Source organism: Rhodospirillum sp. A1_3_36, assembly GCF_047263945.1.
Taxonomy (GTDB): Bacteria; Pseudomonadota; Alphaproteobacteria; order Rhodospirillales; family Rhodospirillaceae; genus Rhodospirillum.
This window is the reverse complement of record NZ_JBLAVB010000002.1, coordinates 1-57,501: the sequence shown is the minus strand read 5'-3', so window position 1 is coordinate 57,501 and position 57,501 is coordinate 1. Positions and strand designations below refer to the sequence as shown.

The window sequence follows — 57,501 nt, the reverse complement described above, 5'->3', positions numbered from 1 at the left end:
TTCCTGGGCGCTCAGTCCCGTGATAACGGACCGCATGTGGTCGAGTGCGGACTGGGCGTCGGGACCGTCTGCGGAAATGGTGATGTCGTTTCCGACGCGGAGTCCAAGCCCCAGGAGGGCGACCAGAGCCTTGGCGTCGGCGGTTTCGTTGCCATGGCGTACTTGGACGCGGCCCTGGGCCAGCCGCGCGGCTTCAACCCAGGAGGAGGCCGGTCGGGCATGTAGGCCGGAGGGGTAGTCCACCTGCCATGTGAAGGAGACGTCCAGGTCCCGGGCTTCCCCGGCGGGGTCAGCGTTGGGGGAGGCCGAGGCCTGCATCGCGGTTTGACCAAAGGCGTCCCGGAGTTCAGACAGGTCTTTGGTGGTGAAAAGGGCGCCCAGACGTTCCTCGTCCTGCAAAAGCCCGGTCAAGCGGCGGAGCATCGTGATGTGGGCGTCCGATCCCGCTGCGATGGCGACCACCAGATGGACGGTCTGACCGTCGTTCCAGGTCACGCCTTCCGGAATTTGAAGGATGGCGACGCCATCTTGGCGGATCTGGCCGCGGTCTTCCACCATGCCATGGGGGATGGCGACGCCATGACCAAGGTAGGTTTCCGCGACGGCCTCCCGTTTCAACATGCTCTCCTCGAAGGGAGCGTCCACACATCCCGCCGCCGCCAGCATCTGACAGGCTTCGCGGATGGCGGCCTCTTTCCCGTCGGGATGGGCGCCCAGTCGGGCTAGGCAGGAAAGGGGCGAGGGGGTGGGATGGGGTGCGGGCATGGCGTGTATCCTCCTTGGCGTTTTTAGAAATGTAATCGATTACAAATTTTCCTGCAATCGCATTTTCTAAAAATAATGAGTTATTACAGTATTTTGCGTTGCAGCAATATTGCCGTCATGGTAAATTATTGGGGTGTTTAATGAAAACGATTACAAGATATCGGTTGTCAAATGTCAGTGAGAATCAAGGATGTCGCCAAGGTGGCGGGTGTGTCCGTCGCGACGGTATCGCGGGCCCTTGCAGGGGGATCGGTCAGCGAGAGCCTGCGGCGGCGCGTGGAGCAGGCCGTTCGGGCCACGGGCTATCGGCCTGACCTCTCCGCCCGGCGGCTGAGGACGCGCCGCTCGGAAACCATTGGGTTGATCGTATCCGATATTCTCAATCCCTTCTTCACGGCTGTGGCCCGTGGCGTCGAGGATGCGGCCTATGAGGTCGGCATGCGGGTGATCCTGTGCAATACAGATGAGAACCCGGAACGGGAATCCATGTATTTGCGGCTTATGCAGGAAGAGCGGGTTACGGGTCTCATCCTGGCGCCGACCCTGGCCATGGAACCCGTAACATTCGACTTTCCCATGGTTCTGATTGACCGCCCCGACCCCGATGGCGCCCATGATTCCGTGGTGATCGACAACCGACGGGCCTGCACGCAACTGGTCACCCATTGCCATGACCAGGGATATCGGCGGATCGGGGGGCTTTTCGGAAACACCAGTGCAACCGGACGGGAACGGTCCGAAGCCTACCGAACCACCTTGAAGGCCTTTGGGCTTGGTCCCGATGCCCGCTTCATCGCGCCGACGGCTGCGGCTGCGGAGGAGGTGGTGACCGATTGGTTGACGGGTCCCAATCCGCCGGATGCCATTTTGAGCAGCAATGGGCGTGTTTTGATGGGGGCGGCCCGGGCCATCCGGCGCCTTGGCCTGTCCATGCCCCATGATCTGGGGCTCCTCGGTTTCGACAATGACGAATGGACCGAGTTGGTTGATCCCGGTGTGACGGTCTACGAGCAACCCGTGTTGGAGATTGGGCGAACCGCCATGGCCCTGATTTTCGACCGCTTGAAGGATCCTGAGGCGGCGATCCGGCAGGTGGTTCTGTCGGGTCGCTGTGTGATTCGGGGGTCGACCTCCCGCCGTGCTGCCGAGTGATCCGCTTCCGTCCTGTGCTTTCGGGGATTAGCCGTCTGTCGGATTTAGGTGGTTGGATTGGAATCGGGTATAGCGCATTCCATTTCTCACGGTCGCAGTCAAACGAAGGCTTCTTCCGCGCCGAGTCGAGCCGGTGCAAAAGCACGTGAAACTCTCCACAGCACACGACAGGGGGGCAGTTACGGGGCTTTGCCCCGTCCCCCACTGGGGCCGTAAGGCCCCAGACCCCGGGTCTTATTCAGAAAAAAGAAATGGGGGTTTGGGGGCATTGGCCCCCAAATGGGCTTGGGCAATCGCCCAAAAAAGACGAGATACTGTCGTCTACCGTGGATAACGTCGCGATTTTGATCCTCCATCGCTCGCGGGTTCCCCTAAAACCCGCTGGCCTTGGGCAACCAGGTGGAGAGCGCCGGAACCAGGGTTAACAGCATCAGGATCAGCAAATGGGCCACCATGAAGGGGGGCATTTCGCGGATTAAATCCCCGGATTTTATGCGTGCCACCAAGGAGACAACGAACAGAAGTCCTCCCACCGGCGGCGTGATCATGCCCAGGGTCAAGTTGACAATGGTGACAATGGCGAAATGGATGGGATCGATCCCCAGGCTCAAGGCGATGGGCGCCAGGATGGGAGTCAGGATCATCACCCCGGGCAGGGGATCCATGAACAGCCCAAAAATGAGCAGCAGAATGTTCACGCAGAGCAGGAAGGCCAGGGGGTGCAGATGCCAACCGACAATCATGTCGGCCAACTCCTGGGGAATCCGCTCGATGATCAGCACCCAGGCGAAGGCCCGTGCTCCGGCCAGGATCAGCAGGACTGCGGTGGAGATCAACCCGGATTTGAGCAGAATATCGGGGAGATCCCGGAGGCGGAGCGAGCGGTAGACGAATTTGCCGCAGAGAAGGGCATAGAACACGGCGATCACCGAGGCTTCGGTGGGGGTGAACACACCCAAACGGATGCCGCCGATGATGATGACGATCAGGAACAGGGCGGGCAGGGCATGGATGGTCCCCCGGACCAACTCCCGAGCGGGAGGCATTTTGTCTCCGGCCCGGTATTGGCGCTTGCGGCTGATATACCAATTGACCGTAGCCATGGCGCAGGAGATGAGCAGGCCCGGCAGGATGCCTGCCATGAACAGGGCCCCTACGGAGACACTTTCGTCCTGCATGGCATAGAGGATCATGATGATCGACGGGGGAATGATGGGGCCGACCACGGCGGTCGCGGCTGTCAGGGCTCCGGCATAGGAGCGGTGGTACCCGCCTTCGTCCATCATGCGGATCATCATGGCTCCCGGCCCGGCCGCATCGGCCAGGGCGGATCCGGAAATGCCGGCGAAGAAGGTCGAAGAGAGGATGTTCGCATAGCCCAGCCCCCCCCGGAGGTGGCCGACAAGCTGAGAGGCAAAGCGCAACAGGACCCGGGTCATCGCTCCGCTGGACATGATGTCCGCGGCAAGGATGAAAAAGGGCACGGCCATCAGGGGGAAGCTGTCCAGGCCGGTGAACATCTCCTTGACGATCACCAGCATGGGATAGCGCCCTTCGACGAAGAGGGCGAAACAGGCGGAAATCGCCAGGGAGAAGGTCACCGGCACGCCGACGATCATTAAAACGAAGAAGGAGAGGAAAAGGAGCAGGGCCATGGGGGGCGGTTCCCTCGGTCAGCTGATGGCGCCACGATCTGCGGCCGGGGTCTCGCCCTCTGAAAAGGGAGCTTCCAAATTCCCTTCGGTGAGGTAATGACGGGCGATGAGCGACAGATGAATGGCGAAAAGGGCGAAGCCGACGGGCATGGCGGCATAGATATAAGCGAAAGAGATCCGGGTTGCCGGGGTGAGCTGGCGGCCCATGCGGGTCAGGTATTCCCAGCCCTGCCAAACCATGACCAGGGAAAAGCCCAAAAGCAGGATAACAATCGCCAGGCGTAGGATCCGTGCTCCGGTGCGCGGCAGGATATGGTGCAGGTTGCCCACGGCGACGTGCAACCCCTGCCGCAGGGCCAAGCCCGCACCGATAAAGGCAAGCCAGACCATCATGTAGCGGGCCACTTCCTCCGCCCAGACGATGGAATAATTCGTCAGGTAGCGCAGCGTGACGTTACAAAAAACAATACAGGCCATGGCAGCCAGAAGCAGGATGACCGCCCAACTGTTGGCGCGGATGAAAAGACGCTCGAACATGGCGGCTCCAGGACTCAAGGGGGCTATCCCGCCGCAGGGGGAGAACGGCGGGATGGAAGGACATGTCGGGGAAACCCAATGCCCCTTATTGGGTGGCGATGATCGCGTCGATCAACGGCTGTCCATAAGTTTCGGCGTAATGGGCGTAGGCCGGAGCCAAGGCCTTCTGGAACTCCGCGCGGGCCTCCGGCGTCAGGGTGCCGACCTCCATTCCGGCGGCCTTGAGTTGCTCCACCCCTTTGGTTTCCACGTCGCTGACAAAGGCGCGCATGGCTGTGGAGGCTTCCTTGGCGCCCTTTGCAAAGGCGGCCTTCTGGTCATCGGAGAGTCCGTCCCAGAAGATCTTGGACACCAGGATCATTGCCGGGGAATACACATGGCCGGTGAGGGTCAGATATTTTTGAACCTCATACAGCTTCGCCGAGGTGATGACCGAAAGGGGGTTTTCCTGCCCGTCGATGGTGCCCTGCTGCAGGGCGCTGATGACCTCGGGCCAGGCCATGGGTGTGGGTGCGGCGCCCAGGGTCTCGAACGCCTCGATATGGACGGGGTTCTCCATGGTGCGCAGCTTCATGCCAGCCATGTCCTTGGGCTCGGCGATCTGATTGCGGTTGTTGGTCACATGGCGGAACCCCTGTTCTCCCCAGGCCAGGGCCACCAAACCCTGGTCGGTGAACTTGGTCAGGATCTCCTGGCCAATGGGGCCGTCGAGCACGCGCCGGGCATGGCCCAGGTCACGGAACAGGAAGGGGATATCGAAGACACCCGTTTCAGGCACGAAGTTCGCCAGGGTGCCCGAGGAGACGATGGTCGCCTCCACGGTCCCCAACTGGAGCCCTTCGATCACCTCGCGTTCGCCTCCAAGCCCGGAGGAGGGGTACATGGAGAAGGTGAACTCACCATTGGTCTCGGCTTCGACGACGTCTTTCAGCTTGTCCGCCGCCACGCCGTAATGGGACGTCGGGGCCAGGGCGTAGCCCAGTTTCACTTCCGTGGAAGCCAAGGCAGTGGTGGCCGTCATGCCCATGCCCATGCAGACGGCGAGGGAGAGGGCTCCCAACTTCATGAATGTCATTTGTTTCCTCCCAATGACAACTTTGGGGCGCATTCTTTCGGCGCCTCCCTATTTTCCGGAGATCCAGAGAGCCAAGGATGTCCACCGGACGACGGCGCGTCAATCCATACGGATTGAACGCTGATGAACAGCGTCATTCGCCTTCCCTATCACATCGGCGCCACCGGAACTTAAGAAGTTGGGAAAATCATATTTTTAAACAGGGTGTTGGCTCCCATTCCGCGGCTTCCGGGTCCGGATTGGGGGTGGGCTGTTCGGGTGGGAAGGGGGCCTTGGAATGCGTCCGTTTCTGCACAGGCTTTCAGAAAATCGAAATTGGGGATGGGCCGATTGGGAGTGATGCTGTCCGTTGTGGAGAAAGGCGGAGCGGGATAACCCGCCCGATTGGGAGGTCAACCCTTGGAAATGCCCGGCTTCCGCCGCCGCATGGCCCGCTGGGTGTCCGAGGACGCTTGGCTGATGCCCAACCTGAACACCGGTTGCGTGCTGCGCTTCAATGAACAAGGCGAGTAGAGTTGTCCGAGATCAAATTGGGGCGCATTCGCGGACCTACTTGGCCTCGAAGTGCCTCTAAAATGAATAGAATCAGAGTGAAACGGGGCCAGCTTGACTCAAGCCTCAGGTACCTATTTTTTTCAAAGAAAAAATGGGGGTTTGGGGGCATTTGCCCCCAAATGGGCTTGGGCAATCGCCCAAAAAAGACGAGACACTGTCGTGTCCCGGGGAAAATCATAGGGACGATGCGGTTGTGCGGCAGAAATCGCCACCAACGGGTCAATATCCTTAAGCCGTCAACGCTGCGATCGTCTCAACGAAGGTTGGCTGGAATCAGACCTGCGGCCCCCACTTTTCCGCTCGATCCTCTAAAGCACCCAAATGCCAACTTCCATAGTCAAATATACATTGTCAGAACTGAAAGGAGAGCCAAGGATAATCCCATGAAATTCAATAAAAATCGCTTAAATCTCTAACCTTTACCGCGTCGCACCAAAAATTCCCCAAGGACTTGCTTCTCTCCATTAATTCCCCACTTCTTTAATATGTCTGCTCCGGAAGCACAGATCCGGGAATACGAAAACAAGGCAACATTGACGACAGGGGAGATATCAGGACATGCAACGCAAATTGGTTCCAGACGTGGTGCGCGATCAAAGAATCCATGCCGTTACACCCGATGTGGCCGTCCGGTCCGTGGCCCGGATCATGGCGGAAAACACCGTCGCTGCGGTCGTGGTTGTGGAGGGAGGAACCCTGAAGGGGATTATCACCGAACGGGACATCACCGCCCGCTTGGTGGCTCGGGAGCGAGACCCCGACTCCACAACGGCCGGCGACATCATGACCCCTGACCCAGACACCCTCGGCCCTGATGACTCGGCGGAGGAAGCGTTGCGCATGATGCGCGAACGCAACTATCGCCACCTGCCTGTGACGGATAAGGGCACCGTGGTGGGCATGATTTCTGTCCGTGATCTGTACGCCGTGGTCACGGATCAACTGACCCGGGATGTCCGCAACCACGAAGCCTTCATTTACGGGGAAGCCTACGGTACGGCCTGACATCGGGTCCCTCGCCCACTGTTGAGCATGGCGGCGAAGACAATTTCCATTCGCCTCCGTATGCTCAGGTCTTCCATTAAGCGGATGCGGACCCAACATAGAGTCTTCCGTTGTCTGCTTGATGGAGGACTCCCGTGCCCTTTTCCACTCCGGCCCCCCGCAAGGCCATCCACCACCGCCGCGTGGATTGTCATGGTTTCGAGCGGGAGGATGGTCTTTGGGATATCGAAGGTTGGATGACCGATACCAAGACCTATGCCTTCTCCAACCAGGACCGGGGCACGATTGAACCGGGAGAGGCCCTGCACGGCATGGGGTTGCGCTTGACGATCGACCTGGACATGCGCATCCGTGACGCCGAAGCAGTCATCGACTTCAGCCCCTTTTCCGTCTGCCCTTCGGTGGTGGACAATTACAAAAGACTGATCGGCCTGACCATTGGCCGAGGGTTTCGGGACGAAGCAAAGACCCGTCTGGGTGGGCCGGAAGGCTGCACCCACCTTGTCGAACTCCTGGGCCCCATGGGCACCACCGCCTTTCAGGCGCTGTTCAAGGCGCGGTCCGAGCGCAGGGCCGCGTCGGGCAATGGCCGCAATGACGCCCGAGGCCTCTTGAACACCTGCCACGCCTTTCGCACCGACGGTCCAGTCGTCAGACGGGAAATGCCCAAGTATTACACGGGCGGAGAAGGCGCCTTCCAATCGACATCCCAAACCTGACCACTCCAAGTCTTGCAATCCCAGGACCCCGGGTGTACACCCCCGGTTCCTCGCCGCCGGATCTCCAGCGGCGCGGTCGGTGTTGGCACCCCTGGAGGCCAGACCGCACATTCAACGATCCAAATGGAGTGATCGAAATGTCTGATATCGGAACCCTTGCAGCCAAGGGTCGCGACCGGGCAGGTAAGGGGGCAGCCCGTGCCACGCGTAGGGAAGGCCTGATTCCGGGCGTGATCTATGGTGGCCGGCAAGCTCCCGTGCTGTTGGCCATGGCCCCCCGCGACATCATGCTCGAAATGCGCAAGACCGGCTTTGCCAGCCGCCTCTTTGACCTGACCGTCGGTAGCGATAAACACCGCGTTATGGTGCAGGACGTGCAGTTCCACCCGGTGACCGACCAGCCGGTCCATGTGGACTTCCTGCGCATCTCTGCCGACACGACCGTGACCGTCGAGATCCCCGTGCACTTCCTGAACGAGGAAACCAGCCCGGGCCTGAAGCGGGGCGGCGTGCTGAACGTTGTCCGTCACGAAATCGAAGTCACCGGCAAGCCCGACGACCTGCCGAAGTTCTTTGAAGTCGACCTGATCGCCGCCGAAGTGGGTGACTCCATCCACATGTCTGCGGTGAAGATCCCCGACGGCGTGCATCCGACCATCACCGACCGCGACTTCACCATCTGCACCATCGCCGCGCCGTCGAGCATGCGCTCCGAAGCCGGCGAAGGGGACGAGGCCGAAGGCGAAGACGCCTAAGGCTCAAGACAGGACTTTTGAAGGGGGCTGATTCCGATGAAACTTGTGGTGGGGCTTGGCAATCCGGGCTCCCGGTACGCCGGGAACCGCCACAACATCGGCTTCATGGCCGTCGAGTCTTTGGCTCGACGCTACGGAATCAGCCCCTTTCGCAAGAAATTCCAAGGGCAGGTCGCCGACGGTGTCATCGCCGGAACACGGGTCCTCTTGCTGATGCCCGAAACCTTCATGAACCTGTCGGGCCAATCCGTGGGCGAAGCCGCCCGCTTCCACAAGATTCCCATCGAGGATATCATCGTTCTCCATGATGAACTCGATCTCGCCCCTGGAAAGGTGAAGGTCAAACAGGGCGGCGGTCATGGGGGCCACAATGGTCTGCGGGACATCGACGCTCACTTGGGCAATCCCTACCACCGCGTCCGCCTGGGCATTGGTCATCCTGGCCACAAGGACCGGGTGCATGGGTATGTCCTGGGGGATTTTGCCAAGGCCGACGAGGCTTGGCTTGGCCCCTTGCTCGACGCGGTGTCCGACCAGTTTCCCCTGATGCTCGCGGACAAGGCCTCGGATTTCATGTCCAAGGTGGCGAGCGCGACTCGGCCGGAACGGCCAACCTTCTCGACCAATCCCGAACAGAAAAAATAACTCTTTCACTGACCAATCACTCGCGTTGAGGAAAAGCACCGTACTTTTTACAAAGTTCAGACAGACCCTCTTTCTCCAGACGAACGGTTTTTGCGTGAGATTTCAGTTGCCTCATATCTTCTTTAAAAAACTCATAAAGATGACCCGCGCTCCGCACCCTAAAACAAGGTATATTATCTGCCCTTCCCGGATGATTCTTATAGAGAGTAAATATGGCGTCGTATTTTCCTAGATAAAGAGTATAACTTGGAACAAAGTCAATCTGGAAAATGCGAACATTTCCGTAGCAAAGTCCACAATCCATCCATTCTGACAAAGATCTAAGTATATACTTTCTTTCATCTTCTATGGTCTGATTTACCCTGCGAGACACAATGTCCATGAGATGTTCATTTTCAATATTAGGGACGTATAAGTTTATTGAATTAGCTTCTGATTTTAGAAAATTAGAAATTATGCCAGAATTTGTGTTTCTCCATGTGTTGCCCCTTACTATAGCTATATCAACTGTATCAGTTGCCTCAAAAAACCGATCCCACTTTGGGTCTTTGCTAAATTTTCTATAAATATTCTCAATTCCGGCCTCTGAAGCTTCAATTCTAGATTCGATGTTATCATCAACTTCTCTAAAAAAACTCTCTCTTCCCTTTCGATCCCAGTAAATTGCAATTGCGAGGGTTGCTATAAGAAACGCTGACACATTATTAGCGAACGCGACTAGCCATGAGGGCCAGCCCCACATTGACATGAGCTCCGCAAATCCCATAAGAGCAATACCAAACACAATCACGACGGCAAATAGGATCCATGATATAGATTTTGGCATGCTTCACTCCTTTTAACCCCTAATCCTTGAGACATTATAGGCAAAACAATAATGGGTTTCAAATGCGGTATCGTGGGCCTGCCCAACGTGGGTAAGTCCACCCTGTTCAACGCCCTGACCTCCACTGCCGCGGCCCAGGCCGCCAACTTCCCCTTCTGCACTATCGAGCCCAACGTGGGTCGGGTGGCCGTGCCCGATCCCCGGCTCGACATGCTGGTGGAGATCGGTCGGTCGGCCAAGGAAGTGCCCACCCAGCTTGAGTTCGTGGACATCGCTGGTCTGGTCCGTGGCGCGTCCAAGGGCGAAGGCCTCGGCAACCAGTTCCTCGCCAATATCCGCGAGGTCGATGCCATCGTCCATGTGCTGCGCTGTTTCGAAGACGGGGACATCACCCATGTGGACGGCTCCGTCGATCCCATCCGGGATGCCGAAACCGTGGAAACGGAACTGATGCTCGCCGACCTGGAAAGCCTGGAAAAACGCGAAGTCAACCTTGGCAAGAAGGCCAAGGGCGGCGACGCCGACTCCAAGGCCCTGCTGGCGGTCATCGCCCCGGTCCTGGCCGCCCTGCGCGACGGCAAACCCGCCCGCACCGCCGCCCCCAGCAAAGCCCCCGGCGATGCGGAAGACCGTCGGCTGTTCGAGCAATTACAGTTGCTGACCTCCAAGCCGGTGCTCTACGTCTGCAACGTGGAGGAAGACTCTGCGGCCACGGGCAACGCCCTGTCCGAGAAGGTCGCCGCCATGGCTCAGGAGCAGGGCGCCGTTTCCGTGGTGATCAGCGCTGCCATCGAAGCCGAAGTCGCCCAGTTGGAAGATCCGGAGGAGAAGGCCGAATTCCTCTCCTCCCTGGGGCTGGAGGAGACGGGTCTGGCCCGGATCATTCGGGCGGGTTACGACCTGCTGGATCTGATCACCTTCTTCACCTGCGGACCGAAGGAAGCCCGGGCCTGGACCGTCATGCGGGGATCCAAGGCGCCCCAGGCGGCAGGCGCCATCCATACGGACTTCGAACGGGGCTTCATCCGCGCCGAAACCATCGCCTATGACGACTATATCGCCTGCAAAGGCGAGGCCGGGGCCAAGGAAACGGGCAAGATGCGGTCGGAAGGGAAGGAATATGTCGTCCAGGACGGCGATGTTTTCCTGTTCCGCTTCAACGTGTAACCGTTCCGTTTCAGGGGTCGCGACCTGTGGGGCCAGGACATATCATCCGCGAGAGTATTCCGAGATCAAGTTGGGTCGCTTCGCGACCAAACTTGGCCTCGAAGATACTCTAAAACTTATAGAATGAGAGTGAAACGGGGCCAGCTTGACTCACGCTGATCCCGTTTCACTCTAGGTTCGACCGGGGTATTATCCCACCTTAAATAGGGCGTCGGTGGTTTCCCGCAGGGCTTCCGCTGCGGCCCCCCGCGCCCAATCCCAAGCGCTCCAGGCATGGACCTCTACCCTGGGCGTATCCCTGTCCGCCCCCAAGGTGAGGCCGCGCATTTCAACCATGGCCGCTTCGGGGTAGATCTGGTCATACCGCATCCGATCGCCGGAGAGGATGATCAAAGGGGGATCCAACAGGTTGGTGATCGTGGCCAAGCCAAGGGCTAAATAACGCCCGGCCCGCTGGAAAATGCTCCGGGCCGCCTCATTGCCCGCCCGGGCTTCCGCGTACAGGCTTTCGATCAAGGTCCGTTGGGAATCCCCCTCCGCTCCGCCGTCCCAATCCAGGGCAGTGGAGGCTTCACGGGCGAGGGCGTAATCGGCCACATAGGCCTCGAGACAGCCCCGCTGTCCGCACCGGCATAGGGCGCCATCCAACTGCACCTTGATATGCCCGAATTCCATTCCAACCCCATAGCTCCCCCGCCAAAGGGCGTTATCGAGCACGAACCCCATACCCAGACCCCGCTCGACGGTGACCATGACAAAGGTCGACAGACTGCGCCCTACACCGAACCACAGTTCCGACAGGGCCAGAAGATTCGCGTCGTTGTCGATCAGGGTCACCAGCCCCAAGCGACGGCTGAGAAGCGCAGCGAAGGGGACATTCCGCTCCCGAATGATGGGCGACCAGATCACCGTTCCGATATCGTGGCGTATCAAACCGGGTAACCCAACGCCCACTGCCGATAGAGCGGAGCGGTCCAGCCCCGCGTCCTCCAGGGCAAGCCCGAGGACACAGTCCGCCTCTTCCGCGACATCTTTTGCATCAAGGTTCAGCTTCGGTCGCAGCACACTCGCCCGACCGACCACATCCCCTGCAAAGTCCAAGATCACCGCAGCATGGCTCAAATCCGACAGCTTCAGACCGGCCACATATCGAGCTCCGGGATTGACCCCCAAGGCAACGGGAGGCCGCCCCCGCCCCAGATCCCCATCCTTGCGGGAGAGGGCCAATTCCCGGATCAATCCCATCTCGATGAGATCGGCGCAAATGGTGGTCACGCTTGCCGGACTGACCCCTAAATCCTTGGCAACATCGACTCGCGCGACCGCCCCCTGAGCCCGGATTCGTTCAAAAACCTGTTGGCGGAGTCCCCGGCCACTTCCCAGGGGGGAGGCCAAGGGACCGCAGCCCGGCAAATCCAAAAGGGCGGAATTCGCCGAGGGAACCTGGGATGCCAGATCGGTCGGATGGGTCGGCACAATAATTTATCCATTGTAATTATTGGAGACGCTTTCAGTCATATGATCCCAGGATTCTCCGCAATTCACAACCATGTCGCACTGCAAAAAGAAAATTCTGCCCTTCTTCGTTGTTTTAAATTTGATGATTGAAATAAATGTGGCACCCTTAGGGCATACCGGCGCCGCAGCCGGATCGCCCCAAAAAAGGGGACGCATTCCAGGGAGAGTAAACGGATGATCAAAGCGACGACCAAGGCGGCCCTGATGGCCGTCAGTATCTCGGCGACCATGATGGCCACGGGATTTGCTTCGACCGCCAACGCCAAGGACCTCGTGGTTGGCGTCAGTTGGTCGAATTTCCAGGAAGAGCGGTGGAAGACCGATGAAGCGGCGATCAAGAAGGCCTTGGACGCGGCGGGGGCCACCTATTTGTCCGTCGATGCCCAGTCCTCCTCCTCCAAGCAACTGTCCGACGTTGAAAGCCTGATCGCTCAGGGCGCCAACGCCTTGATCATCCTGGCCCAGGATTCCCAGGCCATTGGCCCCGCCGTCCAACGGGCGGCGGACGAAGGGATTCCCGTCGTCGGCTATGACCGCCTGATCGAAGACCCCCGCGCCTTTTATCTGACCTTCGACAATGTCGAGGTGGGCCGGATGCAAGCTAAGGCCGTGCTCGAAAAGGCGCCCGAAGGCAACTACGTGATGATCAAGGGCTCCCCCACCGACCCGAACGCCGACTTCCTGCGCCAGGGCCAACAGGAGGTCCTGCAGAGCGCCATCGACGCCGGCAAGGTCAAAATCATTGGCGAGGCCTATACCGACGGCTGGTTGCCAGCCAATGCCCAGCGCAACATGGAACAGATCCTGACCGCCAACGATAACAAGGTTGACGCAGTGGTTGCCTCCAATGACGGCACCGCCGGTGGGGTGGTCGCAGCCTTGACAGCCCAAGGCATGGAGGGCACCCCCGTTTCCGGACAGGACGGCGACCATGCCGCCCTGAACCGCGTTGCCAAGGGCACCCAGACCGTCTCGGTGTGGAAGGATGCCCGGGACCTGGGCGTCGCAGCGGGCGAGATCGCCGTGGCCTTGGCCAAGGGCACGGCCATGGCGGATATCGACGGGGCCGTGAGCTGGACCTCTCCCAGCGGCACGGTGCTGACGGCCAAGTTCCTGAAGCCGGTTCCGATCACCCAGGACAACCTGTCTGTTGTCGTGGACGCCGGTTGGATTGACCGGGACAGCCTGTGCCAGGGCGTCACCAACGGCCCCGCTCCCTGCAACTAAAGTCGGCCCTCGACTGACCCCATCCCCACCGGCTTCCATCCCAAACAAGTGAAACCGGTGGGGCGACGCCTTGCCCTTACCGACGAGATCCGTCCATGACACCCCTATCCACCACGACCGCAAACGACGCGCCCACAGGTGTGTCGAAGCGGAAGGGCCTGATCGCCCTGCTTGAAATCGATCCCCGCCTTCTGGGCATGGTCGGAGCCCTCGTCGCCCTTTGTATTGGCTTCGACCTGCTCACTGACGGCCGGTTCCTGACCCCCCGCAATCTGTTCAACCTGACCATTCAGACGGTCTCCGTGGCGATCATGGCCACCGGTATGGTGTTCGTCATTGTCACTCGCCATATCGACCTGTCCGTCGGGGCTCTGCTCGCCACCTGTTCGGCTATGATGGCCGTGACCCAAACCATTGTGGCGCCGGACTGGCTCGGCTTGGGTCTGGGTCACCCCCTGATTGCCCCCATCGCCATCCTCGTGGGTTTGGTGACCGGTGCGTTCATTGGGGCCTTCCACGGTTGGATTGTCGGCTACCTGGGCGTTCCCGCCTTCATCGTCACCCTGGGCGGCCTTCTGGTCTGGCGCAACGTGGCCTGGTACCTGACCGACGGCCAAACCATTGGCCCTTTGGATCAGGCCTTCCAATTGTTGGGCGGAATTGGCGGAACCCTGGGAGAGACCTGGGGATGGGTCCTGGGGGGGCTCGCCGCCATTGCCCTGGCCCTGTCCCAATGGCGCGCCCGTCAGGCCAAGATCGACCATGACTTTCCCGTCAAACCTCTCTGGGCCGAAGTGGCCATGGGAGTCATCACCATCGGTCTGGTTCTCGGGTTCGTTGCCACCCTGAACGCCTATGACATCCCCCACATCAAGCTGGCCCGCATGTTCGAAGCCCGGGGCGAGATCATGCCCGACGGCTTCACCATGGGCTACGGCGTCCCCTATTCGGTCCTGTTGCTGCTGCTGGTGATCGTCGTCATGCGAATCATCGCCAGACGCACCCGCCTGGGCCGCTATATCTTTGCCGCCGGCGGCAATCCGGAGGCTGCGACCCTGTCGGGCATCGACACCCGGTTCCTGACCGTCAAGGTCTTTACCATCATGGGGATCCTTTGCGCCCTGTCTGCCGTCGTTGCCTCGGCCCGTCTGTCCTTCCATTCCAATGACATCGGCACCTTGGACGAATTGCGGGTGATCGCCGCCGCCGTCATTGGCGGGACGGCCCTGTCCGGTGGCCTCGGAACCATCCGCGGAGCCATCGTCGGCGCCCTGGTCATGCAATCCCTGCAATCGGGCATGGCCATGGTCGGGGTCGACGCGCCCTTCCAGAACATCGTGATCGGCGCCGTCCTGGTGATCGCAGTGTTGATCGACATTCTCTACCGCAAGCGCATGGGAGCCCGGATATGAGCGCCACTGCCACCCTTTCCCGAGCCCCCGCCCCCCCTCACCGCGAGGGAACGCCCCTGGTCGAAATGCGCAACATGTCGATTGCGTTCGGTGGCGTGAAGGCCGTGGACGATGTGACCGTTGACCTTTGGCCCGGCGAGGTCGTGGGGCTGCTCGGCCACAATGGCGCCGGGAAATCGACCCTGATCAAGATGCTCTCGGGCGCCTACCGTCCCGACGCGGGGCAAATTCTCGTCGATGGGAAGCCCCGGGTGATCAACAGCCCCCGCGACGCCCGGGCGCTCCATATCGAGACCATCTACCAGACCCTGGCACTGGCTGACAATCTGGACGCCTCGGCCAACCTGTTCCTCGGGCGGGAACTGGTTACCCGCCTGGGTTTTGTGGACGAAGCCGCCATGGAGGCGGAAACCCGCAAGATCATGGGCCGCCTGAACCCCAACTTCAGCCGCTTCTCCACCCCGGTAGCGGCGCTCTCCGGTGGCCAGCGGCAGTCGGTCGCCATCGCCCGGGCCGTCTATTTCAACGCCCGGGTGCTGATCATGGACGAACCCACCGCCGCCCTGGGACCCCAGGAGACCCGCATGGTTGCTGAACTGGTCCAGCAGTTGAAAGCCGAAGGCCTGGGGATTTTCATCATCGACCATGACATCCATCAGGTCATGTCCCTCTGCGACCGGGCCAGCGTGATGAAAAACGGCAAGCTTGTGGGCACGGTGAAGATCGCCGACGTCACCGACGACGACCTGCTGGCCATGATCATCCTTGGCAAGAAGCCGGAGACGGCCCAATGACCTTTCTTGGCATCGATCTGGGAACTTCCGGTGTCAAGACCGTCCTGATAGGCGAGGATCAAACGGTCCTCGCCACGGCGGAAGCCCCCTTGGCCCTTTCCCGCCCCCATTCGGGGTGGTCGGAGCAGGACCCCGCCGACTGGATCACGGCGACGGAACAGACATTGGACAGCCTGTCCCGAAGCCATGGGCTGGCAGCCGTCTCGGGCATTGGGTTATCGGGGCAGATGCATGGGGCAACGCTCCTCGACGCCGACGATAAACCGCTACGGCCCTGCATCCTGTGGAACGACACCCGGTCCCATGGGGAAGCCGCCGCGATGGACGCCGATCCCCCCTGGCGAACGATTTCCGGCAATATCGTCTTTCCCGGCTTCACCGCCCCCAAACTGGCCTGGGTGGAGGCCAATGAACCCGCGCTGTTCGCCCGGGTGAAGACGGTCCTGTTGCCCAAGGACTTTCTGCGACTTTGGTTAACCGGAGAGCATGTGTCGGAGATGTCCGATGCGGCGGGGACCTCCTGGCTCGATACCGGCGCCCGGGACTGGTCGGAGGCCCTTCTTGAAAAGAGCCATCTCTCCCGTGCCCATATGCCGCGCCTTGTGGAGGGATCCTCCGCCTCCGGCTCCCTCCGCCTCGCCCTGGCGGAGCGCTGGGGCATGGGCCGGTCGGTGGTGGTCGCCGGGGGCGGTGGCGACAATGCCGCCTCGGCCATTGGCGTGGGCGCCGTGCGTCCCGGTGAAGCCTTCGTGTCCCTGGGGACCTCCGGTGTCCTGTTCGCGGCCACCGATGGCTACCGGCCCGCCGTGGAGACCGCCGTTCACACCTTCTGCCACGCCTTGCCTGGCACCTGGTGCCAGATGGGGGTGATCCTGTCCGCAGCCGATTCCCTTTCCTGGCTGGCCCGGCTGGTGGGCCGGACTCCCGCGGATCTGACCGGGGCTCTGGGAGCGGTCCGCGCGCCGGGCCGCACCCTGTTCCTGCCCTATCTTGGGGGCGAGCGGACTCCTCTCAACAACGCATCCATTCGGGGGGCCTTCACCGGATTGGAGCAGATCACCGATGCCGAAGCCGCCACCCGGGCGGTTCTGGAGGGCGTCGCCTTCGGCCTCACCGATTGCCGGGATGCCCTCGCTGCGGCAGGCACCCCGGTCAATCACTTGATCGCCGTGGGCGGAGGCAGCCGCTCCACACATTGGCTGGGGATTGTCGCCACGGCCCTGGGACAGCCCATCGGTATCCCAGAGGATGGAGAGGTCGGCGCCGCCTTTGGGGCAGCCCGCCTCGGCCTGATGGCCGCAACCGGAGCCGGGGCCGAGATCGCCAAGCCTCCCGCCCTGACCGCCACCATTGATCCCATTTCCTCCCTCGTTTCGGCTTTTCAAGACGGCCACGCCCGCTTCTGCGCCGCACGTCACGCCATCGGAGACCTCACATGACCGCCTTTTTCCAAGACATTCCCAAAGTCACTTACCAGGGCCCCGACGGCGAGGGCGATTTCATCTACCGCCATTACGATCCCGATGCCCTGGTGCTGGGCAAGCGTATGGAAGACCACCTTCGTTTCAGTGTGGCCTATTGGCATAGCTTCGCCTGGACCGGAGGGGACCCCTTCGGCGGTCAGACCCTGGAGCGCCCCTGGTTCGGCGATGGGATGGCAGAGGCCAAGCTGAAAGCGGACGTGGCCTTCGAGATGTTCGACATTCTCGGGGTGCCGTTTTTCTGCTTCCATGACGCCGACGCCCGGCCAGAGGGTGCGACCTTCGCCGAGAACAAGCGAAACCTGGAGGAAATCACCGAGTATTTCGCCGCCAAAATGGAGTCCTCCAAGACCCGACTGCTTTGGGGGACGGCCAACCTGTTCTCCCACCGCCGCTTCATGGCCGGAGCCGCTACCAACCCCGATCCCGATGTCTTCGCCTGGTCTGCGGCCACAGTGAAAACCTGCCTGGAGGCCACCCATCGGTTGGGCGGGGCGAACTACGTCCTTTGGGGGGGACGGGAGGGCTATGAAACCCTTCTCAACACGGATCTGAAGCGCGAGGCCGACCACGCCGGGCGCTTCCTGTCCATGGTGGTCGAACACAAGCACAAGATCGGCTTCCAGGGGCAAATCCTCATCGAGCCCAAACCCCAGGAACCCACCAAGCACCAGTACGACTTTGACGTGGCGACCGTTTACGGCTTCTTGAAGCGCTATGGTCTGGAGAATGAGGTCAAGCTGAACATCGAACAGGGCCACGCCCTACTTGCCGGGCACAGCTTCGAACACGAACTGGCCCTGGCGGCCTCCCTGGGGATCCTCGGATCCATCGACATGAACCGCAACGATGTGCAATCCGGCTGGGACACGGACCAGTTCCCCAACAATCCCCTGGAGGCCACCCTGGCTTATTACGAAGTCCTCAAGGCCGGGGGCTTCACCCAGGGCGGCACCAACTTCGATGCCCATATCCGACGGCAATCCCTGGATCCGGCGGACCTGATCCTGTCCCATGTGGGTGCCATGGACACCTGCGCCCGGGGTTTGGTCGCCGCAGCGGCTCTCTTGGAAAATGGCGCCCTGGAGGAGGCCCGCGCCGCCCGCTACGCGGGATGGGACGGGGAAGAGGGCAAAGCTCTGCTCTCCAGCTCCCTGGAAGCCATCGAAGCCAAGGTACTGGCCGAGAATATCATCCCCGAGCCCCGGTCCGGACGGCAGGAACGCCTGGAAAACCTCATCAATCGGTTCATTTAGGCGCACCTGCGGGGCTCTGCCCCGCCCCCCGCCGGGGCCTGAGGCCCCGGTCCCCCATTCCTAGAAAAAATGGGGGTTTGGGGGCATTCGCCCCCAAGTGGGTCTGGGCGGCAGCCCAGCAGCCCGGTAAAATCGCCCCGCCTTATTCCGCCTTCAAGAAGTCGGCAACGTCGAGCAGCATAAATTCGTTATCGTCGGCCCGACCCTTTTCCCGACCCACGGAGAAGGGATAGTTGTTGTCGTTGGCCACGACGATGGTGGTGTCGTCGACACGATCCACATTCTCAATGGTGACGAAGGGGAAGGAGAAGACTCCATCAATGGTGCCCCGGAGCGCGATCCGGTCCGGATCTTTGATGGCCATCAGGTCGATATAAGCGATTTTCTCCAACACGCCGTTCTCGTCGGCCCGATCCAGGTCAATCAGATAGATCCGCTTGAACTTGGCGGGCTCCTTCGACCAGCCTTCCCGGGGATCGCCCTGACCGCTGTCCCGCTCGATGATCAGACCACGCCGCCCCTCGATCAGATTGAAATCGCCGATGGCATGGCTTTCGTCTTCCAAGGGGTAGAAGCGAACCTTGTCTCCCCAGGCGTTGGCTTTGGTGTCGAACTCAAAGATACGCAGCACCGGCTTGCCGGACACATGCTCCGGACCCTTCGTTGCGGCGTCATGGACGGGCTTTTCCAGCAGCGGATACAAGGTGGTGCCATTGGCATCAAGGGCCATGCCCTCAAACCCGCCGGAGCGCTTGGAGACCACCGTCTCGGGCAGGGCGCTTCCGGGGTTCGGCGTGGATACGAAGGCGTTGTCCGGGCCTTGGATTAGCTTGCCGCCGGGCTCCGTGGCCAGAACCTGAAGCACTTTACCCTCGCCATCCACCTGGACCAGCCAGGGGCCGAACTCATCACCCAACCAATAGCCATCCCCCACGGGCTGGATGGACTCGATGTCCAGATCCGCACCGGTCAGATACCGGCTATCCGTTCCCTCTGTCACGATGGGAAAGGGCACGATCCGATCGGGGTCACTCAGGGAGATGGTCTTGTCCACCACGACCCGGCCTGCGTCCCAATCCACATGAATCAGGTTGAACATCAAGATCACGTCCGCAGAATTCGCCTTGGTGCCGAACCCGTTGTCGGTCAGGACCAGGAAGCGGTTATCGCCCAGGGAGCGAATACCGGAAAAACCCTGCAAGGGCTGACCCGGAAAGGGTCGGGACAGGCCGGTGGACTCGTCGTAAATGGCGTAAGGGGTGTCCACTCGACCACCCTTGCCGGTGAACCGCCCCGAGAGCATGAAGGACCGGGGGGCGTCGGCGGGGGGGACCAGGAAACTTTGGGCCGGCAGCTCGGCATGGGCCTTGAGGACCGCGTCGAAGGCAACGGGTTCCGCAGCCTGGGCGGCGGAATAGCTCGCCATACCAGCCAAGACGGTACCGAAGGCGGCACCAAGAAGGACTGAACGCATAGGGACATGCTCCAAAATGGAATGGATCCAACGAAGGAGGGCAGTGTCTCCAGAAGCCATGACAGCCTTGTGTGCGTTCCGTGAATTCCCCGTGATGGCTCGCGAATCTGCTACTACTGGAGGAGTGAGATCCCCTTTGCCTACGCGGTACCGGGGAAACGAAAGCTCCCCCTATTCATTTCAAGGCGTTTGCGCGATAAACTCCCGTAAGCGGAGCGGTGTCCGGGCCTCCCTTCGGAGCCTTCGATTCGCCAATCCGCAACCTGTTCTCGGTTTCACACTCTTGTTTGATTGAAGGCGCTTCCCATGAAGAAAGGCGACGTCAAAAAGGTCGTTCTGGCCTATTCCGGCGGTCTGGATACCTCCATCATCCTGCGCTGGCTGCGCGAGGAATACGACTGCGAGGTGGTGACCTTCACCGCCGACATCGGTCAGGGCGAGGAGTTGGAGCCGGCCCGCGCCAAGGCCGAAATGATGGGGATCAAGGAGATCTACATCGAAGACCTGCGCGAGGAATTCGTCCGTGACTACGTCTTCCCCATGTTCCGCGCCAATACCCTGTACGAGGGCGTCTACCTGCTGGGCACCTCCATCGCCCGGCCGTTGATCGGCAAGCGGCTGATCGAGATCGCCAATGAGACCGGCGCCGACGCCATTTCCCACGGGGCCACCGGCAAGGGCAACGATCAAGTCCGCTTCGAGCTGACCGCCTATGCCCTGAAGCCCGACGTCAAGGTCATCGCCCCCTGGCGCGAGTGGGACTTGAACAGCCGGAAAAAGCTGATCGAATACGCCATGCAGCACCAAATCCCCGTGCCCAAGGACAAGCACGGCGAGGCCCCCTACTCCATGGACGCCAACCTGCTGCACATCTCCTACGAGGGCAAGGCGCTGGAAGATCCCTGGACGGAGCCCGGCGAAGACATGTTCCGCCTGTCCGTGAGCCCGGAAAACGCCCCGGACAAACCCGAATACATCGAGGTTGAGTTCGAGACCGGCGATGCCGTGGCCATCAACGGTGAGCGTCTCTCCCCGGCCACGCTGCTGGCCAAGCTGAACGAGCTGGGGGGGCGCAACGGAATTGGCCGCCTCGATCTGGTGGAAAACCGCTTCGTCGGCATGAAAAGCCGCGGCGTCTACGAGACCCCGGGCGGTACCATCCTTCTGACCGCCCACCGGGCCGTTGAGAGCCTGACCCTCGACCGGGAGGCCCTGCACCTGAAGGAAGAGTTGATGCCGCGCTACGCGAAGCTGATCTACAACGGCTTCTGGTTCTCGCCCGAGCGGGAGATGTTGCAAGCGGCCATCGACAAGACCCAAGAGAACGTGACCGGTACGGTACGGCTGAAGCTCTACAAGGGCAATGTGGTGGTCGTCGGTCGCAAGGCCCCCCGCAGCCTCTACCGCATGGACTACGTCACCTTCGAGGAGGACGAAGTTTACAACCAGTACGACGCCGAAGGCTTCATCAAGCTGAACGCCCTGCGCCTGCGTCTGGGTGCGATGGCCCGAAACAGCTGATTTTCACCGGATTGGTGGACATAGGGAAACGGCGCCGGGAGCACTCGACGCCGTTTTTTTGGGGCGATTGCCCAAGCCCATTTGGGAGCCAATGCCCCCCAACCCCCATTTCTTTTTTGTCAATAAGAGCCCGGGGTCTGGGGCCTTTCGGCCCCAGCCTTGCCAAAGAGCGGGGGGACGGGACAAAGCCCCGTTTCACTCTCATTCTATAAGTTTTAGAGTATCTTCGAGGCCAAGTTTGGTCGCGAAGCGACCCAACTTGATCTCGGAGCACTCTAGAGCATCGAGCGGAAAAGTGGACACCGGTTTTCCGGTCCACTCGATACTCAACTTATTGAAGCGAGATCAAATTACCCGCATTAAATCGATTCCGATTTAAGGCGGTTTGATCTAGCGTTTGAACGCAAGAAAAGCGGCGTGGGTTTCACCCCACGCCGCTTGGTTTTAAATGTTCAAAACCTTCGGCACGCGGTTGTCGCGCAGCCGGTAGGCGTCTGGCATGCCCCGGCCCAGCAAAGGACGCAGATACATCAGGAATTCGGTGGTCACGTCATGACCGTTGGCCGCGATGAATTCATTGGGCATGACCTTGGTCTTGCCCGCCACCTCACGCAGCGCTGTCAACTGATAGTCAACCGAATAGAAGCCTGTTCGGTGAATCGTGACAGATCCATCTAATTCTCCCCACATGGCGAACTGGACGGCCTTTTCCCCCACTTCCCGGGCTTCGCGCTGGTCAACGTCAGACACGCAGCCGACAAAGGATCGCTGCAGGTAGCCCAAGGTATCGCCCCGCACGCGTTTGATGCCGGTCTTCTTTTTCACCGCACTGACCAGCAGGTCTGCCAGGGCACCTGTCCCGGACAGTTGCACGTTGCCGTGGGCATCGCGCTCCACGTCTTCTGCCAATTTGGTGATAATGGGCTCGCCGGAGGCATCGTGGATGCCTTCACTGACCGCCACGACACAGCGACCATATTTTTCGTAGGTTGCTTTCACATCGGCGGCAAACTGGTCCACGTCAAAGCTTCGCTCCGGCATGTAGATCAAGTGGGGACCATCATCGGGGAATTTTTTTCCCAGCGCACTGGCTGCGGTCAGGAAGCCGGCGTGACGGCCCATAACGACACCGATGTAAACGCCCGACAGAGCTCGGTTGTCCAGATTCACACCCATGAAGGCCTGGGCCACAAACCGTGCTGCCGAAGGGAAGCCCGGGGTATGGTCGGTGACCATCAAGTCGTTGTCGATGGTCTTCGGAATGTGGATGCAGCGCAGGTCGTATTCGGCCCTCTTGGCCTCTTCTGACACGATCCGAACCGTATCGGAACTGTCGTTTCCGCCAATATAGAAGAAATATCCCACTTGGTGGGCCTTCAGAACCTTGAAAACCTCTTGGCAATATTTCAGGTCGGGCTTATCGCGGGTGGACCCCAGTGCAGAAGATGGGGTTTGGGCAACCATTTCAAGGTTGTGGGTGGTTTCCTGGGTCAGATCAAGGAATTCTTCGTCGATAATGCCCCGCACACCGTGGAACGCTCCATAAACGAGATCTATGTTCCGAAATTTCCGGGATTCCAAAACGGCCCCGACCATGGATTGGTTGATCACGGCGGTGGGACCGCCTCCCTGGGCGACGACGACCTTGCCCTTGAACATATTTCGACCCTTTCCGATTTTTCTTGGATCCGGTCCGGGCTGCTACCCGAAAAGGGCCGGGCGGCCCCTCCGAATCCCTAAAATGATGGGGCACCCTACCCTAATGGATCGCGTTTGGGGAGAGGGAACAAACCGGAACCCAACACCCCAGCCTCGACGTCAAACCAAGCAGGGGCAAACAAGGTTTCTCCCCCTCGCCACCGGTCCCAGGCGTGGTCCGTGGACCACAGGATGTCCAGTCCCAGACGCAGATCAACCGCCGCATCACGGCGGTTCAAGCGAAGGGCCTCGAGGCCATCGCCAACGCCCCGGCGGAGGGCGAGGCCAATCTGGCGATGGGTCGGAAGCGACAGGTCTGGAGCATCCGGATTGGTCAGCCGCTCCCGGCACGCCTGCGCAGAAAGGGAGGAATGGCTGCGGCATCCGAATGGCCGGTGCGTGTAGATCATGCAATTGTTGGAGGTGTCGAGAAATCGACAAGGAACCATCATGGGATTGGGCGAGAGGGGAAGGGTTTCCATTCGGATCTCAGACAGAGTTCGAAAATGGGAAAGTGCAAAGAGGCTTGGAACAGGAACGGAGACACGAAGGTGGCAGCACCAGCCACATCCTGCACCACAATCTGGGCGTTCATCTTGTTCTTTTTCTGAACTTAATTGTGCAATCAAAGAATCGACAAGACTTCCCAATCTATGATGCAAGGAAACTGCGTCCTCCTGTCCTTTTTGTCCCCATCCAATCGACTGAGTTAAACTGGCAAAAGCCCCCCTTAAATAGAGGAGAACGTCAGAATCTCGCATGAGTAGCTCATTTTTTCTGCAAATTATGGCATCTGATACCATACGATACAGAAAAGATATAAGAAGTACGACAGAAGACTTGGCTATCTCTATCGATTCAGACCGATGATCGTGTTGAGTTCCTTCCTGCCCATTCTTGCCTTGTCATTGCCCCACCGTCTTGTGCTTCTATGGAGGGCTTGGGGCAGGTCTGCCCGGGCATGTCCGTTGCGTTTGGGTTTGGATTTTGTAAGTGTTCTGTCCAAACGGAAGAATGCTCCAGAATGAAACTGGGCTGGCCTGGGTCCAGTCGGCCCAACTTGATCTCGGAATACTCCAGCAAGGGTACGATCCATCCATGACACTCGAGGTCATCATCGTCCTCGCCGTTCTGGCGCTGGTCTTCGCCGCCTTTATTTCCGACCGCTGGCCCCCTGATCTGGTGGCAATGGTCGGCGTCGGCACCCTTCTGGCCACGGGCATCCTGAGTACCGACGATGTCTTGACCGTCTTTTCCAATGCCGCCCCGGTGACCGTGGCGGCGATGTTCATCCTATCCGGCGCCCTGGAGCGAACCGGAGTCATCGATTCCATGGGACGGCGGTTTGCCCGTCTGGGAAAGGGGCGACCGGTTTTGGCTGTCATGGCCCTCTTGTTCGCGACCGTGGTTCTGTCTGCCTTTATGAACAACACGCCGATCGTTGTGATTCTCACCCCCGTGATGATCACGCTGGCCCAAACGTCGGGCATCGCGGCATCGCGCCTTCTGATCCCCTTGAGCTATTCCGCCATCCTTGGTGGGGTCTGCACTCTGATCGGCACATCGACCAATATTCTGGTCGATGGCGTTGCCCAAAAGGCCGGGATGGCACCTTTCGGCATGTTCGAGATCACTGGCGTTGGCGTGATCCTCGCGGTCGTCGGAGGGCTTTACCTCTTGCTTGCCGGGCGGTGGTTGTTACCCGATCGGGAGACCATTGCCAGTCTGCTCACAGATGGCCAAAGGCGGCAGTTCCTGACTGAGGTTGTCGTCTCTGAGGGGTCGTCACTGGTGGGGGAAACCCTGTCCGAAGCAGGGTTCACGAGTACGCGGGGCATACGGGTCATCGACGTGGTGCGTGGCGACCAATCCCTGAGGGACCGCCTGGATAAGCTGCGCTTGGATGCCGACGACCGCATCGTCTTGCGGACCCGGGTGGGTGACATGCTGGCATTGCGTCAGGATGGTCGTATCCAGGTGGGGACAGGACAGGCGAGCCCGGCAGACATCGAAGCCAAAGACGAAAACGGAGACGATGCCACCCCCCTTGCCGCTCTGGCCACCCGAGAAACCACCATCGTCGAAGGCATCGTTGGCCCCAACTCCCGCCTTGCTGGACGGCTGATTTCTGACCTGGGTCTGCGGCGGCTTTATGGCGTCTATGTCTTGGCCGTCCATCGTCATGGGGAGAACATGGGCACCCATATGGCGGGGCTGCGTCTGCGGTTCGGCGATACTTTATTGGTGGAAGGCCCGAGCCTGGGGTTACGGCGGATGTTCGATGCCCGAGACCTGATCAACCTGACGACCCCCTCGGAATCGGCCACCTTGCGACGCAAGGCCCCCATCGCCGTGCTGGCCATCGGTGCGGTCATGGCCCTTGCGACAGCGGGCATTCTCCCCATCGCAGGGCTGGCCATCCTGGCGGCAACCGGTGTCATCGCCTTCGGCTGTCTGGATACGGAAGAAGCCTATCGGGCGATCCGGTGGAATGTGCTGATGCTGATTTTCGCCATGCTCGCCATCGGTGCAGCCATGGATAAAACCGGCGCCGCCCAAATGGTGGTGGGAGCACTCGCCTCCCTCTTGGATGGCCATGGTCCTCTGGTGGTCCTATCCATGCTTTATCTGGTGACCTCTGCTTTGACCGAGGTCATGAGCAATAACGCCACGGCAATCTTGCTCACCCCGATCGCCATCGGTCTGGCTCAGCATTTGGGGGTGGACCCCCGTCCCTTCGCCGTGGCGGTAATGTTCGCCGCCTCGGCCAGCTTCGCCACTCCCATTGGCTACCAGACCAACACCTTCGTCCACGGAGCGGGTGGGTATCGTTTTATGGATTTCGTCAAGGTTGGTTTGCCCTTGAACCTATTGCTTTGGATCGTGGCGACTTTCGCCATACCACTGTTCTGGCCTTTGGTGCCGGTGGGCTGAGCGAGACACGATACCTTGGGCGAACCCAGTGAACGGAAGCGAGCGCCGGGTCATCACGAAAAATCCTGCCCGGGCAGAGTCGCGTGATCCGCACCGCCCCTCACCCCCTGAAGCATGTCCTTCGCTTCATAAGACATGCCGCCCTCCATAGACATGGTCTCATCCCAGTGGTGGGTCCTGTCCACAGAGGCTTGAGCTTGGGCCAGCTTGTTCCAAGCTGATCCCATTTCACTCTAAGAAGAAGCCCAGGACCGACGCGATGGCAAAAAGACGGATGGACATGGCTGTCTCCTGAATTCCGGTGAGCACGGACCATAGAAAAGGCCGGTTCTCAAGGGAACCGGCCTTCTTCCAAAGGATCTCGGGGAAACGAATGCCTTACTCGGCAGCGGCCTTCAATTCCCAGACGTCCGGGGCGCTGTCCAAGCGCTTCAGCAAAGCCTCGCGCTCGGCCAGCAGGGCCTTGGGCATCTTGTCGCCGAATTTGGTGAACTGGTCGGCCTGGGTCTCCGCTTCGCGGCGGGCCACGTCCTTGTGAATCGCCATGATCTGGTAGAACTTGGTGGCGTCGAAGCCAGACAGGCCGTCCCAGCGCAGGTCATCGTACTTGGGCACATAGCCGATGGGGCTTTCGACCGCTTCGGCTGTGCCGTCACAGCGGTCCAGAACCCACTCCAGGGCGCGCATATTCTCGCCGAAGCCCGGCCAGATGAACTTGCCATTCTCGTCCTTGCGGAACCAGTTCACACGGAAGATCTTGGGCAGCTTGTCGGCCCCGATCTTGTCGCCCATGTCCAGCCAATGGCTCCAGTAGTCGGCCATGTTGTAGCCGCAGAAGGGCAGCATGGCCATGGGATCGCGGCGCATGCCCGATTGCCCATCGGCCGCAGCCGTGGCCTCGGACCCCATGGTGGCGGCCAAGTAGACGCCGTGGGTCCAGTCGAAGCTTTGGAAGACCAACGGGAAGTTGGTGGCCACGCGACCGCCGAAGATGAACGCGCTGATGGGCACACCGTCCGGGTTTTCCCAATCCGGATCGATGGACGGTGTCTGGCCTGCCGGAGCGGTGAAGCGCGCATTTGGGTGGGCAGCGGGGCGACCGCAGTCGGGGGTCCAGTCCTGGCCCTTCCAATCGATCAGATGGGCCGGCGTCTCCTCGGTCATGCCTTCCCACCAGACGTCACCGTCATCGGTCAGCGCGACGTTGGTGAAGATGGAGTTCTTCGAGCAGGCGATCATGGCATTGGGGTTGGTCTTTTCCCCCGTACCCGGCGCCACGCCGAAGTACCCGGCTTCGGGGTTGATGGCGTGCAGGGTCCCGTCGGGGTTCGGCTTGATCCAGGCAATATCGTCGCCAATGGTGGTGACTTCCCAGCCATCATAGGTCTTGGGGGGAATCAGCATGGCGAAGTTGGTCTTGCCGCAGGCGCTGGGGAAGGCTCCGCCCACGTACATCTTCTCGCCGTTGGGCTTCTTCACGCCCAGGATCAGCATGTGCTCGGCCAGCCAGCCCTCGTCCCGCGCCATGACGGAGGCGATACGCAGCGCGAAGCACTTCTTGCCCAGCAGGGCGTTCCCACCATAGCCGGAGCCGAAGGACCAGATTTCCCGGCTTTCGGGAAAGTGGACGATGTAGCGGTTCTCCGGGTTGCAGGGCCAGGCCACGTCGGCCTCGCCTTCAGCCAGCGGTTTGCCGACGGAATGCATGCAGGGAACGAAATCGTCGTCGCCCAAAACATCCAGGACCTTGGATCCCATGCGGGTCATGATCCGCATGTTCACGGCCACATAGGCACTGTCGGAGATCTCGACACCGATATGGGCGATGTGGCTGCCCAGCGGCCCCATGGAGAAGGGGATGACATACATGGTCCGACCCTTCATGCAGCCCTTGAACAGGCCGTTGAGCGTCGCACGCATCTCCGTGGGATCGGTCCAATTATTGGTGGGACCGGCGTCTTCGGCCGTCTTGGAACAGATAAAGGTGCGGTCTTCCACCCGGGCCACGTCGGCGGGATCGGAACTGCACAGGAAGCTGTTGGGGCGCAGCTTCGGATTCAGGCGAATGAACGTTCCCGCGTCGACCATTTCCTGGCATAGGCGGTCGTATTCCTCCTGGGAACCGTCGCACCAGTAAACCTGATCGGGCTCGCACAGGGTGGTCATCTCCTCGACCCAGTCGAGAAGCTTTTTGTTGCGGGTAGGACTGGCGCTCATTTCTTCCTCCAATTGGACTTATTGACCAAACCCTACCGGGGTCCGGTCCACTCGGCAACTGTCCGCGCACGGACCCATTGCGTCGTCATGTGGGTGTCACGCCCACTCCCTGACGTGACCGCTATTCGCGAAAGGCGCCGAGCTGGAGACCGATATCCCAGTCCGCCACCTTTTCATTTGCAACCAGGGTTCCGGCTCCCGCCAAACCCTAACGTCCCGGCATGGCTTCGGGCCATGCTCCTTATTTTTATGTGAAGGCCGCGCCGTGGGGCGGCGACCTTATTGACTGGTTTGGAACTAAGCCTCCTGGGTGGATTGGCCCCGGGCGGACTGGGTCAGAGCAACCAGGGCCTCCCGTGCCTCTCCTGCGGAGTGCACGACCTTGGGAAATGCCAGTCGGCGGACCCGGTCTCTCAGACGGATGTCGAAGCCGTCGGTGTCACAGGCGGTCATTCTCCAAGACTCCGCCCCATTCCCAGCGGTTTCGATCTCCCTCAGATGTACCTTGGCCATCAGAGCCAAGGCGTCGGCATGGTCGGCGTTCATATGTGACAGGATCCCCTCTTCTGCGACTCGCATGAGTTCCGCCCCACCGGCGGGTGCGAGTGCCCCATCATCGATCCACACGGCTTTGGCAAAGCCACCCACATAATGGACCCGTTCTGGGGTGACGCGATAGAAGGTGAAATCCCCGAATCCGGCATAAAGCGCCGCCCCGGGATGGCGGGCAAGGAATCGGTCCCGATCGACGGGATCCTCTGTTCTGTCGACCCGCCCCAGGACCGTGACCCGGGCCCCTTCCTGGGGATTGGAATGCCCCTCGGAATCATCGAACAGCAAGGAGACCCTCGCATCGTCCATCAGGTTCCGCGTGTGATCAGCCAGGGTGGAAAGCAGCAATAGGGGGCATCCGACGTGGTCCGTGGCAACGGTAACCAATGACGCGTAAGGATGCCCGGATCCGCCCATCACCGTGGCCAAGGAGGCTTTGGATGCGCCCCGCCAAATCAGGCGGGATGCATGGCGATGGGAATCGGTTGGCTTGATGCGTTGCATATCCTTCATTTGGTAAGGGATTATAGGCCCCAGGTTCGGCTGTGTGTAGCGGTAGAAGGATGAAAAACAAGCGAGAGGACGAAAAAATGTTCTTTTCTTGCGCGTCCTTTCAGGCGTACCGTTGCCCCCCGGTCAGAACCAAGGCAATCGCCCCGTGAGACGTTCCCTGTCCAAGCCCAGGCCCAACCGAGCCCGGCCCGCCCGCCCTTCGTGGTGGCGGTCCCTGTTCGGCTTGCGGTTGATGGCGCTGGCCATAGCCTTTCAGGTTCTTGCCCCACTCGGCCAGGCGGTTTCCCTTCCCCTGGCCACCGGCCCCCGCCCGCTGATCATCTGTACCGGCACGGGGCTCGGCGTTCTTCCTTCCACCGATCCGTCTGGGACCAGCCGTGCCACGGCGCCCTGGTCCTGCCCCATCTGCTCCTCTGTGAGCTTGGCGAGCGCGCCCCTGCCGCCTCCTGATTTCGGCGCGCCCCAACCCATGGGGGTATCCCAGCCGATGGGCTGGACGGTCGCACGTTCCTTCAAGGAGTCCGGGCGCCATCCCACCGCCTGGCCTCGGGCGCCCCCTTCTCCACTGGCTTGACATATCGCGAAGGCGGGGGGCCCTCCGTCTCTCTCCCCTGGTTCGTCTGCCCCATCCCAAATTTGGTGGACACCGGGGCATCCTCTGCCGCCTCCAAATTGGAGAAACGGATGGGCCTCCCTTCGCATGCACCGGAATTCCTCCCTTTTTATCCTTGCCAGTCTTTGTCCGGAGAACCGCGACCATGATGATCCGTCGTACCATCACCGCCGCCTTTGCCGCAGTGAGCCTGTCCCTGTCCGCCCTGACGCTCTCTACCGTTGGCGCCAGGGCCCATGAGGGCCATGCCCATGCCGAGGCCAAAGCGGGAGACATCTCCGTGACCAACGCCTGGGCCCGGGCCTCTGCGGGTATGGCCAAGGCGGGGGGCGGTTTTGTTACCCTGTCCAATGCAGGGTCCAGTGATGATCGGCTGATTGCGGCCAAGGCCGATGTCTCTGCTGTCGTTCAACTGCACACCCATATCCGCGAGGGGGATGTGATGCGCATGCGTCAGGTGGACGCTATCGACATTCCTGCGGGCGGCAGGGTGTCTCTGGAGCCCGGCGGCTTGCATATCATGTTCATCGACCTCAAGGCGCCCTTGACGGAAGGTCAACATTTCCCCCTGACCCTCATCTTCGAAAAGTCCGGTGAGGCAACCGTCGACCTGGTCGTGAAGGGGGTCGGCGCCATGGACATGACCTCGGGAATGATGAAAGATGGCGCGATGGACCATGGAGCTATGACGCATGGTGCCATGCCAGGGATGGACCACAAGCCCGCCAAATAGGTCCGGAAACGCGAAAAAAATGGGTGTTCCATAGGCTTTGCCCCTGGAGCGCCCGCCTCCGGCACCATTTTTGCCACAAATGGGGGCCAAATCCTTGGGGGATACACCCTATATAGGCACTATAGGGAATTTCAGGTGAAGACGCGGTACCCGGTGACCGGACCGCGCCCGGAGGGAGACCAAGGACCGTGACCCATAGCATCGCCCTGGTGGACGACGACCGCAATATCGTGACCTCCGTGTCCATCACCCTGGAGGCCGAGGGCTTCAAGGTTGTGACCTATTCCGACGGGGCCGAAGCCCTGCGAGGTCTGTCCGCTGAGCCGGTGGATCTCGCCATCCTGGACATCAAGATGCCGCGCATGGACGGAATGGAGCTGCTGCAGAAGCTGCGCGAGCGCACAGCCATGCCCGTGATCTTCCTGACATCCAAAGACGACGAAGTTGACGAGCTGATGGGCCTGCGTTTGGGCGCCGACGATTACATCAAAAAGCCCTTCTCCCAGCGCCTGTTGATCGAGCGCATCCGCACCATTCTGCGGCGTCTGGAACTGCGGGAAGGGGCCACTGGAGGGGATCTGTCGGCTGCGGCGCTGGTGCGCGGAGACCTGACCCTGGATCCGGACCGCCATCTGTGCACCTGGAAGGGCCGTGCGGTGGATCTGACGGTGACGGAATTCCTGATCATCCAGGCCCTGGCCCAACGCCCGGGCCATGTCAAAAGCCGGGATCAACTCATCGACGCAGCCTATGGCGAAAATATCTACGTGGACGATCGGACCATCGACAGCCATATCAAGCGCCTGCGCAAGAAGTTCCGCGAAACCGACGGGGACTTTTCGGAGATCGAAACGCTCTATGGGGTAGGCTACCGGTACAAGGATCCGGTGACGGCAAAGGCCGGGGTATAATCCGCTCCCCCAGGGAACGGACAACGTAAGACTCAGGGTGAAGGGGGTTGCATGCGCGCGGATCCACGGGACCGACCCGATGGCACGCGGGAGTCCACGAAGGAACTGCGGCGAAGGCGTCACAGGGATGGCAGCATCGCGCGGTCCCCCCTGTCCGCCCGCATCCTGGCGGTCAACCTGCTCGCTCCCATCCTGTTGGCAGGAGGGTTTTTGTATCTCGACACCTACGAGGAAGCCCTCACCCAAAGTACCTTTCAGGCGCTTCGCACGGAAGCGGACCTGATCGCTGCGGCCATCGGTGAAGGGGCCATCAACCTGGAGGTCTCCGTGGACGGGCCAGTGGTCCGGGCAACCCATGGTATCAATCCGGAAATGTCCCGGCAGATGGTCCGTCGTTTGGCCAATCTGGCCGATGTGCGCGCACGTCTTTTCGACGCGTCCGGTCGCATGGTGGCCGACAGTCGCCGTCTGGTGGGTTATGGCGGGATGGTGCAAGTCTATGACCTGCCTCCGCCCCAACCGCCGGAATCCGGTTGGGGCATCCTGCGTCGGCTCTATGACACCCTTGTCCCGTCCCTGGGGGAGGGGGAGGTCCTTCCTCCCTATACGGAGCGCCCAAACCAGTCGGCGGCGGATTATGGCGAGGTGACGACGGCCCTGAACCAGGGGGAAGTGGCCCAAGCCATGCGATCCCGCGTCGGACGGGAGCGCATGCTCTCCGTCGCCGTTCCCGTGCAGTATTACAAGCAGGTGGTCGGCGCCATCATGGTCAGCCGGGGAGCTGAAGGGATCGACGAGACCCTGTTCGAGATGCGCCTTGCGGTGCTGGAAATCTTCGCTGTGACCCTGGCCCTGACCATCGCCCTCTCCCTTTATCTGGCGGGAACCATCGCCCGGCCCTTGGTGCGTCTGGCGGCGGCTGCAGATCGGGTCCGGGGCGGCAAGGATGCCCGGCAGGAAGCGATTCCCGATTTCTCCAACCGCAATGACGAGCTGGGCGACCTGTCGGAAGCCCTGCGGGAAATGACCGGCGCCTTGTGGGAGCGTATGGACGCCATTGAGCGGTTCGCCGCCGATGTGGCCCACGAGATCAAAAACCCCCTGACTTCCCTGCGCAGTGCCGTGGAAACGGTGGCGCGCGTCGATGACTCCAACCAGCAAAAACGGCTGATGAGTGTCATTGTGGACGATGTCCAACGTCTGGATCGGCTGATCACGGACATTTCCGATGCGTCCCGGCTGGATGCGGAATTGTCCCGGGCGGAAATGGGGCCAGTGGCCATTCGCCCGATGCTGGAAATGCTGTCTGAAATCCACGGATCCGAAGCGGAGGCGCGGCAGGTCAAGATCACCGTTTCCGGGGATGGGGACGATGCCCTGGAGCTTTTTGGGTTGGAGGGGCGGCTGGTTCAGGTGTTCCGTAATCTGATCGGCAATGCCGTGTCCTTCAGCCCGGAGGGGGGGACCATTGCCCTTCGGGCTTGGCGCACGAAGGACAGGATCATCGTCACCGTTGAAGATGACGGCCCGGGCATTCCTCCGGGAAAGGAAGGAGACATCTTCAAGCGCTTCTATTCGGAGCGCCCCCGGGACGAAAAGTTTGGCACCCATTCCGGTCTGGGCCTGTCCATCTCCAAACAGATCGTCGAGACCCATGGGGGAACCATCCGCGCCGAAAACCGCAAAGGAGACGGGGGTCGGCTCGTGGGCGCTCGCTTTACCGTCGAGCTTCCCGACAAATAAAGGTGGCTCTATTCGTTTATCGCATTGAACTGCTGTAAAATGTGGGAAATGCAGGAGTTTAGCGACCATGGACCACAAGAGCTTTCAGCGCTGGCTGTGCGAGATCGATTACATCACGGAAGCGCAGAAGACGACGGTGTTGGAGACCCTGGCCGATCACCCCCCTGGGGTCGGTTCCGTTGCTGCTGTCGAGCAGAGCGTTGGGGAGGACCGGACCTGTCCGCACTGCCAGGCGCCGGGAGCGGTTGCCGTGTTGTGATCGGTTCTCATGCGTCGTCTCAGTTCGTCGAGTCCGACGCGGAAGCAGGACTTGGCGTAATATCCATGTGCTTTTCGGGGCGGTGAGGCGCGCGCCATGATATCGGATGCCGTGCGACAGGCCGAGGCGATATATCGCTTGATCAGGGCAATGCGATCGGCGGTGTCGCTGCTGCCGCCGTGCTCCAAAACAGTCCACATCAAAGGCACTCGAAAGCGCCGTGTGGTGACGGCCAGAACCAGAAAATTCATATCGTGTCGACCGAGCTTCCAATTGGTGCGGTCAAGACACAGGACACAGGGCGGGCGGGAGCCGATCAAGCGCACGACCAGAGAAACCACCCAGTCGTCGTCAAGTTGGCCATGTTGGAAGAACCGCTGCAGACGGCGATAGGTCGACGCAACCAAAGCGCGACCGGGGCGTTCTACGGCGATATGCGACAAATTGACCGTGCGTGTGCTGATGACGCCGACAATCAGAAGGCTGAGGGTTTCCAGGCGCGTCTTGCCAAGGCGGACATGGGCCGATAGCGTCTGCAACAGGGTGGTGAGAAAACGGATCTCCAACGGATGCTCCTATGGGCAGTTTTTCCACCCAGAGGAGAATTGATCTCACCATCCACCGCCACACTAAAATGCGCCCTGTCGTGTAGTGTGGGGCGATGCCCCCAAACCCCATTTTTCTTTTAAAAATAACAGCCTGGGGCCTGGCCCCAGTGGAGGACGGGGCAAAGCCCCGTGACGGGAAAGGACCGACTGTCGTGTACCGTGGCCAAGACGTGGACCAACTTGATCTCGGAGCACTCTAATACCAATGGCCCTTGATTGTGACTCGTTGGGGCGGCTTGGTGATTCCCTTCCTTGAACCAGAAGGAGGGAGTCATGGTTGTTGCAATAACCCAAACGGATTTGACGGTGAAGGATCTCTGCGGAGCGGCGTCGCGGACCTCGGATGGCGATGCTGCCCGCCGCATATTGGCGATCACTCTGATTTTGGAGGGAGCGGACCGCAAGTCGGCGGGGGAGACTTGCGGCGGACTGCCAACGCTTCGAGACTGGGTCCATCGTTACAATGAAAAGGGCCTCGATGACCGGCACAACCGACAGGATCTTCGACGCGTTGGTGTCAATCTTGGTCTCGTCGATCGACACCGTACCGAGCTTCAGGAGCCCGGACTCCTTCGCCCTCAAAAGGACCTCGACCTCCTGGAACGCGGCCTCGAAGGCTGTCCTGTTCGCTCGCCGGAAAGTGGCGATTGTATCATGATCGGGGTGGCGGTCCGCAGCCACCAAACGCACACCAAGATCCCGATAGGTCGCCCGTTCCAGGCGACGCGAGGAGAAAAATCCGTTCGCAGAGCCGTAAATCAGACGCCCCAGCATCATCCGGGGATGATAGCGCGGCTGGCCAACGGCCCGATGGCTGATCTTGAAAGCATCCAAGCTCACCCGGTCCAGAGCCGCGATCACGAAATGGGCCAAATCGTCCTCCGGGACCCAATCGTTCAGACTGGGCGGCAGCAGGAGCAGCCAATTTAAGTTGAATTATTTAAGTTTTACAATTTGGGATAACGCCAAGCGGGGGAAAATCCGACAGTCTGCTGGGGCGCGAAGTGCCGAGAAATTGACATGCGGTGCTGCTGTCACAGACCATTTCGCGCTGGCGATCCGGTCGAACATACAGGCTGGAGCTTTCCGTAATCAATCCGACGCCTGACAGGAAAAACTGCAACGGAAAACCGGCACGCCAGCCGTCTCAATTACCTCATGGATAGGAACCTGCTGCCCCGCTCAGGGATGCCAAGGATAAAGAAGCTTCGTTCATTACCGGTTTCGTGGCTGCTCTGTCGTCGAGTTGCACAACGGTAGAAGGCCGAATTCGACTCTCGCTGAACAGACACCCGATGAAACCTATCATGAAATCGCACCACCACCCTGTCCGGGGCATGCCCCGGACAGGGTGGTGGTGGAGACGGCGCTGGCGGCAAGATCATCAAACCGGGAACAGCTTAACCGAGCCGCCAAGCTGTCCACTCAAGGGAGGCTACCTCTCGTTGGCATAACGGCAAACTCCACAAAAATATTCTACTCTTGATCGAATGCAACTTGACTTCGCAGCCATTGCTGCGACAATCATCTACCTTTTGGGTATTTTTGTTCCAGAACAAATTTCTAAGTGTTCTGTTTTCGCCATGCATCAATCACTTCTTCTCTTCTCATCGATGATGCCGGAGTTGCCCAATGGCTGTCTCATTGTCCAAAGGCGGGAATGTTTCCCTGAGCAAGGAGGCGCCTGGACTGACCACCGTCGATGTCGGCTTGGGTTGGGATGCCCGGGTCACCGACGGATCGTCTTTTGACCTTGATGCCTCGGTGTTTCTTTTGGCCGAGGGGGGCAAAGTCCGCAGTGATGCGGATTTCATCTTTTATAACAATAAGATTTCGGTCGATGGATCGGTCGTCCATCAGGGCGACAACTTGTCGGGTGAGGGCGAAGGCGACGACGAGGTGGTCTCCATCGATTTGAGCAAGGTCCCCGCTGATGTTCAGAAAACCGCTTTCTCGGTCACCATCCATGATGCGGAAGCGCGCAAGCAGAACTTCGGCCAAGTCAGCAATGCGTTTATTCGCGTTGTGAACAAGGCCGACGGCAAGGAAATCGCCCGCTACGACCTGTCCGAGGACTTCAGCACTGAGACCGCGATAATTTTCAGCGAAATTTATCGCAACAACGGTGAATGGAAGTTCAAGGCCGTAGGTCAGGGATTCGCTGGGGGGCTTGATCCGCTAGCTCCAAGTTTTGGTGTAAACATCGGCTAAGGGGGCCATCATGAGCGTATCTCTTACTAAGGGCCAGAAGGTCAGCTTGGTTAAGAACGGCGCGTCCCTCACCCGCATCTTCATGGGGCTAGGCTGGGATGTCGCCAAGAAACGTGGTCTGCTTGGAAGCATCTTCGGGGGCAATAGCGATATCGACCTTGATGCGTCCTGCCTGGTTTTCGACGAAGCCGGTCAAAGCGTGGACGAGATCTGGTTTCGCCAGCTTAAGGGTGTGGGCGGGGCGATCATCCATACGGGCGATAACCTGACTGGCGCGGGTGATGGTGATGACGAGTCGATAAAAGTTGACCTGTCCAAGTTGCCAGCCAACGTCAAATCACTGGTCTTTACAGTGAATTCGTTTCGCGGACAGACCTTCGATACCGTAGCCAACGCCTACTGTCGGGTTGTTGACGATGTGTCTGGGAAGGAACTGGCCAAGTTTACCTTGAGTGAATCTGGGTCCCACACCGGGATGGTGATGGCCAAGATCTACCGACACAATGGCGAGTGGAAGATCCATGCGGTTGGCGAGAAGGCGACTGGTCGTACATTCCACGACATGATGCCGATCATTCGGTCAGTGCTCTAAGACTGTGAACTGAACCGGCCCCTTGGGCTGTCACAAACTCGGGGATCACGAGAAGTGGAGGAGGATAGGGAGGCTTCAACACGGTGTCGGACGTCTTCATCCAGGAGGCGACCGCAAAAAAGGATGTCGGTGGATAGAAAGAGAAGTCCGATTCGGAATTTAAATGTACGTCTTGGCTTCATGGTCAATCTGCGATCATAAGTAGCGAGGGAATGAATGACCAGAGGAATGGGCCTTCTATTTTCCGTTGGCGATTCCTCTCGTGGACGAATCCTATTTGCGTCTAGAGTCTCCCCTCCTTACAGGGTCAGTGTTCGTAGCCCTGATCCCGCCTTTTGCCTGCGTTCTCCTCGAAGCACTGTTCAATAGATTAATCAATTGGATGGACGGGTTTGTCGAGACAGCTTTTCCTGACTTTAGGCCGAGGGGAGTCCCGAGGGGGCGTGACGAGGAATATACGGAAGGCGATCGGGGTAGAGCGGTTCCTTTGAAGGCCAGAAAGTTGACAAGGTGATTGGCTGGAGCCTCCGCTCGGGCATCTCCCCATGGATCGAACGATCCAGAGATGTCATTCACGGAATGGCTGAAGAAGAATATCACCGATGCCCAGGAGACGCTCAATGCCGAGATCACCAAGTTCAAGTCCAAGGATCTTCTTGAAGGCGGTGGTCGCTGGATGCGCCCTGGTCGCTTACGCCGATGGCAACGTTTCCGCTGAGGAAAAGCAGAAGATGATGGGGTATCTAAAATCTTCCGAACAACTCAGGGTCTTTAACTCGAGCGACGTCATCAAGATTTTTCAGAAGTACGGGGAAAAATTCGAATTCGACAAAATAATCGGTGTCGCTGACGGTAATTTTGACGAACAGGAAAAGACCGTGGTCCGGCGCATGTGCTCCGAACTTGAGCTTAATCCTTCCGACTTTAACGTATAATGTGACTATTGCCATGGCACACTTCGGTTTCCCGATCGAGACGGTTGCAATTTTCTGCGGCACGATTGGCCTGTCGGTCTTCGTGGACCTGTTCGCCCACCGTAAGACCAAAGAAATTTCGATTGGCGATGCAAGCCTTTGGTCTGCATTCTGGATCGGGTTGGCAATCGCATTTTACGGGTACCTTTGGATCCGCTTCGACAAACATTGGGCTGATTTGTACCTGGCGGGCGTTGCTTTGGAAAAATCCCTGTCCGTGGACAACTTAATGGTTTTCATGGCCATCTTCGCGTCGTTCGGGATCTCGGGGGGGCTTCAGCACCGTATTTTGTATTGGGGCATTATCGGCGCCCTGGTGTTCCGGGCGCTCTTCGTTGTCGTGGGCACCGGGCTGTTCCACCTCGCCCCATGGGTGGGCTTCGTCTTCGCTGCGATTGTTGCCTGGTCAGGCTGGAAGATGCTTCGCTCAGGCGGTGGTGATGAAGAAATCACGGACTACTCGCATCACTGGTCGGTGAAGATGACCGAGAAGATCATGCCGGTCTTCCCTCGCCTGCATGCGGAAAGGTTCTTCATCTCCCGCACCATCAAGGAGGACATTGTCAAGTCGGACCCGACCATCCGAACCGTGAAGGACGCGGCGGTGTTCACGACCCCTGCCTTCCTCTGCCTGATGGCGATCGAGACTTCGGACATTATGTTCGCTTTTGATTCGGTCCCGGCGGTCATTGCCATTACCCAGGAACCGTTGCTTGTCTACGCGGCAATGATCTTCGCGGTGCTTGGCCTACGGTCGCTTTACTTCCTGTTGGCGGCCTTGACCCGTTACCTGGTGCACCTGGAGAAGGCGGTTATCGCCCTGCTGTTCTTCATCGCCTTGAAATTGACACTTCAATCGGGCGAGCACGTCTTTGGCTGGGATTTCCTGCACATCGCCCCGAACGCGAGCCTCATTATCGTACTAGGGACCCTAGTCGTTGGGGTGGTTGGTTCGCTTATCTGGCCGGACAAGGAGGCCTTGGGCGACGTGGAAGAGCTCCTGGACGAGCGCAAACCAAAGGACGCATCTTGTTCGTACGGACCGCCATGGCCCTCGGAAGGAAGATCGCCCCGTCGTCATCATGCACCGCGACCGTGGATGTATCGCGGGAAAGGGAACTAACCGTGCCGTTCCGTCCATTGGACGATGGCGCGGTCTGAATCGAACGAGAGGAGAAAAGAATGGCCATTTCATTGAGCAAGGGTGGAAACGTCAGCCTGTCCAAGACCGAGCCCGGCCTTAAGAAGATCTTGATCGGTCTTGGTTGGGATGCCCGTTCCACGGATGGCGCCGACTTCGACCTGGACGCCTCGGCATTCATGTTGGGATCCGGCGGTAAGGTCCCGAACGACAATGCGTTTATCTTCTATAACAATTTGAAGTCGGCCGATGGATCGGTCGAACACACGGGCGACAACCTGACCGGGGAAGGCGAAGGAGATGATGAGTCCATCAAGGTCCAACTGGCTCTTGTGCCCGCAGATATCCAGACCATCGCCATCACGGTGACTATTCATGATGCCGTGGGCCGTATGCAGAACTTCGGGCAGGTGAAGAACGCCTTCATTCGTATTGTCAACGACGAGACGGATAAGGAAATCGCCCGGTACGACCTTTCCGAGGATTACTCGACTGAAACCGCGATGATCTTCGGCGAGGTTTACCGTCACAACGAAGACTGGAAGTTCCGCGCTGTTGGTCAAGGTTACGCGGGTGGCCTTGAGGCTATGTGTTCCCAGTACGGAATTAACGTTTCTTGAAGTAATCTAGAAAGTAGGAGAGAAATTGATGCGTCGCCTTCCCGTCTATCTTGTCCTTGACGTTTCCGGCTCCATGCATGGCGAGCCGATTGAGGCCGTTCGCAATGGTATGCAGATGTTGGTGAGCACCCTGCGAACCGATCCCTATGCGCTTGAGACCGCCTTCCTCTCGGTTATCGTGTTTGACGAGAAGGCACGGCAGGTCGTTCCTCTGACTGAACTGATGGTGATGCAACCACCGACCATTGAAGCGGGCTCCACCACTTCCTTGGGCGATGCCTTGAAAGTGACGAAGGAGTGCATTGAGCGCGAGGTCAAAAAAACCACCGCCGAAGAGAAGGGAGACTGGAAGCCCTTGATCTTCATCATGACCGACGGTCAGCCGACCGACGACTGGGAAAAGGGCCTTACCGAATTCAGGAAGGCCAAGACCGGAATGGTGATTGCCTGCGCCGCCGGTCCGCAGGCGGATACGTCGATCCTTAAGCAAATCACCGAAGTGGTGGTGTCCCTCGATACGGCCGACTCCTCGACCATCGGCGCGTTCTTCAAGTGGGTTTCCGCTTCGATTTCGACCTCGTCCAAAAAGGTCGATCTGAACAAGTCGGAATCCAGCGAGATCAGCGAATTGCCCCCGCCCCCGCCCCAGATCACCCTGGTGTGATGTCCGCCGTCTAAGAAAACAGGGGAGGGAAATGTGAGAAGGCTTCCAGTCTATCTATTGCTCGATACGTCTGGCTCCATGCGGGGCGAACCGATCGAAGCGACCAATACGGGTATCCGGGTGATGGTTAGCGCCCTGCGGCAGGATCCGTATGCCCTAGAAACCGTGTATGTCAGCATCATCACGTTCGACTCCGACGCCAAGGTGGTGGTGCCGCTAACGGCCCTGGATGAGCTTCAGGTGCCTGTGATCTCCACCCCCCAATCCGGTCCGACCCACTTGGGGCTTGCCCTCGAGACCCTGGGTGCCCGGATCCGCCAGGAGATCAAGCTGACGACGGCGGAAGAGAAGGGCGATTGGGCGCCGTATCTGTTCGTGATGACGGATGGCAAGCCTTCGGACATTCAGCTCTTCGAGGAGCAATGCCCGAAGATTCGGACCATCGGATTCGCGAGCGTGATTGGTTGTGTCGCTGGTCCAAAGGCCCGCAAGGAAGATCTTCAGCCCCTGTGCGACCATGTGGTGTCCCTGGATACAATGGATGCTGCGGGGTTCACGAGTTTCTTCAAGTGGGTGACTGCGGCGATCTCGGGGGGCAACCGGTCCGTGGGGGCAGCCACGACCATGGAGCTACCCCCGCCGCCACCCCAAATTCAGGTTGTTCTTTGAGGGAGACCAATGATGCGGCGGTTACCGATTTATTTCCTCGTGGATGTCTCAGAGTCGATGGTGGGCAAAAATCTGTACAGCCTTGAGGAGGGCATTGGCGCCATTGTATCCACTCTCCGTAAGGACCCTTATGCCCTTGAAACCGCGTTCCTGTCGGTGATTGCGTTTGCTGGCAAGGCGAAGACGGTTGTCCCGTTGACCGAGCTTGTCGCCTTCTACCCTCCGGAACTTCCGGCCGGTGGTGGCACGGCCTTGGGGGCGGCCTTGTCCCATCTGATGGACGAGATTGACAGGACGGTGGTGGTGACCACGCCAAATCGCAAAGGTGATTGGCGGCCCATCGTCTTCCTTTTAACCGATGGCCATCCGACGGATGACCCCTCGAAAGCGCTGGACCGTTGGAACCGTTCGTATCGCAACAGGGTCAATATGGTCGCCGTCTCCATTGGGGGCGGAGCTGACCATACCCTGTTGAAGCGGCTGACCGATGAAGTGATCGTCTTCAATGATTCAGCCCATGATGCCTTCGCCCGCTTCGTCAAATGGGTCTCCATGTCGATCCAAAGCCAAAGCCGCAGCGTCAGCGCTGGGCAGGATGGAAAGGTCAGTTTGGCCAAGGCCGAACCCGGACTGCTTGAGTCCGTGGAAAACGCCGAAGGCCTGACCCCATTCGCGGGTGTCGACGACCGCTACGCTGTTTTCGTAGGAAAATGCTCCAAAAAGGCCCTGCCCTACGTGGTCAAGTACGAACGCCATATGGGCCGGATCGAGACCAGTGATCCCGTCCTGTCCAAGCTGCTTCAGACACGCCGCTATGCCCTGGATGCGGTCGCACCAGTGAAGAATAGCTATTTCGAACTGTCGGATAGCGGGGACTCTGGGCAGTCCGTCAGTTCCGGTGATCTGATCGGGCAACCAAACTGTCCGCATTGCGGAGCGCGGTTTGCCATGGCGGTGTGCCAATGTGGGAAGATTAACTGCGTTGACGGTGGTGGTGATCACACCTGCCCCTGGTGCGGGCAGGTGACCACGTACACGATTTCGGAAAGTGGCGAGCACTTCGACATAGGGCGGGGCCGAGGATGACCGACAACTCTGAAGGCAAGAAGGCCGTTGGAAACGCGGTCAAAGAACTCGCCAATATGATGGTCCAAGCAAACGTCCCGGATCCGGGTGACAAGTACCCCGGCTTCGAAGGGCTACCGTCGGATCATCGCCGGATCCTCTATGCCCTCGACCGGATGGCCGCGTATCATCGACGCAAGAGGAAAGAGGACCGCGCGGTCGCACGGGAGACGCCTGTTTACGGGGCCAATGGAGACCCGATGCACCAACCATCGAAAGATCCTCCACCCGAGAGCCCGCCCCCATCCTTGCCTCCCGATCCCACGCCGATGGACGAGGCGACAAAATTCGAGCCATCCGTCAATTTCATTGATTCCCCCGCGAGGCTTTCCATGACCGCTGAAACGCCCTCCCTGCCCCCAGAGGAAGATGCCGTCGCCACAGGGGAAACCTCGCGGGACGACGCGGATGAAGCCAGCGGTCTTCCCCAACTCGGTTTCGATGCCCCAAAGCCGGCGGCGGAGCCAGGGCACGCGACGGGGACTGGTCCCACGGTGGTATCGGAACCCGCAACCAGGGGCAGGTCGGCGGCGCCACCGGAGGCGGCAATGGGAGCGCGGCCCGTGACGGGGCCAAAGCCCTCCGCACGGCGGGAGGCGACTCCCGCTCTCTCCGCTCCCCAGCCGGGCGGCATTCCCGCAGCGCCTGTTCGCCCCGCGGCAACGGAGACCAAGGGAATCATGCCCATAGAGACCGTCAAGAAGATGGTTTATCTGAAAAACGCCAAGGCTAACGAGCCCTACCAGGGGGCTGTCGAAATGGAGGGGCTCAAGGACCTGAAATTACAAGACGACGGCGGCAGCGGTCTGGCCCTGGACGAGGCCTCCGGGCTCCTGAAGGGCATACCCACCAACTGTGGCGATTTCGTTGTCCGGTTGCAGGGGTTGTTGTTCGGCAGGCGATGCGAAATCGTTGCCAACCTCGCGGTCATCCCGGATCCCAAGTCGCTTTGGGTCACGAAAGACAGTGATCGAAGTGATCCGTATTGGAAGCCCGACGAGGCGTTCGATCGCAAGGAAGGTGATCTGCTTTGCGTGGCTGCGAGCAAGCGGGGTCGTTCTCACGCCAAGGATGGCACGTTCCGCGATGATGATTTCGGCCTTTGGGAAAGCGGCCCGGAAGGCTGGCATATCGCGGTCGTGGCGGACGGCGCGGGCAGTGCGAAATACTCCCGGCGTGGGTCAAAGATCGCCGTCGATCGTGTTCTCGGCGAATTGCCAAAATTGCTTCAGGACCACCTTACCGAGCATCTGGAAAAGCTTATTCCGGCCCACTTACAGGGCAACGAGGATGCGTCTTTGGGGATCAAGGGCCAACTGTACCTATCCCTAGCCACCGTCGCGTTCAATGCTGCCAAGGCGATCGAGGAAGAGGCTGCGGTCAAGGCTGAAAAGGCTTCCGCGTTCTCGACCACGCTGATTATCGGCGTCGTTCGCAAGGTGCCGGAAGGATGGTTCATCGCCGGATTCTCGGTGGGTGACGGCGGGGCCGCAGTTTTTAATGTCCAAGACGGCTCCCTGACCCCCCTTACGCAACCCGATAGCGGAGAGTTCGCTGGCCAGACCCGGTTCCTTCAAAAGTCCGAATTCTCGGGCGGATTCGAGGATGTGGTGAAGAGGATCTTCTTTGATGTCCGTGAGGAATTCACGGCGGTTACTTTGATGACCGATGGTATTTCCGACCCCAAATTCCCGACCGATGTGGCCTTCGCCGATCCGGCCCGTTGGATGGATTTCTGGAACGACGATCTGACAGAGGCCGTCAATTTCTCCCGTGAAAACGAGGACATGGAACGGCAAATCCTGGAATGGTTGGACTTCTGGTCGCCCGGGAACCACGACGACCGAACCATCGCGGTTCTGGTGCCCTGAAGGAGCATAGAATGAACACAATAAAGCTCACTACACAAGACGGGCAACAGGTCGAGTACGTGGATGAGATCATTGCCCAGGGCGGCATGAAGGATGTTTACTTCAGCCCCGACCGGTCCTACGTCATCGCCTTCTTTCGCGACGCGCTGGATTATCAGGGTAAGGAACGGCTAAAAGCCATCATTGGGGCTTACCGTAATGGCATCTTCGAAAAGGAAGGCGGCGAATACTGGAAGAATCTGTTCTGCTGGCCAACCGGCATCGTCGAAAAGGACGGCAAATTGGGAGTCGTCGTTCCGGTTTATCGCTCGCATTTCTTCTTTTCTCACGGATCCATCAGTAACGATATGCTGGGCATCAAGGGGAAGGAGAAAGAGGGAAAATGGTTCGCCAGTGCCTCTAACCGCTCGAAGTTCCTCGCTCCCGAGGAAAAGGGGTCTTGGCTGACCCATCTTCGCATCTGCTTGATGATCAGCCGCGCGGTTCGTCGCCTGCATGCGGCGGGCCTTGCCCATTCCGATCTCAGCTACAAGAACGTCCTGGTCGATCCAACCTCGGGCGAGGCTTGCGTGATTGATATCGACGGGTTGGTCGTCCCCGGAAAGTTCCCTCCAGACGTGGTTGGTACGCCAGATTTCATCGCCCCCGAGGTTATCGCAACCCAGCATCTGGAGAAATCCGACTCCAATCGGAAGCTGCCGTCCACATTGACTGACAGGCACGCTTTGGCTGTCCTGATCTTCATGTACCTGTTCTATCGTCATCCCCTGAGGGGCGGTAAGGTGCATGACATGGACGCCACCAAGGACGAGGAACTCGCCATGGGCACGAAAGCCCTATTTGTCGAGCACCCGACCGATACGTCCAATAGGGTGAAGGCGGACCAACTCTCCAAGGCACAGTTGCCGTGGGGTGACCCGGCTAAAATGCCGTATGGCATCGCGGGGCATCTGCTCGCTGATCTGTTCCGGAAAGCTTTCGTGGACGGGCTGCACGAACCGCACAACCGCCCGACGCCGTCGGAATGGGAGAATGCCCTGGTACGGACGATCGACATGGTCCAACCCTGTTCGGCAAAATGCGAGATGGGCTGGTATGTGTTTGATAATACGACCCAGCCGAAGTGTCCCTTTTGCGGCACCGTTTACAAGGGCACGCTGCCCGTTCTCAATCTGTATTCCAGTCGCCACAGTGGTTCCTACCAGCCAGACAACCACAGGCTCATGGTCTGGGATGGGCAGTCTCTATTCCCGTGGCATGTCAACCGCAAGGTCTTTCCGAACGAACACCTGACGCCGGATCAGAAAAAGCGCGTTGGCTATTTCCAGTTTTACAATGGTGTCTGGGTCCTTGTGAACGAGGGGATGCCCCAGATGCGGGACGTCGCCGCCAAGAAGGATGTTCCGATCGGTGGGTATGTGGCCCTGACGGATGGAGCCCAGTTCCTGCTTTCCGCCGACGAAGGTGGCAGGCTGATTCAGGTGCAGTTGGTGAAAGGCTGACCCCAGTATATGGGGGAAAACTTATAGGGGGAGTGGACCATGACCGGTTTGTTATCTGACAAGCGCTTCTATTTCGTGGCTTTTGGCGCGGTCGGTGGCCTGATGAGTGCCCTGTTATACCATTTGTTGGAGCCAGATTCAGCCCTCGGTACCTGGGTTGTCGGGGTCGGAGCTAATGGCATGCTGACAGCGGTTTTTCTCGCATTTGGTCAAGGCCGGTACGCGGGCAAGGGCTTCAACGCCGCCGATTTAATGAAAGCCGTGATCGTGGGTGGCGTCGGCGGAGTTCTCGGTAGCGTTGTGGCCTTCTATATCGGATTCCCGGTCGCCAAATTTCTGAATGTCAGCAGCGACGTGGGCCGTTTTATCGGCTGGGGCCTGTCAGGCGTGGCTGTCGGTATCGCCATTGCCAAGGTGGTTCCAAACCTTAAGTTGAAAACTGCTTGTGTTGCCGGTGGCCTAGGGGCGATCATCGGCTGTTCGTTGATGTATGTGATCAATACCGTGATCCACGGCGCCGGGCTGACTATTGGGTTGACGACCGCGAGTGCGATCATTGGTCTCGCCATTGCCACCGCCGAAACGGCTTTCCGCCATGCCTGGCTTGAAGTGACGATCAAGCCCAAGGGGTTGACGCTGGAGAAGGAGCGGACCCTGACTGTCACCCTGGGCGACAAGCCTGTGCTGTTCGGTTGCGCTGGGGATGCCGACGTGAGGCTAGCGGAAATGGCTGGGGCAAAGGCCCACTTCGCCAAGGTTTCGCTGTCCGGGAGTGACGTGACGGTTCTCGACATGACCACCGAGAAATCCCGTGTTATTGCCATCGACGATGGCTTTGACGTCTCCAACGCACGGGTGGTTGTCCGGTCCAAGTAAATGTTGGATTGAGCAACCTTTTGTCTGTAAAATTGGATCTCGTGTTATCCCTCATCCGTGATTTCCATGTTGATGTAGACGCGGTCGGTTGTTTGCCACTCTTCGTCGATCTCGGCGAGGATGCCTCGTTCGGAAAGACACGGACCTTTTTGGTGCTTCGCTTGATTTCCTGTTGGACGGCGCGCTCGATGGGATTTGATGTCCGCATGCGGCGTCGATGCTTGTTCGGCAAGGTGAAGACGGCGAGCCCTTCAGGAATATTCTCTTCCAGCCATCGAGCCAATCTGGGGGCGCTTTCCCGATAGTGCGCCACCAAGTCGGCCAGTTCGGTTTGGGCGCTGACCAGATCCTTGGCGTTCCAGACCGCGCGCAACTCCTCTCCGATGCTCTTATACCAGCGGTCAGAAGTCATGACAGGTTAGCCCAATCACGGCTGGCGATGGATGTGATTCGAGCCGGGTCCGCGATGAGGGCGTTCCATGCGGCGCAACAGGCGTCAACGATGTCCTCGTAAGTGTCGTAGAGGCAGTTGGCGAGTTTGTTTTTTCGCAGGTATTCCCAGATATTCTCGGCTGGGTTGAGTTCGGGGCTATAGGGTGGCAGTTCGATCAACGTCGTGTTTTCAGGAACGACAAGATCATCGCTGCCATGCCAGCCGGCGCCGTCGAGCACGACGACGGCGTGAGCATCTTCGGCCACATGCCGGGAGATTTCGGCCAGGTGCTTGGTCATGGCCTCGGTGTCGGCGCGTGGCATGACGAGGGCGGCACCGACGCCCCGGGCCGGGCAGACGGCACCGAAGATGTAGGCCGATTGGTAGCGCGTATCGCGCACGGCACGGGGCCGAGAGCCGCGCCGTGCCCACAGGCGCGTCAGGGTTCCTTTCTGACCGACCCGGGCCTCATCCTGGAACCAGACCTCGATGCGCTTGCCCCTGACGCTGGCCGGGAGCGCCGCGGCGACCCTGTCGGCGAAGTTTTTTTGAACGTCTCCTGGCGCCTTCGTCCGTTTTCGGATGGCGCGGGCGCGCCGACAGCCGGGTAAATCCGCGTTGATGCAGAATTCGCCCGACATGACGCTCGGACAGCTCTACCTTGAAATCCTTGGCGATGACGGCCTGCAAATCCACGCGGCGCCAGCGCACAACGCCATGTTCGGCGATGTCGGGGCCGGCCTCGACAAGGGCGTCCAGCTTTTCGAGGTGCGCTTCCTTCAGCCGAGGCGGGCGCCCAGAGCGCGGACGATCCGTGAGCCCGGCGACCCCCTCCGCGTTGTAACGATGCACCCAATCGCGCAGGGTCTGGCGGGTCATCCCACCTGCCTCGGCCGCGTGGGTCCGAGACGCTCCCTCGATCACCAGTGCGATCGCCAACATCCGGCGTGCTTGCGCCACATCGCCCACCCGGCACGCCTGAGCCCGCAGGTCAGCCGCCGACAGATCCAAACGTGTGATGGCCACTGGCATCTCTCAATTCTCCCCACCGATCCAGTTGCTTGAGAGAATCACAACCGAACCGGCCAGGGCAAGCCCACGCCCAAGCCCAAGCAAGAGTCATCAGGTCCGGTCGCTGGTATTATCCTGGCTTGGCTGGCACATTTGTTTGCCAGGATCCTTGAGATGGCTCTGATCCGTTACCGACCCCTCGGAATGAAAAGGGCGCTCCATGCCTCCCCTTGAAGCGATGATCAGCTCCCTTTTTCACAGGCGACGGCGTCCATTCCGTGGAAGGGGAACAGTCCCATGCGGATGGATTGGGTCATATGCCGGGCTTTGGCCATGGCTCGGGCCCGTTGTTCCGGAGTGAGGGTCTCCTCCGCAGCCTTCTCAAAACGACCGAGCCAAAGGTCGAACTGGTCTGGCGTGATGTTCCGGTTCATATGGACGGCGAAAACACTGCCTTTGTAACGACCCGTTCCCAGGATCTGGTGAGACCAGAAATCCACCACAGTCTTTTTATGCTCGGGCATATCAGGAATGGCGGCCCGGAAGAACGGGCCGAGATTTGGATCCTGGTCGCATAGGTCATAAAAGCGATCAACCAGCGCGACCATGCGCGCTTCATTCTCTTCGGTCATCTTACCCCCAATCGGAAAAGCTGTTCCCCAGCCCCATTATTCCCCATTCTGCGTTGCGGCATAGGGAAAAAAGGGAGCGTCCGTTTGGTTAGAGTGTTCCGAGATCAAGTTGGGCCATTTCAGGGCCATGGTACACGACAGTGCACCGTCTTTTTGGGCGATATAGCCCAAGCCCATTTGGGGGCAAATGCCCCCCCAAACCCCCAATTTTTAATGGCCCGTGGTCTGGGGCCTTTCGGCCCCAGCCTCGCCAAAGAGGGGGGGACGGGGCAAAGCCCCGTGACGGGAAAACACTCCCTGTCACGTACCATGTTTCATGGCCTAACTTGGTCTCGAAGCGCCTCCAAAATTTATAGATTCAGAGTGAAACTGGGCCAACTTGACTTAAGCTGATCCCGTTTCACTCTAGATCCGTTCGGAAAGCCATATGGCGACCTTGGTTCCGGCTTTGATGGCACCGGAGAGCAGGGGAAAGGCCGGCGCTTCCTCGGCACCATTGGCATAGCCGATGTCCCGGTGTTCCAGTTCCTCTTCCCGGAATTTGGCAATGGTCGCCTTCAGGGGAAGCTCGTCGTCGCCAATCTGCTCATATTGGGCTTGGTAATGTTCGTCGATGGCCTCTTCCACCGCCGTCGTACAAGCCATTGCAGCTTTCTCACCGATGAGCGCTGTTCCGGCACCCAGAGCGAAACCGGCCGCATGCCAGATCGGGGTCATCAGAGTCGGCCGGGCACGGCGCTTGAGCAGTTCCTTGTCAAAGGTGGCGAGATGCTCCTCTTCTTGCTCGAGCATATGCCGTAGGACGCCCACATTGGCGGATTTGTTGCCCAGGACCGCGAGTTGCCCTTGATAGATACGGACCGCTCCATATTCACCGGCCTGATCCACGCGCGCGATTCGCTTCAACAGGTCCTCTCGCGACAGGTTGCCGGCATAATGGCCCTGACCGGTGCGTTTGCCCGTGACGTGGCGGGCGGTGTCCTCCTCTGAGGGGAGATAGACGGGCACTTCGGACCGGGGGCGGGTGTCATGCGGACGCGTGCGGGCACGCGGGGACATCTTATGGGTCACGGGCGGCTTCCTTTTCGACTGAATCCGCTGGCTTAGGAGGAACCGGTGGGCTCGGCGGGAGAGCGGGCAGCGCCTCCTATGACGACGCCTGTCCTGACCACCACCGACCACGCCACACCAGGGCGGCGGTCAACAGACCGAGGCCCAGGCAAACAAGCATATTATATCCGGCCATGGTGATACCGAACAATGACCAAGCCGGTTCATCGCAACGGGGCAGGTCTGGAGCGGGTGCGGACATGACGGCGCGCAGATCCGCTAGACTGGTCACGCCACTGGCCGAGGGCGCTGTACCGCAGGAGGCCGTTCCTTGCCACCAATGGTATTCTACGCCGACGTGGAAGAAGGCAATTCCCGCATTGATCAGAAGGGCGAGGGCACAAAGGGCTAGAGCACCACCGCGCCACTTGGACGATAGATTGGGTTGGAAGGCCAAGGCAGCCAAAAGGGCTACCGCCACATAGGGAATTCGCTGATAGAGGCAGAGAATGCAAGGATCCAGACCCAAGGCGAATTGGGCATAGAGGGCGGCCAACAGGGCGCTTGCGCTGGCCAGGAGCAGGCCCAGCGCGACCACACGGGGCGACATGGGACGGGAAGACTGTGAGACCGGCATTTCGGACATGAGGCGCTCCAGCGCATGGGATCGGCGACCCGATCTGGCAGATGGTTTTGGACTTGCGGTGTTTAGTGCACCAGGACCTTCAGGGCAACAAACCCACCCAGGAGTAGCACGAAGAATACGGCTGTAAGAAGGCCAAGTCTCTTTTCAATGAAGGTCCGAATGGGCTCTCCAAACCACCACAGCAGGCCCGCCACCAGGAAGAAACGCACCCCCCGGGACAGGATTGAAGCGACCATGAAGACCATGAAGTCCAGGTGGACCGCGCCGCTGGAGATGGTGACCACCTTGTAAGGGAAGGGGGTCAAGCCCGCGCCCCCCACAATCCAGGCGCCCCATTCCTGGTACCACTCCTGGAACATCGCGAATTTATCGGCATAGCCATAGAAATCCATGACAGGCGAGCCGATGGACTCCCAAAGAAAGGCGCCAATCGCGTACCCCAAGGCGCCACCGAGGACGCTGGCGACGGTACACAACCCTGCGATCAACCAAGCCCTTTTGCGGGCAGCGAGGACCATGGGGATGATGAGAACATCCGGAGGAATGGGAAAAATAGAGCTTTCGACGAAGGCGACCACCGCCAGGATCCAAAGGGCGTTAGGACCACTGGCCTTCTCCATGGTCCAGTCGTACAGGCGGCGCAGCGGCGAGGCGTTCGGCTGGGGGGAGGCGGCGGTCATGAGGGGGCCTGTTCCTTGAGCGACGTCCGTGCCCCATTGGCGCGGCTCGCTTCGTTTACCAAGCGGTCCGTCTAGACGCAAGGCGCCACAGCCGGTCTTAACGCAAGGTGTTCCAGCCCATTTTGAATACCGGTGTCGTCTCTCATCCTGAAGCAAAGCGTTCCAGCCCGTTTTGACAGAAAGTGACAGAGGTTTGCGGGGGGCTATTCGAAAACACCGAGGATTCGTTACAAACTGGAAGCGACATTTCACCGAATTGTCGTCTTCTTGTCGAAGCGTCGGGTGATAGCGTTCGCCGCTGCGGAACAGGGGTGAGCGACCTCTGGTTCGATCTGTTGGAGGAACTATGACACATCTGGGCTTGGAACAAGGACGGGACGCGGATCCTGGCTTGGAATGGATGGGGCGGACCGATGGAGGGGCGTTGGTTTCAGCCCTGGTGTGGGTGCGTCGAATCGGCCAGGTCCCCATCGGCGTTCGGATCGTCGTTTTGGTGCTGATTGGCGTTCTGGCCTTTGGCGGCGCGGTGACCATCCACTTCATCAGTGACAACGCGGGCCAAGTGGCTGCGGAACGGCGATCCGTCTTCCGTGATCTGGATCTGATGATTAAGCAGACCGAGCTCTATCTGATGGAATTGCGTTTGGCCAAGGCCGGCTACGCCCAGAAACGGGAGGCCTCGGTTGACCGGTTCTCTGATCTGATCGATGGAACCCGGTCCTATTTGGACACAATTGAAAGTTTGTCGGAGGAGGCGGGCCTGGGTGCCGAAATGACCGGAACCTTGGGTCGTCTACGGAAGGCGACGGGCGCGTTGTCGACCCAAATGGCAGCCTATGTGGCGGCGACCGATCAGGTTGGGCTGACCGATGACGAAGGACTGCGCGCGGCTCTGAAGGGAACCATTCGCGACATCGAGGTGGAACTGGCTCAGTGGCCCAATGTGGGTCAGATCATGGGCAAGCTTTCCGGTCTGAAGCGGTTCGAGCAGGCCTTTCTGATGAGCCCGGATGATGAAACCCTGGGACGCTTGCGAAAGGCGGCAAATGAATTCGACTTCGCGCTGATGGGTGGTCCCTTTGATGGGGATACGGGGCTGCGCTTCTCCACGGCATTGTCGACCTATGTGAAATCCTTGAAGGGTTATATCGAGGCAGTGAACCTCAAGACCGCTGCGTCAGACGCCATGGAGGCAACCTTCACGGACTTCGCGACCTCCCTACAGTCGTTGGCCGACCTCTCGGACCGGGACTTGGGGATTGCCCAACAGGCCTATGAAAAGGTTCGGGCTGACATGCTGCTGTTCCTTTACATCGTCGGCGGTTTGCTTCTCACCCTGTTGATTGGCGCCTCCATTCTCGTGGCGCGGTCCATCTATCGGCCCATTGGTCGTATCGAGACGGCCATGCGCGCCTTGGCCGAAGGTGCACAGGATGTGGAGGTGCCCGGCCTGGGGCGGCGGGACGAAATTGGTCGTATGGCCGAAGCGATTTCTGTGTTCAAGCGGAACGCGGCAGAGGTGGAGCGTCTTCAGGCGGATCGCATCCGCCAGGAAGAGGAGTCCGAACGCAAACGCCGACAGGTCCTTCTGGAACTGGCCGATGATTTCGAACGCAGCGTGCGCGGTATGGCCCGAGACCTGGGTGAGGCCGCGACGGTCATTGACCAAAAAGGCAAACGCATGGTTGGCGATGCCCATCAAACCCATGCGGTGGGGCGGGGCGTATCCCAATTGATCGCCGAGGCCGCTGGGACCATGGCTGAGGTGGTTAAAAACGCCGATAGCTTGGCCCATACGGCGGGGAAGGTGCGAGAGCATCTGGCGGAATCCGAGACGGCCATTGACCGGGCTCTGGTTGGCGCGCGGGATTCCAATTCCCGGGTCTCGGCTCTGTCCGACGCGGCGGTGCGAATTGGCGAAGTCGTTGATCTGATCACTGCCATTGCCGCCCAGACCAACCTTTTGGCGTTGAATGCGACCATCGAGGCCGCCCGGGCGGGCGACGCGGGCAAGGGGTTTGCGATCGTCGCCGGCGAGGTCAAGGGGCTCGCGTCTCAGACCAACCGGGCGACGGAGGAAATTGCCACCCAGGTCCAGAGCATTCGCACCGAGATCCGCCGCACCGTTGATGGGATTGCCACCGTCGCCGAAGAGGTGACCAGAGCCCACGACATCACCGAGGCCCTGTCAGAGGCGATGGGCAACCAAGAGCAAGCCATGGGAAGCATTGGCCGGGCCCTTGATGGGGCGGCAAGCAAGATGGATACGGTGACAGGAAACCTTCAGGACATGGGCGGGTCCATGGCGCGCTCTGCGGGGTCTGCGGAGGAAGTTGGGGAGACCGCTGCCCGTCTCAGCGGCCAGACAGCGAGCTTGGAAAAGGAACTGGATGCCTTCCTGGGGCACATTCGGGGCGAGGATCGGCCAGCGGCATAAGGGGCAGTCCCGACCCATTTACTCCACGTCCTTACTCCATGTCGATGCGGACGACCTTCCAGATGGAGCGTTCCTGATAAAGGTCGGTAATCAGGATCGGATTGGTATCATAGGGATAGATCACCCATGCGGGGCCATAGGTCGTTGGGTCCAGGGGGGCGCCGTCCATTTCGATGGCCAGGATCACGTTCCAATCCGCTGCGTCCATGAAGGGAATTTGCACCGAATAGCCGTCCTTGGCGGTAACGGTCAGTCTGCGACCGGCTTCTTTCGCTGCTGCGAGGACATCCCGAAGCAGGGGGCCTGTGAATGTGGGGGTTTCATCACCGGTCCATGGTGTCGTCGTGGTGATGGTCTGCATCCCCAGGGCTTTCAAATCAGCCAAGGAGAAGGTGGCGGGCTCTCCCTGGTCGAGGGGACCCGCGACACTTAGAATCGGTTGGTCGGCCCAGGCCGGGGACAGGGGGGCGCCCAAGCAAAGCAGGCAGGTCAAGACCAATCCCGAAGCCAGCTGCGGAAACAACGTCAGAAGACGGGCCATCGTCTGGAGCATGGGATGTTTCTTTCCAAGGCGGGGATGAGAGACCGGAAAAAGGGAGTATGAAGGCGGGGCCTGTCCGGCGGTACAGTTTTCTCCGCCCCTCTGCCAAGAGGCTGCTTTGCGGTGCGGCGCAGGAGACGTTCCGCCAAGTGGGAAAAAGAGCGCTATTTTTCGTGACTTAAAGCCTTTTTGGCCTTGCGGAGGCCCAGGAATACCAGGGCTACCACGATGGGGACCGCGATGCCGGTCACCAGTCCACTGTCCACCTTCGCGCCGCCAATGGACAACCCGGCGGCCTTCGCGCCTTTGGCGAGATAGCCCACCAGTCCGACCAGATAATAACTGATGGCGACGACGGACAGTCCCTCGACGGCTTCTTGCAGACGCAATTGCACTTTGGCCCGGCGATCCATGCTGGCCAACAGATCCTTGTTCTGGGCCTGAAGGTCGACCTCCACCCGTGCGCGCAATAGGGCTGCGGACCGGGCACAGCGCACAGAAAGTTCCTCCAGCCGCACGGTGACCGATTGACAGGTGGCCATGGCCGGGGCCAGGCGTCGCTCCAGGAATCCTGAGAAGGTGATGAGGCCTTCCAGTCGTTCGGCGCGCAATTCCTCCAGTCGCCTTTGGACCAATTTGTAATAGGCGCGTGACGCGGCAAGCCGGTATCCGCGGGAGGCGGCAATGGCTTCGACCTCCGCCGTCATGGTGGACAGCTCGGACAGCAAATGCGCGTCTGATTCGGGCGAGCTTGGATCGGCCATGCGGGCTGACAGGTCAGCCAAGGCCGTATCGACCTTACGCAGGGCTGCGCTGGCGCTTCGGGCTTCGGGGAAGGCGAGCAGAGCCAGAGCTCGGTAGGTGTTCACCTCCAACAGGCGCTGGACAATGCGTCCGGCATGTCGGGGATTGAGGTCGATATCGCGCAGGAGGATCCGATTGCACCGGTCCCCGTGCATCCGCAGGTCGGAATAGGCCTTCCCGGCACCGCCCCCGACATAGGATCCGATCACCTGGTTGCCCGCAAAGTGGCGCAGGCTGAGGTCTTCGGGCGGATGTTCGATTTCATGACGGCTTTGCAGAACCAGATGGACGCCGGTCAGAACTTCTCCGGGCAAACTGGCGAGCCATTCCTCGGGCAGTTCGGACAGGACCGGTTTTTCGAAGGGGAATTCGCCGCCCATGCCACGGCGGATAAAGGTCAGGGAGCAGAACTCCGTATGTTGCTCATAGCGGACCCGGAGCGCCCCGATATCCCCTGCAAAATGGCTGGCCCCGGGGGCAGGCGCCGCTCCCCCCAACCTGGCGCACAGGGCTGCCAAGTGCCTGGCCATGGCCTCCGGGTCACTGAACATAACCGCCAGATGGGTCAACTGGGCGGGGGCCTCTATGGCCTCCGAAGGGCGGGTGTGTAACTCGTTGGCCAGGGTCTCCCTGAGGGGATGCTCAGGAAAGGGGGGGGCAACCATGGTATCAGGCGCTCCGAATGGCATTGATGAAGGCGGAGATCCGGGCGGGGTCCTTGACGCCCGGTTCGCTTTCCACGCCGCTGGAGACATCCACGGCTGGGGCTTTGGTGCGTTTGATCGCCTCGGCCACGTTCTCCGGAGTCAGTCCGCCTGCGAGGATCCAGGGCAGGGGAGACTCCCAACCGTCCAGCAGGGACCAGTCGAAGGCCGTGGCGTGACCGCCGGGACGATCGGATCCGGCGGGCGGGCGGGCGTCGAGCAAAAGCTGATCGGCACAGTCGGCATAGTCCTTGGCCCGCTCCAGGTCCTGGGCGTTGGAAATGGGTAGGGCTTTTATGATGGGGAGGCCATATTCCAGGTGCGCCCAGTCCAAGCGTTCGGGAGGCTCTTGACCATGGAACTGCAGCATATCGAGCCGCACGCGGGAGATGACGGCGTCAAGGGCGGTATCGTCGGCATCAACGAAAAGCCCCACCCGCAGGGGGCCGCCGTCTTCGGCATGAGGCACCATGTCCAGCAGGTCCGCTGCGGCCTCTATGGAAATGTTCCGGGGTGAGGGGGGAAAGAAGACCATGCCGATCATGTCCGCTCCCTCGGCCAGGGCGGCATCGAGGCCGTCCTCCGAGCGGAGGCCGCAGATCTTGATCAGCGGGCCGGACTTTTTCTTGCGGGGGCGGCTCATCGGGATGGCTCCATTTCGGGGTGGGGGCCTTCCAGCTCTCCGGCGATCAGGCGGGCGGCCTGGATGGGATCGTTGGCGCCGGTGATCGGGCGACCGATGACCAGAATGTCAGCCCCATCGGCCATCGCGTCATGGGGGGTGACAACCCGTTTCTGATCCCCGGCAACGGCCCAAGTGGGGCGCACACCTGGGGTCACCAGCAAGAAATCCGAACCCAAATCGGCGCGTAGGGTCTTGGCCTCTTGGGCGGAGCAAACCACCCCATCCAGTCCGGCATCCCTGGTCAGCGCGGCCAGTCGGCGCACCTGATCCACAGACCCATGGGTAATACCCGTATCGGTCAGGTCCGCGTCATCCATGCTGGTCAGGACGGTGACGGCGATCAGCTTGGGGGGAGCGACTCCCAGTACATCAGCCTCCTCCAGCGCGGCGGCACGAGCCGCTGCCATCATGGTCCGTCCTCCTCCGGCGTGGACATTGAGGATTGCGGGTGCCAGGGGCATGACACCCCGTACCGCACCAGCAACGGTATTGGGGATGTCATGGAACTTCAGGTCGAGGAAGAGGGGAAGGCCACTGGCCTTCTTGACTTCCTTGACGCCCCTATGGCCGTTCCGGGTGAAGAATTCCAAACCAAGTTTGATTCCTCCGACCTCCTCTTGGAGGCGGGAGGCCATCGTTGTTGCATCGCTGACCTTGACGGTATCCAGCGCGACGAAGACCGGGTTTTCACTGAAGCGTGCCATGATGGTGATATCGCTAACATATTGCTGAGAAGATCGTTATTTGGACTTTAGTCTATCGAGATGGGGATCTCCAGCGAAAGGCCCGTGAAGGGGGCATCCCATGTGCAAAGTGAAGGAGTCTGCTCCTATCGAATTTCGTCTTCAAAAGCACTCTAGAAACTGTCTGTATCGCCTGTCGTCGAGAGCGGCTTCGCAGTTTCACATTGTTGCATAAGTCAGGCGCCTCAAGAAGTGCCAGGAGAGCACAAGATGCCGCCCTGTTGTCCAACATGTGCTCAGTGCTTCGACTCTTCTTCGGACTCGACCAAGCAGACGCTTGGCCTGTTTTAAGGGTGAGGCTCGAGAGCGCCTGGAGCCAGGAACAGTCTTCCGTCGAACGGTACCCCTCTCCGGTTTCCGGTAAATTTGGAGGGATTTTATCTTTTCCGATTGACGGGGTGGGTTTGGGTCTATAGAACCCGGCCTCCCGACGGAGCGTTGGTTTTGTTGGGGCCGGGTTTTCTCCCTGGCTGGTTTTGTTTAATTCCTTGAATTGGCATTATTTTCGGATGTGCCACCGCTTCCTTCGGGGACCGGAAGAGGGGTTGGGCGGGACAGAAAAAAGGGAGT

At 59.8% G+C, this 57,501-nt stretch carries 51 protein-coding genes and 2 pseudogenes (1 of these 53 only partly in view); 30 read left to right on the top strand and 23 right to left on the bottom strand.

What is annotated here, in order from left to right:
* A protein-coding gene (gene ptsP, locus ACLIRY_RS04895) for a phosphoenolpyruvate--protein phosphotransferase (protein WP_413204243.1) crosses the window boundary here: on the bottom strand, nt 1-765 show its 5' end (the start). It extends 1,773 nt beyond the left edge of the window; only the first 765 of its 2,538 coding nucleotides appear in the window; it begins with the start codon at nt 763-765; the stop codon falls past the left edge of the window.
* Nucleotides 766-936: 171 nt separating this feature from the next.
* On the opposite strand from ptsP, the gene ACLIRY_RS04890 reads away from it, so the two are divergent.
* Nucleotides 937-1,917, top strand: a complete 981-nt coding sequence (locus ACLIRY_RS04890; RefSeq protein WP_413204242.1) for a LacI family DNA-binding transcriptional regulator — start codon at nt 937-939, stop codon at nt 1,915-1,917.
* A 371-nt stretch (nt 1,918-2,288) separates the two neighbouring features.
* On the opposite strand, the gene ACLIRY_RS04885 is transcribed toward ACLIRY_RS04890, so the two are convergent.
* The 3 genes from ACLIRY_RS04885 to ACLIRY_RS04875 form a co-directional block, all read right to left on the bottom strand.
* Entirely contained in the window at nt 2,289-3,572 is a 1,284-nt protein-coding gene (locus ACLIRY_RS04885) for a TRAP transporter large permease (protein ID WP_413204241.1), read from the bottom strand.
* Between the two features lie 18 nt (nt 3,573-3,590).
* Nucleotides 3,591-4,109 carry a TRAP transporter small permease gene (locus tag ACLIRY_RS04880; protein ID WP_413204240.1) on the bottom strand — a complete coding sequence of 173 codons (519 nt, stop codon included), beginning with the start codon at nt 4,107-4,109 and terminating at the stop codon, nt 3,591-3,593.
* An 85-nt stretch (nt 4,110-4,194) separates the two neighbouring features.
* Nucleotides 4,195-5,184 carry a TRAP transporter substrate-binding protein gene (locus ACLIRY_RS04875; RefSeq protein WP_413204239.1) on the bottom strand — a complete coding sequence of 330 codons (990 nt, stop codon included), beginning with the start codon at nt 5,182-5,184 and terminating at the stop codon, nt 4,195-4,197.
* Nucleotides 5,185-6,297: 1,113 nt separating this feature from the next.
* Here ACLIRY_RS04875 and ACLIRY_RS04870 point away from each other — a divergent pair.
* The 4 genes and pseudogenes from ACLIRY_RS04870 to pth all read left to right on the top strand — a co-directional run.
* Complete coding sequence (locus ACLIRY_RS04870; protein ID WP_413204238.1) at nt 6,298-6,744, top strand: cyclic nucleotide-binding/CBS domain-containing protein; 447 nt, start codon at nt 6,298-6,300, stop codon at nt 6,742-6,744.
* A 134-nt stretch (nt 6,745-6,878) separates the two neighbouring features.
* Nucleotides 6,879-7,463, top strand: coding sequence for a DUF2889 domain-containing protein (locus ACLIRY_RS04865; RefSeq protein WP_413204237.1), 585 nt, complete (start codon nt 6,879-6,881; stop codon nt 7,461-7,463).
* Nucleotides 7,464-7,600: 137 nt separating this feature from the next.
* Entirely contained in the window at nt 7,601-8,218 is a 618-nt protein-coding gene (locus tag ACLIRY_RS04860) for a 50S ribosomal protein L25/general stress protein Ctc (protein ID WP_413204771.1), read from the top strand.
* Nucleotides 8,219-8,254: 36 nt separating this feature from the next.
* Nucleotides 8,255-8,854 (top strand): annotated as a pseudogene (gene pth, locus ACLIRY_RS04855) (aminoacyl-tRNA hydrolase); the annotation flags it as partial.
* A 25-nt stretch (nt 8,855-8,879) separates the two neighbouring features.
* Here pth and ACLIRY_RS04850 read toward each other — a convergent pair.
* Nucleotides 8,880-9,689 (bottom strand): hypothetical protein, encoded by an 810-nt coding sequence (locus tag ACLIRY_RS04850; RefSeq protein WP_413204236.1) that lies wholly within the window; start codon nt 9,687-9,689, stop codon nt 8,880-8,882.
* 51 nt (nt 9,690-9,740) lie between these two features.
* Between ACLIRY_RS04850 and ychF the strand changes: the two genes are divergently transcribed.
* A complete protein-coding gene (gene ychF, locus ACLIRY_RS04845) occupies nt 9,741-10,856 on the top strand; it encodes a redox-regulated ATPase YchF (RefSeq protein ID WP_413204235.1) in 1,116 nt (371 codons plus the stop codon).
* Between the two features lie 189 nt (nt 10,857-11,045).
* Here ychF and ACLIRY_RS04840 read toward each other — a convergent pair whose 3' ends face one another.
* On the bottom strand, nt 11,046-12,332 hold the full coding sequence (locus ACLIRY_RS04840; protein WP_413204234.1) for an ROK family protein: 1,287 nt from the start codon (nt 12,330-12,332) through the stop codon (nt 11,046-11,048).
* A 216-nt stretch (nt 12,333-12,548) separates the two neighbouring features.
* On the opposite strand from ACLIRY_RS04840, the gene xylF reads away from it, so the two are divergent.
* The 5 genes from xylF to xylA all read left to right on the top strand — a co-directional run bounded on the left by xylF (nt 12,549) and on the right by xylA (nt 18,544).
* Nucleotides 12,549-13,601, top strand: coding sequence for a D-xylose ABC transporter substrate-binding protein (xylF, locus tag ACLIRY_RS04835; RefSeq protein WP_413204233.1), 1,053 nt, complete (start codon nt 12,549-12,551; stop codon nt 13,599-13,601).
* A 95-nt stretch (nt 13,602-13,696) separates the two neighbouring features.
* Nucleotides 13,697-15,013, top strand: a complete 1,317-nt coding sequence (locus ACLIRY_RS04830; RefSeq protein WP_413204232.1) for a sugar ABC transporter permease — start codon at nt 13,697-13,699, stop codon at nt 15,011-15,013.
* Nucleotides 15,010-15,807, top strand: coding sequence for an ATP-binding cassette domain-containing protein (locus ACLIRY_RS04825; protein WP_413204231.1), 798 nt, complete (start codon nt 15,010-15,012; stop codon nt 15,805-15,807). The genes ACLIRY_RS04830 and ACLIRY_RS04825 overlap by 4 nt, the downstream gene beginning before the upstream one ends.
* Nucleotides 15,804-17,246, top strand: coding sequence for a xylulokinase (gene xylB / locus ACLIRY_RS04820; protein WP_413204230.1), 1,443 nt, complete (start codon nt 15,804-15,806; stop codon nt 17,244-17,246). The genes ACLIRY_RS04825 and xylB overlap by 4 nt, the downstream gene beginning before the upstream one ends.
* Entirely contained in the window at nt 17,243-18,544 is a 1,302-nt protein-coding gene (gene xylA / locus ACLIRY_RS04815; RefSeq protein ID WP_413204229.1) for a xylose isomerase, read from the top strand. The genes xylB and xylA overlap by 4 nt, the downstream gene beginning before the upstream one ends.
* A gap of 142 nt (nt 18,545-18,686) precedes the next feature.
* On the opposite strand, the gene ACLIRY_RS04810 is transcribed toward xylA, so the two are convergent.
* The gene (locus ACLIRY_RS04810) at nt 18,687-20,018 is read right to left on the bottom strand and encodes an esterase-like activity of phytase family protein (protein WP_413204228.1); all 1,332 of its coding nucleotides are present in this window, start codon (nt 20,016-20,018) and stop codon (nt 18,687-18,689) included.
* Between the two features lie 306 nt (nt 20,019-20,324).
* On the opposite strand from ACLIRY_RS04810, the gene ACLIRY_RS04805 reads away from it, so the two are divergent.
* Nucleotides 20,325-21,539 carry an argininosuccinate synthase gene (locus tag ACLIRY_RS04805; protein WP_413204227.1) on the top strand — a complete coding sequence of 405 codons (1,215 nt, stop codon included), beginning with the start codon at nt 20,325-20,327 and terminating at the stop codon, nt 21,537-21,539.
* A 444-nt stretch (nt 21,540-21,983) separates the two neighbouring features.
* Here ACLIRY_RS04805 and ACLIRY_RS04800 read toward each other — a convergent pair whose 3' ends face one another.
* A complete protein-coding gene (locus ACLIRY_RS04800; RefSeq protein WP_413204226.1) occupies nt 21,984-23,198 on the bottom strand; it encodes a 6-phosphofructokinase in 1,215 nt (404 codons plus the stop codon).
* A 95-nt stretch (nt 23,199-23,293) separates the two neighbouring features.
* Nucleotides 23,294-23,998 (bottom strand): YkgJ family cysteine cluster protein, encoded by a 705-nt coding sequence (locus ACLIRY_RS04795; protein ID WP_413204770.1) that lies wholly within the window; start codon nt 23,996-23,998, stop codon nt 23,294-23,296.
* A 337-nt stretch (nt 23,999-24,335) separates the two neighbouring features.
* On the opposite strand from ACLIRY_RS04795, the gene ACLIRY_RS04790 reads away from it, so the two are divergent.
* Complete coding sequence (locus ACLIRY_RS04790; protein WP_413204225.1) at nt 24,336-26,171, top strand: SLC13 family permease; 1,836 nt, start codon at nt 24,336-24,338, stop codon at nt 26,169-26,171.
* Nucleotides 26,172-26,549: 378 nt separating this feature from the next.
* On the opposite strand, the gene ACLIRY_RS04785 is transcribed toward ACLIRY_RS04790, so the two are convergent.
* Nucleotides 26,550-28,388, bottom strand: a complete 1,839-nt coding sequence (locus tag ACLIRY_RS04785; protein WP_413204224.1) for a phosphoenolpyruvate carboxykinase (GTP) — start codon at nt 28,386-28,388, stop codon at nt 26,550-26,552.
* Nucleotides 28,389-28,685: 297 nt separating this feature from the next.
* Entirely contained in the window at nt 28,686-29,453 is a 768-nt protein-coding gene (locus tag ACLIRY_RS04780) for a HugZ family protein (protein WP_413204223.1), read from the bottom strand.
* 145 nt (nt 29,454-29,598) lie between these two features.
* Here ACLIRY_RS04780 and ACLIRY_RS04775 point away from each other — a divergent pair, with 145 nt between their 5' ends.
* The 4 genes from ACLIRY_RS04775 (at nt 29,599) to ACLIRY_RS04760 (ending at nt 33,453) form a co-directional block, all read left to right on the top strand.
* Nucleotides 29,599-30,027 (top strand): hypothetical protein, encoded by a 429-nt coding sequence (locus ACLIRY_RS04775; RefSeq protein WP_413204222.1) that lies wholly within the window; start codon nt 29,599-29,601, stop codon nt 30,025-30,027.
* A 184-nt stretch (nt 30,028-30,211) separates the two neighbouring features.
* Complete coding sequence (locus tag ACLIRY_RS04770) at nt 30,212-30,799, top strand: copper chaperone PCu(A)C (protein ID WP_413204221.1); 588 nt, start codon at nt 30,212-30,214, stop codon at nt 30,797-30,799.
* A 188-nt stretch (nt 30,800-30,987) separates the two neighbouring features.
* Entirely contained in the window at nt 30,988-31,710 is a 723-nt protein-coding gene (locus ACLIRY_RS04765; protein ID WP_413204220.1) for a response regulator transcription factor, read from the top strand.
* Between the two features lie 51 nt (nt 31,711-31,761).
* Entirely contained in the window at nt 31,762-33,453 is a 1,692-nt protein-coding gene (locus tag ACLIRY_RS04760) for a stimulus-sensing domain-containing protein (RefSeq protein ID WP_413204219.1), read from the top strand.
* 156 nt (nt 33,454-33,609) lie between these two features.
* On the opposite strand, the gene ACLIRY_RS04755 is transcribed toward ACLIRY_RS04760, so the two are convergent.
* Both ACLIRY_RS04755 and ACLIRY_RS04750 read right to left on the bottom strand, forming a co-directional pair.
* A complete protein-coding gene (locus ACLIRY_RS04755) occupies nt 33,610-34,278 on the bottom strand; it encodes a hypothetical protein (protein ID WP_413204218.1) in 669 nt (222 codons plus the stop codon).
* Between the two features lie 531 nt (nt 34,279-34,809).
* Nucleotides 34,810-35,241: pseudogene (locus ACLIRY_RS04750) on the bottom strand (transposase); the annotation flags it as partial.
* Nucleotides 35,242-35,952: 711 nt separating this feature from the next.
* Between ACLIRY_RS04750 and ACLIRY_RS04745 the strand changes: the two are divergent.
* The 12 genes from ACLIRY_RS04745 (at nt 35,953) to ACLIRY_RS04690 (ending at nt 46,565) form a co-directional block, all read left to right on the top strand.
* Nucleotides 35,953-36,531, top strand: a complete 579-nt coding sequence (locus ACLIRY_RS04745; RefSeq protein ID WP_413204217.1) for a TerD family protein — start codon at nt 35,953-35,955, stop codon at nt 36,529-36,531.
* 10 nt (nt 36,532-36,541) lie between these two features.
* Entirely contained in the window at nt 36,542-37,123 is a 582-nt protein-coding gene (locus ACLIRY_RS04740) for a TerD family protein (RefSeq protein WP_413204216.1), read from the top strand.
* Nucleotides 37,124-37,688: 565 nt separating this feature from the next.
* Complete coding sequence (locus ACLIRY_RS04735; RefSeq protein WP_413204792.1) at nt 37,689-37,841, top strand: hypothetical protein; 153 nt, start codon at nt 37,689-37,691, stop codon at nt 37,839-37,841.
* Nucleotides 37,789-38,058, top strand: a complete 270-nt coding sequence (locus ACLIRY_RS04730; RefSeq protein ID WP_413204769.1) for a tellurite resistance TerB family protein — start codon at nt 37,789-37,791, stop codon at nt 38,056-38,058. Before ACLIRY_RS04735 ends, ACLIRY_RS04730 begins: the two co-directional genes overlap by 53 nt.
* A 13-nt stretch (nt 38,059-38,071) precedes the next feature.
* Entirely contained in the window at nt 38,072-39,220 is a 1,149-nt protein-coding gene (locus ACLIRY_RS04725; RefSeq protein WP_413204215.1) for a TerC/Alx family metal homeostasis membrane protein, read from the top strand.
* Nucleotides 39,221-39,279: 59 nt separating this feature from the next.
* Nucleotides 39,280-39,858: a TerD family protein gene (locus ACLIRY_RS04720; RefSeq protein ID WP_413204214.1), complete on the top strand. Its 579-nt coding sequence runs from the start codon at nt 39,280-39,282 to the stop codon at nt 39,856-39,858.
* A 28-nt stretch (nt 39,859-39,886) separates the two neighbouring features.
* Entirely contained in the window at nt 39,887-40,522 is a 636-nt protein-coding gene (locus tag ACLIRY_RS04715) for a vWA domain-containing protein (RefSeq protein ID WP_413204213.1), read from the top strand.
* Nucleotides 40,523-40,555: 33 nt separating this feature from the next.
* Complete coding sequence (locus tag ACLIRY_RS04710) at nt 40,556-41,191, top strand: vWA domain-containing protein (protein WP_413204212.1); 636 nt, start codon at nt 40,556-40,558, stop codon at nt 41,189-41,191.
* Between the two features lie 9 nt (nt 41,192-41,200).
* Entirely contained in the window at nt 41,201-42,277 is a 1,077-nt protein-coding gene (locus tag ACLIRY_RS04705; RefSeq protein WP_413204211.1) for a TerY-C metal binding domain-containing protein, read from the top strand.
* The gene (locus tag ACLIRY_RS04700; RefSeq protein WP_413204210.1) at nt 42,274-44,187 is read left to right on the top strand and encodes a protein phosphatase 2C domain-containing protein; all 1,914 of its coding nucleotides are present in this window, start codon (nt 42,274-42,276) and stop codon (nt 44,185-44,187) included. The genes ACLIRY_RS04705 and ACLIRY_RS04700 overlap by 4 nt, the downstream gene beginning before the upstream one ends.
* Nucleotides 44,188-44,198: 11 nt before the next feature.
* Nucleotides 44,199-45,689 (top strand): helix-hairpin-helix domain-containing protein, encoded by a 1,491-nt coding sequence (locus ACLIRY_RS04695; RefSeq protein WP_413204209.1) that lies wholly within the window; start codon nt 44,199-44,201, stop codon nt 45,687-45,689.
* Nucleotides 45,690-45,728: 39 nt separating this feature from the next.
* Nucleotides 45,729-46,565 (top strand): hypothetical protein, encoded by an 837-nt coding sequence (locus ACLIRY_RS04690; protein WP_413204208.1) that lies wholly within the window; start codon nt 45,729-45,731, stop codon nt 46,563-46,565.
* Here ACLIRY_RS04690 and ACLIRY_RS04685 read toward each other — a convergent pair.
* The 6 genes from ACLIRY_RS04685 to ACLIRY_RS04660 all read right to left on the bottom strand — a co-directional run bounded on the left by ACLIRY_RS04685 (nt 46,504) and on the right by ACLIRY_RS04660 (nt 51,017).
* Nucleotides 46,504-46,977: a transposase gene (locus ACLIRY_RS04685; protein ID WP_413204207.1), complete on the bottom strand. Its 474-nt coding sequence runs from the start codon at nt 46,975-46,977 to the stop codon at nt 46,504-46,506. The two genes, ACLIRY_RS04690 and ACLIRY_RS04685, sit on opposite strands and share 62 nt — an antisense overlap.
* Nucleotides 46,974-48,030, bottom strand: a protein-coding gene (locus tag ACLIRY_RS04680; RefSeq protein ID WP_413204206.1) for an IS630 family transposase whose coding sequence is annotated in 2 segments (ribosomal slippage) — nt 46,974-47,553 and nt 47,552-48,030 — 1,059 coding nt in all. Because the reading frame shifts where the segments join, the coding sequence is not laid out codon by codon here. The genes ACLIRY_RS04685 and ACLIRY_RS04680 overlap by 4 nt, the downstream gene beginning before the upstream one ends.
* Nucleotides 48,031-48,251: 221 nt before the next feature.
* The gene (locus tag ACLIRY_RS04675) at nt 48,252-48,641 is read right to left on the bottom strand and encodes a group III truncated hemoglobin (protein WP_413204205.1); all 390 of its coding nucleotides are present in this window, start codon (nt 48,639-48,641) and stop codon (nt 48,252-48,254) included.
* Nucleotides 48,642-49,046: 405 nt separating this feature from the next.
* On the bottom strand, nt 49,047-49,712 hold the full coding sequence (locus ACLIRY_RS04670; RefSeq protein ID WP_413204204.1) for a demethoxyubiquinone hydroxylase family protein: 666 nt from the start codon (nt 49,710-49,712) through the stop codon (nt 49,047-49,049).
* A 76-nt stretch (nt 49,713-49,788) separates the two neighbouring features.
* Entirely contained in the window at nt 49,789-50,337 is a 549-nt protein-coding gene (locus ACLIRY_RS04665; RefSeq protein WP_413204203.1) for a disulfide bond formation protein B, read from the bottom strand.
* A 62-nt stretch (nt 50,338-50,399) separates the two neighbouring features.
* Nucleotides 50,400-51,017, bottom strand: coding sequence for a YqaA family protein (locus ACLIRY_RS04660; RefSeq protein WP_413204202.1), 618 nt, complete (start codon nt 51,015-51,017; stop codon nt 50,400-50,402).
* 346 nt (nt 51,018-51,363) lie between these two features.
* Here ACLIRY_RS04660 and ACLIRY_RS04655 point away from each other — a divergent pair, with 346 nt between their 5' ends.
* A complete protein-coding gene (locus ACLIRY_RS04655; protein ID WP_413204201.1) occupies nt 51,364-53,454 on the top strand; it encodes a methyl-accepting chemotaxis protein in 2,091 nt (696 codons plus the stop codon).
* Between the two features lie 31 nt (nt 53,455-53,485).
* Here the strand turns inward: ACLIRY_RS04655 and ACLIRY_RS04650 are convergent, their stop codons facing one another.
* The 4 genes from ACLIRY_RS04650 to pyrF form a co-directional block, all read right to left on the bottom strand.
* A complete protein-coding gene (locus ACLIRY_RS04650; RefSeq protein WP_413204200.1) occupies nt 53,486-54,007 on the bottom strand; it encodes a molybdopterin-dependent oxidoreductase in 522 nt (173 codons plus the stop codon).
* A 152-nt stretch (nt 54,008-54,159) separates the two neighbouring features.
* Nucleotides 54,160-55,464 carry a DUF3422 family protein gene (locus tag ACLIRY_RS04645; protein ID WP_413204199.1) on the bottom strand — a complete coding sequence of 435 codons (1,305 nt, stop codon included), beginning with the start codon at nt 55,462-55,464 and terminating at the stop codon, nt 54,160-54,162.
* Nucleotides 55,465-55,468: 4 nt separating this feature from the next.
* On the bottom strand, nt 55,469-56,146 hold the full coding sequence (locus ACLIRY_RS04640; protein ID WP_413204198.1) for a phosphoribosylanthranilate isomerase: 678 nt from the start codon (nt 56,144-56,146) through the stop codon (nt 55,469-55,471).
* Entirely contained in the window at nt 56,143-56,892 is a 750-nt protein-coding gene (gene pyrF, locus ACLIRY_RS04635; protein WP_413204197.1) for an orotidine-5'-phosphate decarboxylase, read from the bottom strand. Before pyrF ends, ACLIRY_RS04640 begins: the two co-directional genes overlap by 4 nt.
* Nucleotides 56,893-57,501: the final 609 nt, after the last annotated feature.

Coding starts and splice junctions, on each gene's coding strand:
- ACLIRY_RS04825 (WP_413204231.1), top strand. CDS start 15,010: ATGAGCGCCACTGCCACCCTTTCCCGAGCCCCCGCCCCCCCTCACCGC.
- ACLIRY_RS04690 (WP_413204208.1), top strand. CDS start 45,729: ATGACCGGTTTGTTATCTGACAAGCGCTTCTATTTCGTGGCTTTTGGC.
- ACLIRY_RS04810 (WP_413204228.1), bottom strand. CDS start 20,018: ATGCGTTCAGTCCTTCTTGGTGCCGCCTTCGGTACCGTCTTGGCTGGT.
- ACLIRY_RS04800 (WP_413204226.1), bottom strand. CDS start 23,198: ATGTTCAAGGGCAAGGTCGTCGTCGCCCAGGGAGGCGGTCCCACCGCC.
- ACLIRY_RS04805 (WP_413204227.1), top strand. CDS start 20,325: ATGAAGAAAGGCGACGTCAAAAAGGTCGTTCTGGCCTATTCCGGCGGT.
- ACLIRY_RS04660 (WP_413204202.1), bottom strand. CDS start 51,017: ATGACCGCCGCCTCCCCCCAGCCGAACGCCTCGCCGCTGCGCCGCCTG.
- ACLIRY_RS04770 (WP_413204221.1), top strand. CDS start 30,212: ATGATGATCCGTCGTACCATCACCGCCGCCTTTGCCGCAGTGAGCCTG.
- ACLIRY_RS04790 (WP_413204225.1), top strand. CDS start 24,336: ATGACACTCGAGGTCATCATCGTCCTCGCCGTTCTGGCGCTGGTCTTC.
- ACLIRY_RS04725 (WP_413204215.1), top strand. CDS start 38,072: ATGGCACACTTCGGTTTCCCGATCGAGACGGTTGCAATTTTCTGCGGC.
- ACLIRY_RS04850 (WP_413204236.1), bottom strand. CDS start 9,689: ATGCCAAAATCTATATCATGGATCCTATTTGCCGTCGTGATTGTGTTT.
- ACLIRY_RS04830 (WP_413204232.1), top strand. CDS start 13,697: ATGACACCCCTATCCACCACGACCGCAAACGACGCGCCCACAGGTGTG.
- ACLIRY_RS04795 (WP_413204770.1), bottom strand. CDS start 23,998: ATGCGAGATTCTGACGTTCTCCTCTATTTAAGGGGGGCTTTTGCCAGT.
- ACLIRY_RS04640 (WP_413204198.1), bottom strand. CDS start 56,146: ATGAGCCGCCCCCGCAAGAAAAAGTCCGGCCCGCTGATCAAGATCTGC.
- ACLIRY_RS04720 (WP_413204214.1), top strand. CDS start 39,280: ATGGCCATTTCATTGAGCAAGGGTGGAAACGTCAGCCTGTCCAAGACC.
- ACLIRY_RS04645 (WP_413204199.1), bottom strand. CDS start 55,464: ATGGTTGCCCCCCCCTTTCCTGAGCATCCCCTCAGGGAGACCCTGGCC.
- ACLIRY_RS04890 (WP_413204242.1), top strand. CDS start 937: ATGTCAGTGAGAATCAAGGATGTCGCCAAGGTGGCGGGTGTGTCCGTC.
- ychF (WP_413204235.1), top strand. CDS start 9,741: ATGGGTTTCAAATGCGGTATCGTGGGCCTGCCCAACGTGGGTAAGTCC.
- ACLIRY_RS04715 (WP_413204213.1), top strand. CDS start 39,887: ATGCGTCGCCTTCCCGTCTATCTTGTCCTTGACGTTTCCGGCTCCATG.
- ACLIRY_RS04780 (WP_413204223.1), bottom strand. CDS start 29,453: ATGAAGGATATGCAACGCATCAAGCCAACCGATTCCCATCGCCATGCA.
- ACLIRY_RS04655 (WP_413204201.1), top strand. CDS start 51,364: ATGACACATCTGGGCTTGGAACAAGGACGGGACGCGGATCCTGGCTTG.
- ACLIRY_RS04695 (WP_413204209.1), top strand. CDS start 44,199: ATGAACACAATAAAGCTCACTACACAAGACGGGCAACAGGTCGAGTAC.
- ACLIRY_RS04650 (WP_413204200.1), bottom strand. CDS start 54,007: ATGCTCCAGACGATGGCCCGTCTTCTGACGTTGTTTCCGCAGCTGGCT.
- xylA (WP_413204229.1), top strand. CDS start 17,243: ATGACCGCCTTTTTCCAAGACATTCCCAAAGTCACTTACCAGGGCCCC.
- pyrF (WP_413204197.1), bottom strand. CDS start 56,892: ATGGCACGCTTCAGTGAAAACCCGGTCTTCGTCGCGCTGGATACCGTC.
- ACLIRY_RS04700 (WP_413204210.1), top strand. CDS start 42,274: ATGACCGACAACTCTGAAGGCAAGAAGGCCGTTGGAAACGCGGTCAAA.
- xylF (WP_413204233.1), top strand. CDS start 12,549: ATGATCAAAGCGACGACCAAGGCGGCCCTGATGGCCGTCAGTATCTCG.
- ACLIRY_RS04675 (WP_413204205.1), bottom strand. CDS start 48,641: ATGACCGAAGAGAATGAAGCGCGCATGGTCGCGCTGGTTGATCGCTTT.
- ACLIRY_RS04745 (WP_413204217.1), top strand. CDS start 35,953: ATGGCTGTCTCATTGTCCAAAGGCGGGAATGTTTCCCTGAGCAAGGAG.
- ACLIRY_RS04885 (WP_413204241.1), bottom strand. CDS start 3,572: ATGGCCCTGCTCCTTTTCCTCTCCTTCTTCGTTTTAATGATCGTCGGC.
- ACLIRY_RS04735 (WP_413204792.1), top strand. CDS start 37,689: ATGTCATTCACGGAATGGCTGAAGAAGAATATCACCGATGCCCAGGAG.
- ACLIRY_RS04785 (WP_413204224.1), bottom strand. CDS start 28,388: ATGAGCGCCAGTCCTACCCGCAACAAAAAGCTTCTCGACTGGGTCGAG.
- ACLIRY_RS04705 (WP_413204211.1), top strand. CDS start 41,201: ATGATGCGGCGGTTACCGATTTATTTCCTCGTGGATGTCTCAGAGTCG.
- ACLIRY_RS04740 (WP_413204216.1), top strand. CDS start 36,542: ATGAGCGTATCTCTTACTAAGGGCCAGAAGGTCAGCTTGGTTAAGAAC.
- ACLIRY_RS04760 (WP_413204219.1), top strand. CDS start 31,762: ATGCGCGCGGATCCACGGGACCGACCCGATGGCACGCGGGAGTCCACG.
- ACLIRY_RS04685 (WP_413204207.1), bottom strand. CDS start 46,977: ATGACTTCTGACCGCTGGTATAAGAGCATCGGAGAGGAGTTGCGCGCG.
- ACLIRY_RS04880 (WP_413204240.1), bottom strand. CDS start 4,109: ATGTTCGAGCGTCTTTTCATCCGCGCCAACAGTTGGGCGGTCATCCTG.
- ACLIRY_RS04875 (WP_413204239.1), bottom strand. CDS start 5,184: ATGACATTCATGAAGTTGGGAGCCCTCTCCCTCGCCGTCTGCATGGGC.
- ACLIRY_RS04665 (WP_413204203.1), bottom strand. CDS start 50,337: ATGTCCGAAATGCCGGTCTCACAGTCTTCCCGTCCCATGTCGCCCCGT.
- ACLIRY_RS04870 (WP_413204238.1), top strand. CDS start 6,298: ATGCAACGCAAATTGGTTCCAGACGTGGTGCGCGATCAAAGAATCCAT.
- ACLIRY_RS04860 (WP_413204771.1), top strand. CDS start 7,601: ATGTCTGATATCGGAACCCTTGCAGCCAAGGGTCGCGACCGGGCAGGT.
- xylB (WP_413204230.1), top strand. CDS start 15,804: ATGACCTTTCTTGGCATCGATCTGGGAACTTCCGGTGTCAAGACCGTC.